The 57,671-nt window shown below is 50.3% G+C and carries 51 protein-coding genes, 2 tRNA genes, 1 rRNA gene and 2 other annotated features (2 of these 56 only partly in view); of the genes, 15 read left to right on the top strand and 39 right to left on the bottom strand.

Going from position 1 to position 57,671, the window contains the following annotated elements:
• From DWX32_RS06215 to DWX32_RS06195, 5 genes are all read right to left on the bottom strand, one after another.
• Window positions 1-185, bottom strand: the start of a protein-coding gene (locus DWX32_RS06215; protein WP_118595601.1) for a C40 family peptidase. 757 nt of this gene lie to the left of the window's left edge; only the first 185 of its 942 coding nucleotides appear in the window; it begins with the start codon at window positions 183-185; its stop codon lies beyond the left edge, outside the window.
• Window positions 186-480: 295 nt separating this feature from the next.
• Window positions 481-1,383, bottom strand: coding sequence for a dihydroorotate dehydrogenase (locus DWX32_RS06210; protein ID WP_022462000.1), 903 nt, complete (start codon window positions 1,381-1,383; stop codon window positions 481-483).
• A 24-nt stretch (window positions 1,384-1,407) separates the two neighbouring features.
• Window positions 1,408-2,178 (bottom strand): dihydroorotate dehydrogenase electron transfer subunit, encoded by a 771-nt coding sequence (locus DWX32_RS06205; protein WP_022461999.1) that lies wholly within the window; start codon window positions 2,176-2,178, stop codon window positions 1,408-1,410.
• Between the two features lie 107 nt (window positions 2,179-2,285).
• Window positions 2,286-3,215, bottom strand: a complete 930-nt coding sequence (gene pyrF / locus DWX32_RS06200) for an orotidine-5'-phosphate decarboxylase (protein WP_022461998.1) — start codon at window positions 3,213-3,215, stop codon at window positions 2,286-2,288.
• 37 nt (window positions 3,216-3,252) lie between these two features.
• The gene (locus DWX32_RS06195; RefSeq protein ID WP_117509731.1) at window positions 3,253-4,533 is read right to left on the bottom strand and encodes a dihydroorotase; all 1,281 of its coding nucleotides are present in this window, start codon (window positions 4,531-4,533) and stop codon (window positions 3,253-3,255) included.
• 314 nt (window positions 4,534-4,847) lie between these two features.
• Here DWX32_RS06195 and DWX32_RS06190 point away from each other — a divergent pair, with 314 nt between their 5' ends.
• A complete protein-coding gene (locus tag DWX32_RS06190; protein WP_022461996.1) occupies window positions 4,848-5,048 on the top strand; it encodes a cold-shock protein in 201 nt (66 codons plus the stop codon).
• 388 nt (window positions 5,049-5,436) lie between these two features.
• Here DWX32_RS06190 and DWX32_RS06180 read toward each other — a convergent pair whose 3' ends face one another.
• Both DWX32_RS06180 and DWX32_RS06175 read right to left on the bottom strand, forming a co-directional pair.
• On the bottom strand, window positions 5,437-5,808 hold the full coding sequence (locus DWX32_RS06180) for a hypothetical protein (RefSeq protein WP_118595600.1): 372 nt from the start codon (window positions 5,806-5,808) through the stop codon (window positions 5,437-5,439).
• Between the two features lie 97 nt (window positions 5,809-5,905).
• A complete protein-coding gene (locus DWX32_RS06175; protein WP_118595628.1) occupies window positions 5,906-6,745 on the bottom strand; it encodes a DegV family protein in 840 nt (279 codons plus the stop codon).
• 326 nt (window positions 6,746-7,071) lie between these two features.
• Here DWX32_RS06175 and DWX32_RS06170 point away from each other — a divergent pair, with 326 nt between their 5' ends.
• From DWX32_RS06170 to DWX32_RS06160, 3 genes are read left to right on the top strand one after another with little or no spacing between them, the layout of a single operon-like run.
• Entirely contained in the window at window positions 7,072-7,953 is an 882-nt protein-coding gene (locus DWX32_RS06170) for a magnesium transporter CorA family protein (protein ID WP_022461993.1), read from the top strand.
• A 6-nt stretch (window positions 7,954-7,959) separates the two neighbouring features.
• Entirely contained in the window at window positions 7,960-8,466 is a 507-nt protein-coding gene (locus tag DWX32_RS06165) for a DUF5721 family protein (RefSeq protein ID WP_055221274.1), read from the top strand.
• A gap of 34 nt (window positions 8,467-8,500) precedes the next feature.
• Window positions 8,501-9,568 carry an ethanolamine utilization protein EutH gene (locus tag DWX32_RS06160; protein ID WP_118595599.1) on the top strand — a complete coding sequence of 356 codons (1,068 nt, stop codon included), beginning with the start codon at window positions 8,501-8,503 and terminating at the stop codon, window positions 9,566-9,568.
• A gap of 88 nt (window positions 9,569-9,656) precedes the next feature.
• Here DWX32_RS06160 and DWX32_RS06155 read toward each other — a convergent pair whose 3' ends face one another.
• Both DWX32_RS06155 and DWX32_RS06150 read right to left on the bottom strand, forming a co-directional pair.
• A complete protein-coding gene (locus DWX32_RS06155; RefSeq protein ID WP_117760552.1) occupies window positions 9,657-11,636 on the bottom strand; it encodes an oleate hydratase in 1,980 nt (659 codons plus the stop codon).
• 219 nt (window positions 11,637-11,855) lie between these two features.
• The gene (locus DWX32_RS06150; RefSeq protein WP_022461989.1) at window positions 11,856-12,422 is read right to left on the bottom strand and encodes a TetR-like C-terminal domain-containing protein; all 567 of its coding nucleotides are present in this window, start codon (window positions 12,420-12,422) and stop codon (window positions 11,856-11,858) included.
• A gap of 343 nt (window positions 12,423-12,765) precedes the next feature.
• Here DWX32_RS06150 and htpG point away from each other — a divergent pair, with 343 nt between their 5' ends.
• The 4 genes from htpG to DWX32_RS06130 all read left to right on the top strand — a co-directional run bounded on the left by htpG (window position 12,766) and on the right by DWX32_RS06130 (window position 17,635).
• Window positions 12,766-14,841: a molecular chaperone HtpG gene (htpG, locus tag DWX32_RS06145; protein ID WP_117509737.1), complete on the top strand. Its 2,076-nt coding sequence runs from the start codon at window positions 12,766-12,768 to the stop codon at window positions 14,839-14,841.
• Window positions 14,842-15,025: 184 nt separating this feature from the next.
• Complete coding sequence (locus DWX32_RS06140; RefSeq protein ID WP_117760553.1) at window positions 15,026-16,351, top strand: Na+/H+ antiporter NhaC family protein; 1,326 nt, start codon at window positions 15,026-15,028, stop codon at window positions 16,349-16,351.
• Between the two features lie 223 nt (window positions 16,352-16,574).
• On the top strand, window positions 16,575-16,946 hold the full coding sequence (locus DWX32_RS06135; RefSeq protein ID WP_055221279.1) for a CidA/LrgA family protein: 372 nt from the start codon (window positions 16,575-16,577) through the stop codon (window positions 16,944-16,946).
• Window positions 16,943-17,635, top strand: a complete 693-nt coding sequence (locus tag DWX32_RS06130) for an LrgB family protein (RefSeq protein WP_117760554.1) — start codon at window positions 16,943-16,945, stop codon at window positions 17,633-17,635. Before DWX32_RS06135 ends, DWX32_RS06130 begins: the two co-directional genes overlap by 4 nt.
• A 125-nt stretch (window positions 17,636-17,760) precedes the next feature.
• Here DWX32_RS06130 and DWX32_RS19805 read toward each other — a convergent pair whose 3' ends face one another.
• Genes DWX32_RS19805 through ilvB form a run of 3 tightly spaced genes read right to left on the bottom strand, consistent with a single transcriptional unit; the run spans window position 17,761 to window position 20,223 of the window.
• Window positions 17,761-17,964: a hypothetical protein gene (locus DWX32_RS19805; protein WP_055227113.1), complete on the bottom strand. Its 204-nt coding sequence runs from the start codon at window positions 17,962-17,964 to the stop codon at window positions 17,761-17,763.
• A gap of 18 nt (window positions 17,965-17,982) precedes the next feature.
• Entirely contained in the window at window positions 17,983-18,492 is a 510-nt protein-coding gene (gene ilvN, locus DWX32_RS06120; protein ID WP_117509738.1) for an acetolactate synthase small subunit, read from the bottom strand.
• 12 nt (window positions 18,493-18,504) lie between these two features.
• Window positions 18,505-20,223, bottom strand: a complete 1,719-nt coding sequence (gene ilvB, locus DWX32_RS06115; RefSeq protein ID WP_117760555.1) for a biosynthetic-type acetolactate synthase large subunit — start codon at window positions 20,221-20,223, stop codon at window positions 18,505-18,507.
• 71 nt (window positions 20,224-20,294) lie between these two features.
• Window positions 20,295-20,570 (bottom strand) — a binding site (T-box leader).
• A gap of 144 nt (window positions 20,571-20,714) precedes the next feature.
• Here ilvB and DWX32_RS06110 point away from each other — a divergent pair.
• The gene (locus DWX32_RS06110) at window positions 20,715-21,836 is read left to right on the top strand and encodes a phosphotransferase enzyme family protein (RefSeq protein ID WP_117509740.1); all 1,122 of its coding nucleotides are present in this window, start codon (window positions 20,715-20,717) and stop codon (window positions 21,834-21,836) included.
• A gap of 104 nt (window positions 21,837-21,940) precedes the next feature.
• Here DWX32_RS06110 and DWX32_RS06105 read toward each other — a convergent pair whose 3' ends face one another.
• A complete protein-coding gene (locus DWX32_RS06105; RefSeq protein ID WP_117760556.1) occupies window positions 21,941-23,956 on the bottom strand; it encodes a beta-galactosidase in 2,016 nt (671 codons plus the stop codon).
• 161 nt (window positions 23,957-24,117) lie between these two features.
• Between DWX32_RS06105 and DWX32_RS06100 the strand changes: the two genes are divergently transcribed.
• Window positions 24,118-24,939, top strand: coding sequence for a helix-turn-helix transcriptional regulator (locus tag DWX32_RS06100; RefSeq protein WP_117760557.1), 822 nt, complete (start codon window positions 24,118-24,120; stop codon window positions 24,937-24,939).
• 79 nt (window positions 24,940-25,018) lie between these two features.
• Here DWX32_RS06100 and DWX32_RS06095 read toward each other — a convergent pair whose 3' ends face one another.
• Genes DWX32_RS06095 through DWX32_RS06085 form a run of 3 tightly spaced genes read right to left on the bottom strand, consistent with a single transcriptional unit; the run spans window position 25,019 to window position 27,393 of the window.
• Entirely contained in the window at window positions 25,019-26,413 is a 1,395-nt protein-coding gene (locus DWX32_RS06095) for an NAD(P)/FAD-dependent oxidoreductase (protein WP_022463087.1), read from the bottom strand.
• Between the two features lie 24 nt (window positions 26,414-26,437).
• Complete coding sequence (locus DWX32_RS06090; RefSeq protein ID WP_055221292.1) at window positions 26,438-26,701, bottom strand: hypothetical protein; 264 nt, start codon at window positions 26,699-26,701, stop codon at window positions 26,438-26,440.
• 23 nt (window positions 26,702-26,724) lie between these two features.
• Window positions 26,725-27,393 carry an HAD family hydrolase gene (locus tag DWX32_RS06085; protein ID WP_055221324.1) on the bottom strand — a complete coding sequence of 223 codons (669 nt, stop codon included), beginning with the start codon at window positions 27,391-27,393 and terminating at the stop codon, window positions 26,725-26,727.
• A 174-nt stretch (window positions 27,394-27,567) separates the two neighbouring features.
• On the opposite strand from DWX32_RS06085, the gene DWX32_RS06080 reads away from it, so the two are divergent.
• The 3 genes from DWX32_RS06080 (at window position 27,568) to pepF (ending at window position 30,789) form a co-directional block, all read left to right on the top strand.
• Window positions 27,568-28,389, top strand: a complete 822-nt coding sequence (locus tag DWX32_RS06080; RefSeq protein ID WP_118659417.1) for a Cof-type HAD-IIB family hydrolase — start codon at window positions 27,568-27,570, stop codon at window positions 28,387-28,389.
• A gap of 143 nt (window positions 28,390-28,532) precedes the next feature.
• Window positions 28,533-28,904 carry a hypothetical protein gene (locus DWX32_RS06075; RefSeq protein ID WP_118659416.1) on the top strand — a complete coding sequence of 124 codons (372 nt, stop codon included), beginning with the start codon at window positions 28,533-28,535 and terminating at the stop codon, window positions 28,902-28,904.
• A gap of 82 nt (window positions 28,905-28,986) precedes the next feature.
• Complete coding sequence (pepF, locus tag DWX32_RS06070; RefSeq protein ID WP_173827511.1) at window positions 28,987-30,789, top strand: oligoendopeptidase F; 1,803 nt, start codon at window positions 28,987-28,989, stop codon at window positions 30,787-30,789.
• Between the two features lie 97 nt (window positions 30,790-30,886).
• On the opposite strand, the gene pdxR is transcribed toward pepF, so the two are convergent.
• The 3 genes from pdxR to DWX32_RS06055 form a co-directional block, all read right to left on the bottom strand.
• Window positions 30,887-32,293 carry a MocR-like pyridoxine biosynthesis transcription factor PdxR gene (gene pdxR, locus DWX32_RS06065; RefSeq protein WP_055267548.1) on the bottom strand — a complete coding sequence of 469 codons (1,407 nt, stop codon included), beginning with the start codon at window positions 32,291-32,293 and terminating at the stop codon, window positions 30,887-30,889.
• Window positions 32,294-32,379: 86 nt separating this feature from the next.
• Complete coding sequence (locus tag DWX32_RS06060; protein ID WP_022463080.1) at window positions 32,380-34,053, bottom strand: glutamine--tRNA ligase/YqeY domain fusion protein; 1,674 nt, start codon at window positions 34,051-34,053, stop codon at window positions 32,380-32,382.
• 151 nt (window positions 34,054-34,204) lie between these two features.
• Window positions 34,205-34,693, bottom strand: a complete 489-nt coding sequence (locus tag DWX32_RS06055) for an Lrp/AsnC family transcriptional regulator (RefSeq protein ID WP_022463079.1) — start codon at window positions 34,691-34,693, stop codon at window positions 34,205-34,207.
• A gap of 290 nt (window positions 34,694-34,983) precedes the next feature.
• Between DWX32_RS06055 and DWX32_RS06050 the strand changes: the two genes are divergently transcribed.
• Window positions 34,984-36,396 carry an aspartate ammonia-lyase gene (locus DWX32_RS06050; protein WP_118659415.1) on the top strand — a complete coding sequence of 471 codons (1,413 nt, stop codon included), beginning with the start codon at window positions 34,984-34,986 and terminating at the stop codon, window positions 36,394-36,396.
• 113 nt (window positions 36,397-36,509) lie between these two features.
• Here the strand turns inward: DWX32_RS06050 and DWX32_RS06045 are convergent, their stop codons facing one another.
• The 14 genes from DWX32_RS06045 to mutY form a co-directional block, all read right to left on the bottom strand.
• Entirely contained in the window at window positions 36,510-37,682 is a 1,173-nt protein-coding gene (locus DWX32_RS06045) for an NAD(P)-dependent malic enzyme (protein ID WP_055267479.1), read from the bottom strand.
• 347 nt (window positions 37,683-38,029) lie between these two features.
• Window positions 38,030-39,418 carry an MATE family efflux transporter gene (locus DWX32_RS06040; protein WP_118595589.1) on the bottom strand — a complete coding sequence of 463 codons (1,389 nt, stop codon included), beginning with the start codon at window positions 39,416-39,418 and terminating at the stop codon, window positions 38,030-38,032.
• A 188-nt stretch (window positions 39,419-39,606) separates the two neighbouring features.
• The gene (locus tag DWX32_RS06035) at window positions 39,607-39,852 is read right to left on the bottom strand and encodes a hypothetical protein (RefSeq protein WP_055227132.1); all 246 of its coding nucleotides are present in this window, start codon (window positions 39,850-39,852) and stop codon (window positions 39,607-39,609) included.
• A gap of 116 nt (window positions 39,853-39,968) precedes the next feature.
• Window positions 39,969-40,544 carry a chromate transporter gene (locus tag DWX32_RS06030; RefSeq protein WP_118659414.1) on the bottom strand — a complete coding sequence of 192 codons (576 nt, stop codon included), beginning with the start codon at window positions 40,542-40,544 and terminating at the stop codon, window positions 39,969-39,971.
• The gene (locus DWX32_RS06025; RefSeq protein ID WP_118659413.1) at window positions 40,541-41,107 is read right to left on the bottom strand and encodes a chromate transporter; all 567 of its coding nucleotides are present in this window, start codon (window positions 41,105-41,107) and stop codon (window positions 40,541-40,543) included. The genes DWX32_RS06030 and DWX32_RS06025 overlap by 4 nt, the downstream gene beginning before the upstream one ends.
• An 84-nt stretch (window positions 41,108-41,191) precedes the next feature.
• Window positions 41,192-41,264 (bottom strand) — tRNA-Thr (locus DWX32_RS06020).
• Between the two features lie 170 nt (window positions 41,265-41,434).
• The gene (gene sigH, locus DWX32_RS06015) at window positions 41,435-42,040 is read right to left on the bottom strand and encodes an RNA polymerase sporulation sigma factor SigH (RefSeq protein WP_226906387.1); all 606 of its coding nucleotides are present in this window, start codon (window positions 42,038-42,040) and stop codon (window positions 41,435-41,437) included.
• Window positions 42,041-42,079: 39 nt separating this feature from the next.
• The gene (gene rlmB, locus DWX32_RS06010; RefSeq protein ID WP_055221331.1) at window positions 42,080-42,802 is read right to left on the bottom strand and encodes a 23S rRNA (guanosine(2251)-2'-O)-methyltransferase RlmB; all 723 of its coding nucleotides are present in this window, start codon (window positions 42,800-42,802) and stop codon (window positions 42,080-42,082) included.
• A 243-nt stretch (window positions 42,803-43,045) separates the two neighbouring features.
• Window positions 43,046-43,405: a Mini-ribonuclease 3 gene (locus tag DWX32_RS06005; RefSeq protein WP_055221333.1), complete on the bottom strand. Its 360-nt coding sequence runs from the start codon at window positions 43,403-43,405 to the stop codon at window positions 43,046-43,048.
• Between the two features lie 107 nt (window positions 43,406-43,512).
• Complete coding sequence (epsC, locus tag DWX32_RS06000) at window positions 43,513-44,196, bottom strand: serine O-acetyltransferase EpsC (RefSeq protein WP_055227154.1); 684 nt, start codon at window positions 44,194-44,196, stop codon at window positions 43,513-43,515.
• 102 nt (window positions 44,197-44,298) lie between these two features.
• Window positions 44,299-44,533: a binding site (T-box leader), on the bottom strand.
• A gap of 42 nt (window positions 44,534-44,575) precedes the next feature.
• A complete protein-coding gene (locus DWX32_RS05990; protein ID WP_118659440.1) occupies window positions 44,576-47,203 on the bottom strand; it encodes a cation-translocating P-type ATPase in 2,628 nt (875 codons plus the stop codon).
• 263 nt (window positions 47,204-47,466) lie between these two features.
• On the bottom strand, window positions 47,467-48,015 hold the full coding sequence (gene ispF / locus DWX32_RS05985; RefSeq protein ID WP_022463066.1) for a 2-C-methyl-D-erythritol 2,4-cyclodiphosphate synthase: 549 nt from the start codon (window positions 48,013-48,015) through the stop codon (window positions 47,467-47,469).
• A gap of 26 nt (window positions 48,016-48,041) precedes the next feature.
• Complete coding sequence (locus tag DWX32_RS05980) at window positions 48,042-49,058, bottom strand: glycosyltransferase family 2 protein (protein ID WP_055227139.1); 1,017 nt, start codon at window positions 49,056-49,058, stop codon at window positions 48,042-48,044.
• 38 nt (window positions 49,059-49,096) lie between these two features.
• The gene (gene mutY, locus DWX32_RS05975) at window positions 49,097-50,164 is read right to left on the bottom strand and encodes an A/G-specific adenine glycosylase (RefSeq protein WP_118659412.1); all 1,068 of its coding nucleotides are present in this window, start codon (window positions 50,162-50,164) and stop codon (window positions 49,097-49,099) included.
• Window positions 50,165-50,312: 148 nt separating this feature from the next.
• Here mutY and DWX32_RS05970 point away from each other — a divergent pair, with 148 nt between their 5' ends.
• A complete protein-coding gene (locus tag DWX32_RS05970; protein ID WP_243037561.1) occupies window positions 50,313-50,945 on the top strand; it encodes an HAD family hydrolase in 633 nt (210 codons plus the stop codon).
• Between the two features lie 86 nt (window positions 50,946-51,031).
• On the opposite strand, the gene DWX32_RS05965 is transcribed toward DWX32_RS05970, so the two are convergent.
• The 6 genes from DWX32_RS05965 to DWX32_RS19800 all read right to left on the bottom strand — a co-directional run.
• A complete protein-coding gene (locus tag DWX32_RS05965) occupies window positions 51,032-53,461 on the bottom strand; it encodes a L,D-transpeptidase family protein (RefSeq protein ID WP_118659411.1) in 2,430 nt (809 codons plus the stop codon).
• Between the two features lie 181 nt (window positions 53,462-53,642).
• Complete coding sequence (locus DWX32_RS05960) at window positions 53,643-54,089, bottom strand: threonine/serine exporter family protein (protein WP_022463061.1); 447 nt, start codon at window positions 54,087-54,089, stop codon at window positions 53,643-53,645.
• A gap of 41 nt (window positions 54,090-54,130) precedes the next feature.
• Window positions 54,131-54,892, bottom strand: a complete 762-nt coding sequence (locus DWX32_RS05955) for a threonine/serine exporter family protein (protein WP_055221312.1) — start codon at window positions 54,890-54,892, stop codon at window positions 54,131-54,133.
• 390 nt (window positions 54,893-55,282) lie between these two features.
• Window positions 55,283-55,882 (bottom strand): DUF4230 domain-containing protein, encoded by a 600-nt coding sequence (locus DWX32_RS05950; RefSeq protein ID WP_055268449.1) that lies wholly within the window; start codon window positions 55,880-55,882, stop codon window positions 55,283-55,285.
• A 203-nt stretch (window positions 55,883-56,085) separates the two neighbouring features.
• Window positions 56,086-56,156: transfer RNA gene (locus DWX32_RS05945), tRNA-Trp, on the bottom strand.
• Between the two features lie 103 nt (window positions 56,157-56,259).
• Window positions 56,260-57,671 (bottom strand): 23S ribosomal RNA (locus tag DWX32_RS19800) (it continues 1,591 nt past the right edge of the window).

Here is a 57,671-nt window from a genome sequence, read left to right as displayed (position 1 = left end):
CGGCTTTTCTCTTCAATCAAATTCCTCTCCATCCACCCCCGATACCCATAATGCGTCCAAACCTCAATCCACTCCCCCTCATCTTCCCACATCACGCTCCATCCAAAAAACACCTCATCCACCACATCCACCCCATTCTCCTCATACAAAAACGCCCGCTTCACTTTAATGATCCCATACTTCATCTCACATACCACCTTCCATTTTCTATATACTATGCACCCACCACAACACTCTCACGCCGATCCGCCCCCGGCGGATCCAGACCTACTTCGTTTCAGCTCCACACAACCAGACCTCACTGGAATTTGCGCCTGCCGTGTGGCGGGCATAGAAAAAGAGGGCAGAAACTGTGAGCCCGGAACAGGTGCAGGAAAATGGGATGGTTCCCGTTTCCCTGTGCCCATTCTGAGCCACAGTTCCGCCCTCTTTTTCTCGCCCGCCGCACCGCAGATGCGAAGCCGCTCGAGGCCGTCCGTCTTATCTCACCGCCCCGATCAGCGAATTAATATCGTCAACCTTATGCCTTCTCATATACTCTTCGATACCGCGAACCGTTTCAACAGTCGCATACGGATTAAAGAAATTCGCCGTCCCAATCGAAACCGCCGTAGCCCCCGCCAGAATAAACTCCAGCGCATCCTCCGCCGACGCAATACCGCCCATACCAATAATCGGCACTTTCACTGCCTGCGCCACCTGATACACCATCCGCACCGCAATCGGCTTCACCGCCGGCCCCGACATACCGCCAGTCTTATTCGCAATCGCAAACTTCTGCCGTTCAATATCAATCTTCATCCCAGTAAGCGTATTGATCAGCGACAGCACATCCGCCCCGCCGGCTTCCGCAGCCCGCGCCATCTCCGTAATATCCGTCACATTCGGGCTCAATTTCATAATAATCGGCTGCTTCGCATATTTTTTAACTTCTCTGGTGATCGCCTCCACCGCCTTCGGATCCTGTCCAAACGCAATACCGCCCTCCTTCACATTCGGGCACGAAATATTAATCTCCAGCAGATCCACCGGCTCCGAAGTCAATCGCTCCACAACCTCACAGTAATCCTCCGTCGTCCGTCCACACACATTCACCACAATCTTCGTGTCAAACTGTTTCAAAAACGGAATATCCCTCTCACAGAACACATCAATACCAGGATTCTGCAGTCCGATCGCATTCAGCATTCCGCCGTAAACCTCCGCAATACGCGGCGTCGGATTCCCCGGCCACGGCACATTCGCAACACCCTTCGTCACAACCGCGCCAAGCTCCTTCAAATCCACAAACTCACTGTACTCCGCGCCGGAGCCAAACGTACCAGATGCCGTCATAACCGGATTCTTCAGTTCCACACCCGCCAGATTCACACTTGTCTTCATCGCTTTTTCTCCTCCTCGCGTCACTTACAGCTCAATTTCCGTACTTAAAAAGACCGGTCCGTCCTTGCAGATCCGCTTGTTGTGCACATGTGAATGACCATCCACCTCAGTCGACTGGCAGACACACGCAAGACATGCGCCAACGCCGCACGCCATCTTCTCTTCCATCGAAATCCAGCATGGAATTCCCTTTTCCAGACCGTACGCCTTAATCGCACGCAGCATCGGAGCCGGACCGCAGGCAAAAATTACATCTGCTTCCAGATGATCCTCGCGCACCGCATCCATCACATTGCCCTTCACACCGGCACTTCCGTCCTCCGTTGCAATATGAAGATCGCCTGCCGCAGCAAACTCCTCATTTAAGAACAACTCATCGCGGTAACCACAGCAGATGATCGTGTCCGTTCCAAGATCCTTCGCCGTCTGCAGCATCGGCGGAACACCGATACCGCCGCCCATCAGCATCACACGTTTTCCCTTACCTTCCTCGATCGGGAATCCATTTCCAAGCGGCCCTAAAATATCAACCTCATCCCCCGCTTTCAGATGCGAAAACTCCTCCGTTCCTGCACCTGCCACACGGTAGACAATCCGAAGTCTTCCTCCCTCTCGGTCGATCTCACAAAGAGAAATCGGACGCGGCAGAAGACGGCTGCCGTCTTTCGAAAACAGAGAAATAAACTGGCCGGCCTTCGCCTCTTTCGCAATCACTTTCGTGGAAATCCACATGCTGTAAATTCCTTTTGCAATGCACTCCTGACTTTCCACAGTACAGCATTCCTTGATTTTCATAAGCTGAACACTCCTTTTATTTTCTTGAATCGGCGAAAAGCCCAAAATATCCTCCGGCGGACATAACATCTACCCGGCAGACCTTCTGAGCTTTTCACCCTGTATTCTTATTTTGCAGCAGCAAGCGCCCCGCTGATATCCTCAACCATATCCTTTACAGCTGCTCTCGAAGCATCCGCAAAGTTCTCAGTGCCAAACTCGGCATATTTTTCCTGTTTGTAAGCAGCGATAATACCTCTCGAAGAGTTTACGATTGCACCCAGTCCGTCCTCATTGAAGAAGTGAACGAGGTCTTTTCCTTTTCCGCCCTGTGCACCGTAGCCCGGTACCAGGATGTAGGATTTCGGCATTACTTTACGCAGCACCTTGCCCATCTCCGGGTACGTAGCGCCGACAACAGCTCCCACATAGCTGTAATCATCGCCCATGTGCTCCTCACCCCACGCGGCAACCTGCTCTCCGACCCACTCATACAGCGGACGTCCGTCGATGATGCGGTCCTGGAACTCGCCGCTGGACGGGTTCGAGGTTTTTACCAGAACAAAGATACCTTTTTTCTCCTCTTTGCAGACCTTGATGAACGGTTTTACGCCGTCAGATCCAAGATACGGATTGACAGTTGCAAAATCCTCATGGAATCCGGCATAGGATTTGCTTCCCACCTGCACGTGGCCGAGGTGGCCGACTGCATACGCCTCAGAAGTAGAACCGATATCGCCTCGTTTGATATCGCCGATGACAACGAGACCCTTTTCCTGGCAGTAGGAAACGGTCTTCTCATATGCTGCCATTCCCGGAACGCCGAACTGCTCATACATGGCAACCTGCGGTTTTACAGCCGGAATCAGATCGTATGTTGCGTCGACAATCGCTTTATTGAACTGCCAAACGGCCTCTGCAGCTCCTTCGAGTGTCTCTCCGTACTCGGCAAATGCCTTTTTCTGTACGTGCTCCGGCACATAGTTCAGCATCGGGTCCAGACCTACGACGATCGGTGCATTTGTTTTTTTAATGTTTGCAATCAGTTTGTTAATCATCTGCTTACTCTCCCTCTTCTGTTTTTTCTTATAGAAATTACTCAGCTTCGTATACAATCTTGCCGCCGCATACGGTAGCCATAACTTTTCCTTTGACTTTCTTGCCGCCGAACGGAGTGTTTTTGCCCTTGGAAACAAACTCCTTCGGATCGATCACATACTCTGCTTCCGGATCGATGATAACCACATCGGCGTCCATGCCAGGTGCAAGAGAACCTTTCTTGTCCAGGTGCAGGATTTTTGCCGGATTATAGCTCATCTTCTCCGCCATCTGCATCGGGGTGATGATCTCGGTATCCACAAGTTCGGTGATGGTAAGAGCCACGCTCGTCTCCAGTCCGACGATGCCGAACGGAGCTTTCTTGAAGGACTCCTGTTTCTCGGTCAGCGCATGCGGTGCATGATCGGTGCTGATGACATCGAAGACATCGTCTTTCAGACCCTGGCGCAGTGCCTCGAGATCCTCTTTCGTACGGAGCGGCGGATTCATCTTGTAGTTGGTGTCGCCCTTTACGATGTCGTCGCTGCAGAGGGTAAAGTGATGCGGGCAGACCTCGGCGGAAATCGAAACGCCGGCCTTTCTCGCCTCACGCACCATATCCACGCTCTCTTTGGTCGAGCAGTGGCACAGATGCAGGTGTGCACCTGTCTCTGCGGCAAGTACGATATCTCTTGCAACAATCGTGTTCTCTACGGAGTTTGTGATGCCCGGCAGATGCCACTCTCTCGAGTTTGCATCCTCATTCATGCAGCCGCCGTTTACGAGGTTCTTGTCCTCGCAGTGAGCCAGCACCGGAATGTTTTTCTCTGCGGCAATCTCCATGGCCTCTTTGTAGAGCAGCGCGTTCATAACGGATTTTCCGTCCTCGCTGATCGCCGGGATGCCGGCTTTTACCATGCCCTCGATATCGGCGAGCTCTTCACCCTTCTGTCCTACTGTGATGGCGCCTGCCTGCAGTACATTAATCGGAGAAAAACGGTCTGCTTTGATCGTTACATAGTTGACGCGGTCCGGGCTGTCGATGACCGGTTTTGTATTCGGCATCGCTACCAGCGTTGTCACGCCTCCTTTTGCTGCTGCTTTCGAACCGCTTTCAATATCTTCTTTATATGTCTGCCCCGGGTCGCGGAGATGTACATGCATATCGATGATGCCAGGCATTACATAGCAGCCTTTTGCATCTATTACCTGCGCATCTTTTACGCGGATTCCTTTTTCAACCCGTGTAATAACGCCGTTTTCGATCAGAACATCACTGATTTCGTCTTTTTGGGTGGCCGGGTCGATGACCTGTCCATTTTTGATTAAGATACTCATCTTACGTTCTCTGATCCTTTCTTTTCTTCTGGCCGTCGTCCGACCATTTATTCCTTTTTATAATACACGAAATCTTTCCTGAAATAAAGAGTTTTTTCTTGACTTTTTTGATTTGCAAGATTATAATGGTCTCAATCGAGAAGATGTTGAGATGTAATACGTGGTCACTAGCTATTAGAGATTATATTAGCATTCACCTTCAATATAATCTGTAATAGCTAGTGAATTTTTTTATCAAAAGTTCACTCGCTTATGGGGGAACATATGCATTCCCACATCATGCTTATTTTTTAATTTTATGGAGGTAACTCACAATGAACAAGGGAACAGTGAAATGGTTTAACGCAGAGAAGGGCTATGGCTTCATCACAGGCGAAGACGGAAACGATGTATTCGTACATTTCTCCGCTATCCAGGGTGAAGGATTCAAAACTCTTGACGAAGGTCAGGCGGTTACTTACGATCTTACCGAGGGTGCTCGCGGAATGCAGGCTTCCAACGTTGTTAAATGCTAATTAACCATAAGCGAAAGGCCGGAGGATGTATGTCCTCCGGTTTTTTAATTTACGCGGACAACGAGCCAAAGTCCGTGCCTGCACGAGACCTTGGCGACTGCCGCGATAACTTAAGAAACTCGCGGAGCGTGTTTCTCATAGTTTTTTCTATAGCAAGACCCGAAAATAATGCAAAAAAGGCAGTGCTGCAGAGCGCGAATTGCAAGGAACAGATTTGAAGGCGTACCGGGGTACGACGAAAATCTGTGACGCAGTAATTCACGCTCTGCGGTGCTGAATTTTTTGCATTATTTTCGGGGATTGCTATAAATCTCTATAACAAAAGCGCTTATCACTCCGGGATTTTCCCGTCTGTGGTAAGCGCTTTTACTTTCTTTAACAATTCTGCTTATTCCGCTGTACTTTCGCTGATGGAATCTGCTGTGCTGTCACTTGCCGTATCTGCTGTGCTGTCCGAAGATGTATCGGAAACATCAGAGCTGTCGCTGGTGTCATCTGCACTGCTGTCGCTGGATGTGTTGGTCTCGCTCAGATAATTCTGAATATCCGTCACGTTCATCGTTGTGGTTTCTGTCGTGCGGTTCGCCTTTTTCTCTGCTACCGAGTTCTGGTAAACAGCAACGGAGAACCAGCCGATCAGGGTAGCCAGAACAACGACGAAAGCGGTAACTTCCAGTCTCGTGATCCATCTTTCACGTCTCATGATTTTCTCACGGTTCGCTTTTTCCTTTTTATAGCGGTCAACTTTTTCCTGACTCATGGTTCTACTTCTCCTTTGATTTCTAAAAAGTGCTCGGCGGCACTTTCAAACATGTTGAAAATTATACTACATTTTCAACAAAAAGGGAAGAGAAAAGTTATAATGCAATGATAATTCCGCCGTCATTTGCATACATACTGCTGACGCCCTGGGTATCGAGTACGAAGACATCCTGTACCGCAAGGCGCTCCAGAAGGGCTTCTTTTACCATCTCGGCGCGCTCCGGGCAGTTGCAATGAGAGATGGCAAGCGTTTTGTTTTCTACATGCTGTGCGTCATTTACAATGGCATCGACCATTTTCATCAGTGCTTTGTTGATGCCGCGCGCCTGATCAAGCTGTACGATATCGCCCTCCGATGTGGCTCCCATAACCGGTTTGATCTTAAGCGCGGATGCAACAAGTGCTTTCGCCTTGGAAAGACGGCCGTTTTTCCGCAGAGTTTCGAGATTTTCCAGCACGAAATAGGTGTGCTGTGTGCTGATATAGAGTTCTACTGTCTCTACGACGCGCTCAAAGCTCATGCCGGCTTCCTCGCACTCCACGATTTTTTTCACGATCAGGGTCTCTCCTATCGATGCGCTTCTGGAATTGAATACGTGAATCTTCAGATCCTCGTTCTCCTCCTGCGCCAGGTTTGCACCGAGCACTGCGCTGTTATAGGAACCGCTGAGCTGTGCGGAAAGTGTGACCGCGTAGCACCGTTCTGCTCCGTTCAGAAAAGATTTCCGGAAATAATCCGGCGACGGGCAGGCGGATTTCGGGCACTCCGGGCATTCCGCTACTCTCTTTAAAAAATATTTCTGGTCAAATGTCTCGTCATCCAGAATGGATTCTCCGCCGACTTCCAGGGTCAGCGGTGCAATTTCAATATTTCCTCTTTTTTTCATATCTGCTGTCAGTTCACAGCAGCTGTCTGCAACAATGTGAAAACTCATATATTTTGTCCCTCCAAACTTGATTCCGCTTTTTCTCACTGCGGACGTTTCGTATTTCCAATCACCGCTCTTTTTCAAACCTTCCTGAACTAGGGACGAATTCGACACAGTGAATTTTTTGATATTTTGTCATGTAGTTTTGATAACTACATTTTATCATAACACACTTAGTGCTCCATTGCAAAAAGTTTTTTCCCAATAAAAGTTTTTCCGTTAAAAGTTTTTTCCTTTTCTTGTCGCACTCCCCTTTTTGCGGTATACTACGGTCATACGGCTTTTTTGTTTATGGATATTTTTCCATTGCTTATTTTCAGGAGGTGGTACGTATGGAATGGACTTTTTCGGATTCGGTCCGGCTTTCCCTGCTTTCGTTTTCGGAAGCTTCCAAAGCCTGCGCGGCGCTGCCCGGATTTTCTCTTTTCCGGCGCAGTCTGCAGCCGGAGCGCATCGAATACTGCCGCGCAGAGCTGCTGCCTGACTGCCTGGTCGGATCGCTTGCCGTCCCGGACAAGACGCATCCGCTTCACCTTGCATTCTCGCTTGCGTTTTATCTCGACCGGGGGCAGCTTATTCTGGCAGCCGACGAACAGACACTTCCGGCTTTGCAGAGCCTCCTCTTCCCGGAAGAACCGCTCGATACTTCCGATGTCTTCCACCTGTTTTTCTCGTTTCTGGAATCGCTGATCCAGGAGGATATGCTCTATCTGCAGAATTTTGAGAAGCGCCTCGCGACAATCGAGGAGTCTCTTCTCGACACTCTGCCAAAAGAGCTGCAGCGGACCCTGATCACGATTCGTCGGGAGCTGCTCGTGTTCCATGCCTATTACCAGCAGCTTCTCGACATGTGCGAAATACTCTCCGAGGACGAAAATCACTTTCTTCCCCCGGAATGCGCCCGTCAGTTTTCGCGCCTTGGAAACCGCGTGGACCGTTTGTACGACCACACCCAGATGCTGCGGGAGTACGCCCTGCAGATCCGCGAGATGCAGCAGGCGCAGATCGACCTGCGTCAGAACGATACGATGCGGATTCTGACGGTCGTCTCGACGATCTTTTTCCCGCTTTCCCTGATCGCCGGCTGGTACGGCATGAATTTTACGCATATGCCTGAGCTTTCTGCCCCGTATGCGTACTTCATCCTGATCGGCGTCTGTATTCTCATTGTTGCTGTTGAAATTTGGTATTTTAAAAAGAAAGGCTGGTTTTAACTACGGATGATTATCCTGCAGATTACACAGTTAAAGAATTTTATGAACACTCTGCTCCGTCTCGAGACATTTGACCGCTTTCCCGTCTCCGAGGCGTCGATCACAACGTTTACGACGTTCTCCATCGACGGCAGTCTTCACACGGACTTTTTCGATCCCGATGACGCGCAGCTCTTAAAAGAAAAAGGGCGGACGCGGCTTCTCTGGAAAGATGTGAAATCGTTCTGCTATTCCGTCATCAAAGGAAAACGGACACCCCTGCAGTTCAAATTTGTGTTTCAGCTTCCGCAGGCGGCGTGCGAAAAAATGATCGCGGACCATGCGCTGCCGCTGGAAATAGAGAACGTGTTTGGATGCTTTCTGAATTTTCAGTATAAGGACGGAAAACTCTTACTTACCACCGGAACTTCCCTCAAAATCTTTACGATGGACAAGTCGCTCGACCGCGTCTTCGATGAGGAAGTCCGCCAGTTTCTGCTGAAAAATGAAATTGCATTTGAAGAACAGATATAAAGACAAAATACTTATTTAGAAAGGTTCTCTTTTTATGAATCAGATTATTATGTGGATCATGGCAGTCGGCGCGGTACTCGGCGGTGTCGACCGGATCGCTGGCAATCGCTTCGGACTTGGAAAACGGTTTGAGGAGGGCTTTACGCTGCTTGGACCGACGGCACTTTCCATGTCGGGCATCATCTGCCTCACCCCGCTGCTCTCCCGCTTTCTCCGTTTCGCCCTCGTTCCCATCTGGAACTTTTTGGGGCTGGATGCGGGACTTCTCGCCGGCATTCTCGCCATTGACATGGGCGGCTACCAGCTCGCCGGAGAGCTTTCGGCATCGCAGGAGATGGTGCGCTACGCAGGACTTGTGATTGCGGCGACGCTTGGCTGTACCATCACCTTTACGATTCCGGTCGGCATGGGAATGCTGAAAAGCGGCGACCGCCTCTTTTTCTCCCGCGGCATGCTGATCGGCACGGGCACGCTTCCCGTCACGATGATCGTCGGCGGACTGCTCTCAGGGCTCTCTTTTCTGCAGATCGTACTTCAGTCGCTCCCGGTGCTCCTCTTCTGCTTTCTGCTGATGTTCGGCATCTGGCGTTTTCCGGAGCAGACCGTGCGCGCGTTCACGGTATTTGCAGATGTGATCCGGCTTCTGACGACGATCGGCCTCATCGCGGGTGCGTTCTGCTATATGACCGGCTTTTCGCTGCTCCCGGACCTTGCGCCGCTAGAGGACGCGATGGCGGTCGTCTCGTCCATCGGCATTGTACTGCTCGGCAGCCTTCCGACGGCGGAGCTTTTACAGCGGGTGCTCAAAAAGCCGCTCTCTTTTATTGGAAGAAGAACCGGCATGAACGACAGCAGTGCCGCCGGCCTTCTGATGGGCATTGTCAGCCCTGTTCCGGCGATCACAATGATGGAAAAAATGGACGAGCGCGGAAAGATTGTAAACGCAGCTTTCCTCGTCTCCGCCGCATCGACCATCGCCGCACATATGGGATTTACGTTCGGCACCGATCCTGATTTTGTCGTGCCGCTTCTCGTTGCAAAGCTCGCTGGAGGCATCGCCGCCGTCTGTGCCGCACTGTTTTTCACGAAGAAATCTGCTTAATTGTTTGAGAGCATACATAGCAACGCAATAAGACCTGCGCCGTTTGAAAGCGCAGGTCTTATTGCATTTCTTACTTATTTTCTATTTCTTATTTCACCATATCCTCTTTGATAATTCCATGCTCTTTTAAGAGATCTCCAACTACATTTCCATCTACCAGTTTCAGCAGAGGTTTTTTCAGCAGGTTGAGCGGTCCAGGAAGCTCGATTTCCAGCGGGGATTTTCCATCCATCAGTTTCACGGAGCTGTCCAGCAGGTCGCGGATATCGTAAACGCTGCCCCATACTTCCGGCACGCCGCGGTCTACGCCGAGGAGTCCGTAAACAGCTTCCATTGCGGTACGAACGGAATACTCTGTCGTGAAGATGGTATCTCTTGGTGTCTCAGCGAACTGTCCGAGGAATGCGAAGTTGACGCAGCCATCCGGGATGACATCCGGGCGGTCGCCCTTTCTTCTTGGCATAAAGAATGCGGTGATGTACGGCATCATGGTCGGTACGCAGACAGCGCTGTTCTCTGCCAGCTCCGGAATCTGGTCAACCGGCACGCCGAGGTGGTACAGCCACTCTTCGGTGATCTCTTTACCAGTGCACTCTTTCATCGGTTTCTTCACATAGTCGCCAGGTACATCGGTGAACAGGCTGTAAACCCATACGCATACCTTATCTTTATCCTGCTCTTTGAACTGTCCCTGACGGTTGATGGTCCAGCTTAAAAGCCACTTGGAATCCTGGCAGCTTACGATACCGCCGGTAACAACCTTTCCGGTTCTCGGATCACGTTTGCAGATATTGGTGATATACGGAATGATCTTATTGTCGAGAGTGGTAATTGTTGCGGATTCCCAGTTTGTCTTTGCAATATCGGAACAGAATTTCTCCGGATGTCCAAAGGACGGATCCTGTTTTGCAATGTTTTTCCACAGGCTCCAGCAGCCGCTCGTGCGGACCTCTGCATCACCGTTCGGTGCATGGTTCTGATCGCCGTAGATCGTGCCTTCGGTGCAGCTTCCGTTGGTAACGAAGACGAGGTCATTCTCGGTGAGAACGATGCCTTTCTCGACGCCGTTTACTTTGCACTCGATGGCTTTTGCTACTTTCTTTCCATCGTTGATTTCAAAGATAACGTTGGTTACTTCGGTATTGAACTGGAAGTCTACGCCGGCATCCTCGAGGTATTTCTTCATCGGAAGAATCAGGGATTCATACTGGTTGTACTTCGTGAATTTCAGTGCGGAGAAGTCCGGCAGTCCGCCGATGTGGTGAATAAACCGCTGGAAGTACAGCTTCATCTCCAGTGCACTGTGCCAGTTTTCGAATGCGAACATCGTTCTCCAGTACAGCCAGAAGGTGGAATTGAAGACTTCATCATCGAAAACATCCTCGATCGTCTTGTCGTACAGATCCTCGTCTCTTGTCATGAAGAGTTTCATGATCTCCATGCAGCCTTTCTGGCTCAGGTTGAACTTGCCGTCGGTATGGGCATCCTCGCCGCGGTTCTTCGTTGCACGGCACAGGGAGTAGTTCGGGTCTTTTTTGTTCAGCCAGTAATACTCATCAAGAACGGATACACCAGGTGTCTCAATTGACGGGATGCTGTGGAACAGATCCCACAGGCACTCGAAGTGGTTTTCCATCTCACGGCCGCCTCTCATGATGTAGCCGCGGGTCGGATCGTAGATACCGTCGCAGGCACCGCCGGCGATGTCCATGGCTTCCAGAATGTGGATGTGATCGCCTTTCATCTGGCCGTCTCTTACAAGGAAGCACGCTGCTGCGAGGGCTGCGAGGCCGCTTCCTACGAGGTATGCGCTCTTCTCATCGACGCCTTCCGGTTTTTCCGGTCTTGCGAAGGCTTCGTAGTTTCCGTTGGTGTAATAAATGCCTTTGCTGTTTTTCTTATCTTTTCCGCGCTCGGTGTTGCGGTAATCATTCTTTGGTTCTGATGTTACAGTGGTTTTCTCCGCTGCTTTTTTTGCTTCACTCTTGTTTTTTGCCTGCAGCACTGCTGCTCCAGCTCCGATGACTGCTGCTGATGCGATTCCGAATTTTAATCCTTTTTTTGACATAGACGTTCATCCTTTCTTTTCTAAATACGACTGCCGGAATGTTTTTTCGAATTTCCGGTTCGTATAGGTTATGCTGCTTTCTTTGTTTTACAAGTTTCTATTTGTGTTGCCATTGTCTGTTGACAATTTGAATCTTACTTCATTTTTCCCCGCTTTTCCATTTACAAAACAGGGCGGATGATTAAATTTTTATCATCCGCCCTGTTTTGTAAAGTGTAACTATATTTTATTTCTTTTTTCAAAATTTCGGATGGAATTGACGACATTTCCTTCCATCGTGCGGTGCATTTTTTCCGCAATCATATGGTAATCCACTTTCATTCCGTCTTTGATCCAGTCGAGCATGACACCGGTAAAGCTATACTTATAGAAATCTGCGATAAAACTCTGATCCGCCTCGGAGATGCCGGTTCCCTTTGCTTTTTCCTGTACGACACCGTACAGCAGATCGTGCGTCAGATGAAAGAGATATGTTTCGATCTGCTCCCGGCTTACAGAGTGATAGACATTCATAATAAATGGTTTATTCTCGAGCACTGCCTCAAAAATCTGCTGCAGGCCTTCCTGCCATGTCTCATACGTTTTCTTCCCCTGCAGCGCCTGCGTCGCATCCTCCAGGCACGACCATTCGACAAGATCATAGATATCCTTAAAATGATAATAAAACGCCATCCGGCTGATGCCGCAGTCTGTCGTCAGATCGTTGATCGTAATTTTGTCCAGCGGCTTTTTCAAAAGCAGCTTTTTTAATGACGCTTCCAGCGCCGCCTTTGTCGCATTTGTCATGTATTTCCTCCATTTTTCTTTTATGTACCCTCGGAATCTTTCTGTTCGAAACGCTTCTATGCTTTTTCATTGTAGCATATCCATTCTCCAGAAACAACTGCGCAGCCCTTCTGATCAGACTTTACAAAAAGTTTAGAAAGTACCGTAATACCAGTAAATTCAATACTTTCCGTCGTTCTGTTAGCACTCTTTTTTCTCGAGTGCTAATTTTCCCTTGACTTTTCCCTGTGCCAGTATTACTATAACTATCAGAGCAGTAAAAAAGCTGCAGACATCTAAAAAAGCATGATATCCCCGCTTTGCTGGATCAAAATATTTTTATAAGAAAAGGAGTGTGTTTCTCATGAGTGCGAAACATGGAAATCTTTCAATCAACAGCGACAATATTTTCCCGATTATCAAAAAATGGATGTATTCCGACCACGATATCTTCGTCCGCGAGCTCGTTTCCAACGGCTGCGATGCCATCACCAAACTGAAAAAACTCGACGGCATGGGCGAATATACTCTGCCGGATGACTACAAAGCAGCCATTCAGGTGATTGTAAACCCGGATGAGAAAACCTTAAAATTCATCGATAACGGTATCGGTATGACCGCAGACGAAGTCGAAGAATATATTACCCAGATCGCCTTCTCCGGCGCTACCGAATTCCTGGAGAAATACAAAGACAAAACGAATTCAGATCAGATGATCGGCCACTTCGGTCTTGGTTTCTACTCTGCTTTCATGGTAGCAGATGAAGTTCACATCGATTCTCTTTCCTATAAAGAAGGATCCACCCCGGTACACTGGACCTGTGACGGAAGCACCGAGTACGATATGTCCGAGGGCAGCAAGACAACTGTTGGTACCGAAATCACTCTGTTCCTGAACGAGGACTGCCTGGAATTCGCAAACGAATACCGTGTCCGCGAAGTTCTGGAAAAATACTGCTCCTTCATGCCGGTTGAAATTTTCCTGTCCAAAGCAAATGCGCCGCAGGAATACGAGACCATCGATGAAAGCGAATTAAAAGATGACGACGTTGTCGTAGAGCACATCCACGAGGACGCAAAATACGAAGAGAAAGAAAAAGAAGACGGAACGAAAGAGCAGGTTGAAGTTTCCCCGGCCAAAGAGAAAGTAAAAATCAACAAACGCCCGGTTTCCATCAGTGATATCCACCCGCTGTGGACCAAACATCCAAACGAGTGCAGCGATGAGGATTATAAAGAATTCTACCGCAAAGTCTTCAACGACTACCGCGAGCCGCTGTTCTGGATCCACCTGAACATGGACTATCCGTTCAACCTCAAAGGTATCCTCTACTTCCCGCGTATCAACACCGAGTACGATTCCATCGAGGGAACCATCAAGCTGTACAACAACCAGGTATTTATTGCCGACAACATCAAAGAAGTCATTCCGGAATACCTGATGCTCTTAAAAGGCGTCATCGACTGCCCGGATCTGCCGCTGAACGTATCCCGAAGCGCACTGCAGAACGACGGATTTGTCAAGAAGATCTCCGAGTACATCTCCAAGAAATTCGCTGACAAGCTCTCCGGCATGTGCAAAACCGACCGTGAGAATTACGAGAAATACTGGGATGATATCAACCCATTCATCAAATACGGATGCATCAAGGACGAGAAATTCTCCAAGAAGATGATGGACTATATTCTGTTCAAGAACATCGACGGAAAATATCTGACTCTTGAGGACTGCATCAACGAGAATAAGAAAGAAGAAGCTCCTGCAGAGAACACCGAAGAGAAGGCTGAAACTACGGAGAATACCGAAAATACGGAAAACGCTGACGAGAAGAAAGAGCCGGAAAAAACGACTGTTTACTACGTCACCGACGAAGTTCAGCAGAGCCAGTACATCAACATGTTCCGCAGTCAGGGCATGGATGCTGTCATCCTGAAACACAACATCGACTCCGCTTTCATCACCCATGCAGAGCGTTGCAACGAGCATGTAACTTTCCAGCGCATCGATGCAGATCTGACCAACGATATGAAAGACGAGTCCGGTGAGGATCTGACCGACGCTACAAATACTCTGACCGATCTCTTCCGCAAAGTCCTCGACAAGAAAGATCTGACCGTCAAAGTTGAGAACCTGAAAGACGAAAATGTATCCTCCATGGTAACGCTTTCCGAGGAGAGCCGCCGGATGCAGGATATGATGAAGATGTACGGCATGACCGGCATGGATCCGTCCATGTTCGGCGGACAGGAAACCCTGATCCTGAATGCAAAACATCCGCTCGTTCAGTACATTCTGAAGAATGGCGAGAACGACAACACATCCCTGTTCTGCGAGCAGCTGTATGATCTGGCAATGATCAGCCACAAACCGCTCTCTCCGGACGAGATGACAAAGTTCGTAAGCAGAAGCAATCAGATTATGATGCTCCTTGCAAAATGATAAAGCACAGGCACAGCAAAACGCACCTCTTATAAAACACGCCGGATTTCTGGAATTTACCAGATGTCCGGCGTGTTTTTTCCTGCTTTTTTACTTTACGATTTCTGATCCAGATGATAGAATAATTCTATTCGCCCTATTGAAAAATAAGGAAAATCACACGAAAGGTCTGGTATTTATTTCTATGAAAAAAGGAAAGCCATCCGCCCTGCTCCCGATCGCCGTTTTTCTGGTGTTTTATCTGGGGCTCGGCATTTATTCCGAGTATATTTTAAAAATTCCGATGGGCTTCTACAACATCCCCATCGTCGTCGCGTTTCTGGCAGCGATCCTCGTCGCCTGTCTGCAGAACCGCAGTGTCCCGTTTGAAGAAAAGCTCGCCCTCATGGGACAGGGCATCGGGGACAAAAACATCATCACAATGCTGCTGATCTTCCTCGCCGCAGGCACGTTTGTCGGCGTTGTCGGAAGGAGCAGTGCAGAGAGCGTTGCCTATTTCATGCTCTCCTGGATTCCGGCAAAGTATGCCGTCGCTGTGCTCTTTGTCGTTGCCTGCTTCGTCTCCACGGCCATGGGAACCTCCGTCGGAACGATCACGCTTCTCGTGCCGATCGCCGCTGCTGTTGCCGAGACCTCCGGCTTTTCGCTGGCGCTCTGCGTCGCCTCCGTCATGGGCGGATCCATGTTCGGCGACAACCTCTCCTTCATCTCCGACACGACAATCGCCGCCTGCAACGGACAGGGCTGCGAGATGAAAGACAAGTTCCGCGAAAACTTCTGGATCGCTCTCCCGGCTGCTCTTGCCGCGCTGGCGCTGATCCTTGTAATCTCCTTCCGACAGGCGCCGGGCACACCGATCGTCCACGAATACCATCTGCTGCAGATGGTTCCGTACCTGCTCGTGCTGATCGGCGGCATCGCGGGCATTCAGGTGTTTGTCGTACTCCTTATCGGTATTGCTTCCGGTGCCGTTATCATGCTCGGTACGGGACAGACGACGCTCTGGGATATGCTCTCCAGCATGGGAAGCGGCACTTCGGGTATGTTTGAGACATGTATGGTTGCGATTCTTGTCGCTGCGATGTGCGCGCTGATTCGGGAAAACGGCGGCTTTACTGTCCTGCTTCGTGCCATTCACAAAATCTTCCGCGGAAAAAAGGGCGGCCAGCTCGGTGTCGGCATTCTCGTCGTGCTGCTCGACATTGCGACCGCAAACAACACCGTCGCGATCGTCATGGCAAACCCGATCGCAAAGCAGATGTCCGAGGACTACGGCATCACCCCACGGAAAACGGCATCGCTCCTCGATACCTTCTCCTGCATCTCACAGGGCATCCTGCCGTACGGCGCACAGATGCTCGTGGCGATTTCCGCGGTGCATGAACTGGGATATGAGCTCTCCGCCTTTGAAATCATGGCAAACCTCTTCTATCCGGGCATGCTGCTTGTCAGTTCGCTGATCTTTATCTTCGTTCTGCCGGATCGGAAAAATGCCGAAAGCAATGCTTAAAAAGTTCCGTATCGGATCAACTCAAAAAATTATGTTAAAATGCCCACCGATTTCACTTTTTCGTTTGATCGGCGGGCATTTTTTTGCTTTTTTTGGCAAAAATCGCCAAAATTGCAGTAACATTTACGGTTGAAATTCTTTTATGCGGGTAGTATAATCGGGGTCGTGACATTGAGAAGGAGTGATGTTATGTGGGTTATGGGGAGAAAGGACAACAGAAAAAGTGAAATTATTAAGACAGTTCCTTGTAATTATGGCGGTTTCGTTCGTCGGAGAAATCCTGCACGCCGTGCTGCCGCTTCCGATTCCGGCAAGTATCTACGGTCTTGTGCTGATGCTGGCGCTTCTGATGACGGGGGCATTAAAACTTGATGCCGTCGAGGACGCAGGCAAGTTTATGATTGAGATCATGCCGGTCATGTTCATTCCGGCGGGCGTCGGCCTGATGGAATCCTGGGGTGAATTAAAAGCCGTTCTCGTTCCGGTTCTCGTGATTACGCTCGTCAGCACCATCGTCGTTATGGTTGTGTCCGGACGCGTGACACAGGCGGTCATCCGGCTGGAAAAGAAACACAAAGGAGGGGACGCAAAATGACAAATATGTTCTGTGAATCTGCATTTTTCGGCGTTGTCATCAGCCTTCTGGCGTATGAGCTCGGCATGCTGTTAAAGAAAAAATTTGGGCTTCCGATTTTCAATCCGCTGCTGATTTCCATTGCAGTCGTCATTGTATTCCTTGCTGTTTTCGATATCGATTATCAGAATTATAATGACGGTGCAAAATACTTGAGCTATCTGCTGACTCCTGCAACGGTCTGCCTTGCGATTCCGCTGTATGAGCAGATGGAGGCATTGAAAAAGAATATCAAAGCCATCCTCGCCGGTATTCTCTCCGGCGTGCTGACGAGCCTTACCGTGGTTCTCGCGCTGGCGCTGATCTTCAATCTGAATCATAAAATGTATGTAACACTGCTGCCGAAATCCATCACAACGGCCATCGGCATGGGTGTTTCGGAAGAGCTCGGCGGTGCGGTGACGATCACGGTTGCCGTTATCATCATCACGGGTGTGCTGGGAAATATGCTGGCGGAGACGCTCTGCAAGCTGTTTCACATTGAGGAGCCGATTGCAAAGGGCATCAGTATCGGATCGGCCTCCCATGCGATCGGTACGGCGAAGGCCATGGAGATGGGCGATGTCGAGGGCGCGATGAGCAGCCTTTCGATTGCAGTTGCAGGTATTCTGACTGTGGTCGGAGCGTCGATTTATGCGATGTTTATCTAAAAACGAACACTGATAAAAAGCAGAAAAAATCCGGGAATGGAAAGCAATGTAAAACTTTCCGTTCCCGGATTTTCTATCCCTGAAATTCTATAACTAAAAATTAAAATTCCGACTGCAGAAACTCTTCAATAAAAAGAAGCGCAGTAGCACTCCGGCCCTTCCGGGTCGATGCAGATATGCTCGAGCGTTCCGCTGTGCATCGAAAGCCCCATCGTCAGATCCTGCACAATCTGCTGCTTCGCCGTCTGGCGGTGCTCATAGATGTACTGATACACACTTTTCTTATTAATCTTTTTTAACGTAATTGTGGTAATACTCTTTTCGTTCACGCAAAAACGTCCTCTCTTTTACCGCTCCATCACATTGATCGACTCGATACCGACGCTTCCGCCGCGCACGACTTCGATCTTGCTGAATTCCTCTTTCATCAGCTTCACAACTGCATCGTTTTTCGTCGCCGTCTGGACAAACTCGAGCAGCAGGCTGTCTTTTCCGTAGTCGATGACCTTCGCCTTGAACGTCTCAGCGATCTGGAACAGCTCGACTTTGTCAGCTGCGCTGCAGTTGAATACCTTGATATACAGAATCTCTTTCATGCGCACAAACACGTCGGTGAAGTCGATGACTTTGATGACCTCGACCATGCGGTTCAGCTGTTTTTTGATCTGCTCAAACGTCTCATCGTCACTGACCGTGGCGATCGTCATACGCGATACGGTCGGGTCCTCGGTCGTTCCGACGGTCAGGCTGTCCAGGTTATAGCTTTTTGCGGAAAAAAGCCCGGAAATCTTGGAAAGGACACCAACCTGGTTTTCTACGTACAGTGAAATCCATCTTTTTTTCATTCCCTTATTCATCGCGCTCTCCTCCTAACAGTCCATAATCATATCTTCGAGCGTTCCGCCCGGCTTGATCATCGGGTAAACCATCTCCTCCGGATCGATGATAAATTCGATGATCGTCGGAGTCTTGGTGTTTTTCTTCGCCTCTTCAAACGCTGCGGCGATATCCTCTTTCTTCATGACGCGGATGCCTTTTGCGCCGTAACTCTCAGCCAATTTGATAAAATTCGGCGTGTATTCCGGGTACTCTTCTCCGTCTGTTCTGCGGGAAAGTGCACCGGCGCGCAGGTTTGTCATGCTGTACCGTTTGCCGTAAAACAGCTTCTGCCACTGGCGTACCATGCCGAGGTATTCATTATTGAAGATACACAGGATGACCGGCAGCTCCTCGAGAACGGCAGTTGCCAGCTCCTGAATATTCATCTGCATACCGCCGTCACCGGAAATCGCGATGACCGGTTTGTCCGGGTTGCCGATTTTTGCTCCGATCGCGCCCGGAAGGCCGTATCCCATCGTTCCAAGGCCGCCGGACATGATGATCTGGCGGTTTTCGGTAATGTCGACGTACTGACTTGTCAGCATCTGGTGCTGTCCGACGTCGGTGACGATAATCGCATCGTCAAACTGCTCGTTGATCGCGTTGAAAATATCGAGCGGTCCCATCACGCCGTTCGGGCGCATCGTCAACGGATGCTCGTTCTTCCAGGCATCAATCTGGGCAAGCCATTTCGATGTGGAGCATGGCTCTACGTACTCTGCCATCTTCGTGATCGCCTCTTTTGCATCGGCTACGATCGGGATATCGACATGGATGTTTCGAGAGATCGAAGCGGTGTCTATGTCGATGTGGACGATCTGCGCGTGCGGGGCAAATTCATGCAGCTTTCCGGTGATACGGTCATTGAAACGTGTTCCGATCGAGAACAGCAGATCGCACTCGCTGACTGCCATATTCGCCGCATACGCGCCGTGCATGCCAAGATTTCCGATGAACAGCGGGTGTTTCGTGGAGATCGCGCCGCGTCCCATAACGGTTGTGACAACCGGCACCTGTGTTTTCTCGACCACTTCGCGGAACACTTCCTGCGCATGTGCGATGTTGACGCCGCCGCCGGCAAGGAACAGCGGGCGTTTTGCTTTCGAAAGCATCTTTAACGCACGTTTTAACTGACCGATGTGAACGCTGGTGTTCGGTTTGTAGCCGCGGATGTTGACGTTTTTCGGATACTCTGCGCTGCCGAACTCTGCCATGACATCTTTTGGAAGGTCAATGAGAACCGGGCCCGGTTTTCCGGTGCGTGCGATGTAGAATGCCTCTTTGATGATGCGTCCGAGATCTTCACGGTTTCTTACCGTCACGCCGTATTTCGTGATGCTGCGGGTGATGCCGACGATATCAACCTCCTGGAATGCATCGTTTCCGATGAGGTGGCGGGCTACCTGTCCGGTGAAGCAGACAAGCGGAACGCTGTCGTAGTTTGCCGTTGCAAGACCGGTGACCAGGTTGGTTGCGCCAGGGCCGCTGGTAACGAGGCATACGCCGACTTTTCCTGTCGTTCTCGCATAGGCATCCGCCTCATGCACCAGCGCCTGCTCGTGGCGCGGCAGAACGATTTTGATTTCATCCTGTTTGTAAAGCTCATCGCTGATATCAATGGTGCAGGCTCCCGGATAACCGAAGAGATACTCAACACCCTCCTCCTTCAGAGCCTTTACCAGAAGTTTGTTTCCTGTAATCTGTTTCATATGAAAACCTCCTGTTCTAAATTTGCTGCATAAAAAATCCCCGAACATAAAACACCTTTTCTGTGCCTTACGTTCAGGGAGAATGTTTCCATCCACGGTACCACCTGAATTCCAGAAGAATACACTTCTGCTCATTCCGTACAGGATTTAACTTTTTTCATCCGATACGGCATCCCGGTAACGTGGGAACTACGTTGGAGCCTACTTGGAAAACATTGCTGTCCGCTTTTTCTGTTCAGTCCACTGCTCGAGGGCTACTTCCGCAGGCACGCTCACGGAGATTCTCACCAGCCATCTCCTCTCTTTGCTTTGCGCCGCCAGGTACTCCTCCCTGTCACTGCATTTTAGGTTTTGTTTTTTCTTAAATTACTGTCTATTATAGTCAGAAATGCCGCTCGTTGTCAATCGTTTCGCGCCCTTTTCTTGACTTTTCGCCCTGCGTGTGCTTTACTTAATCAGGTTTGTCTAATTAAAATAAGGAGTTTATACCCATGATGATTACATACACACAGGAAGAACTCTCTTCCATTGTCCACGCATTTGCTTTCCCGGGAACGATTACAGACTGGACGCCGCACGGGAACGGCCATATCAACGATACGTTTCTGGTGCGCTCCACCGAAAACGGCGTCCTCCGCAAATCGATTCTGCAGCGCATGAACCGCACCGTTTTCCACAATCCAACGGAGCTGATGCAGAATATTGCACAGGTAACATCATTTCTGCGGAAAAAAATCACAGCCGCAGGAGGAGATCCATTCCGCGAGACGCTGAACCTGATTCCGACGACAGACGATGCCTGTTTTTTCGTCGATGAGCGCGGAGAATTCTGGCGCGCATTTCTCTTTATTTCCGATGCGTCCTGCTATGATGCCGTGACAGATCCAAAGCTGTTTTACGAGACCGGTAATGCTTTCGGCCGCTTCCAGCAGATGCTCTCCGATTTTCCGTCCGCCTCTCTTTTCGAGACGATCCCGGATTTCCACAACACACCGCTCCGCTACCAGGCGCTTTTACAGGCGGCGCAGGCGGATCCGAAAGGACGGCTGAAAAACGTTTCGGATGAGATGGCGTTTTTCCTCGACCACGCAGACGATTACGGCGTAGCCGAGCGCATGAAGGCCTCGGGCGAGCTGCCGCTCCGCGTAACGCACAACGATACGAAGCTGAACAACATTATGATTGATGACAAAACCGGCGAGGGCATCTGCGTCATCGACCTGGACACCATTATGCCGGGACTGTCGATCTTTGACTTCGGCGATTCCATCCGCTTCGGCGCGAATACGGCTGCTGAGGACGAACAGGATGTCTCGAAGGTGTCTCTTTCCCTTCCTCTCTTTGAGAGCTATACAAAAGGCTTTCTCGCAGGCTGCGCAGGCTCTTTGACCCGCGCGGAAGTCGAAATGCTGCCGATGGGTGCAAAATTAATGACCCTCGAATGCGGCATCCGTTTTCTCGCCGATTACCTGATGGGCGATACCTACTTCAAAACCGCTTACCCGGAGCACAACCTCGTACGGGCGCGGACACAGATCGCGCTTGTAGCGGATATGGAGGAGAAATGGGGCGAGATGGAGAACATCGTCGCACGGGCTTCGTTTTCCCACTAAGCACCCGCATAAATTCACAGCATCAAAAAGACACAGCTGGAAGTATCTTTCTGCCTTCTGCTGTGTCTTTTTTGTTATCTTTCTGCTATATAATATGTTTTATATTATGCTCTCGGAACGCTGACAATCTGCAGATCGTATTTCTTCAGCATCTCGCCGCCCTGTACTTTCTCGCCGGTCAGGATATCTTCTTTTCCGTCGAAGACTGCCGGAAGCGGAATCTCCTCATCTTTGAAGTTGATGATAAAGTACAGATCCTCGCCGTCTGCCTGGCGTTTTGTGATCTCAAGTGCTGTTGCTTCTCCAATCACCGGCTGGATGGCTGCGCCGTCTGCTGCCATAGCAAGAACTTTTGCAAGGCCGCTCTCAGAAAGTTCGGTTCCGACATAATATACGGTTCCTTTTCCGAACTGATTTTTTGCAACAGCAGTCATGCCTGCATAGAAATCGCTCTCATACTGTGCGATTTCTTCAGCTCCTTCGAGGTGCATCAGGTCGCATACGAGACGGCACTCTTCCTCGGTTCCGTCTGCGAAACGGATCTTGTTTCTCTGCTCCGGTGCAAGAGCGTCGATCTCTTCTACCCATACGCCTGCCATTTTTCTGAGCGGTCCCGGGTATCCGCCGAGATGAACGTTGTCCGACTGTCCGACAATACCGCTCATGTAGGTGGTGATGAGGGTTCCGCCTGCCTGTACATAAGCCTCCAGGCTCTCTGCCACACCGTCTTTTACCATGTAGAGAACCGGTGCTGCAACGAGGTCATATTTGGAGAAGTCCGCGTCGATCGGGATCATATCGACAGCGATGTTCTTGTTATAGAAGTAATTGTACATCTGCTCGATCTGGTCTACGTAACGTAAATCGCGGTTCGGTCCGCTGGTGTACTCCAGTGCCCAGTAGTTTTCCCAGTCGAAGATGATGCCGACTTTTGCGTGGTTCTCGGAGCCCATCACACGGCTTCCGATTTTCTCCAGTTCTTTTCCGAGCTGGGTTACCTCACGGAAGACACGGGTATCTGCGGTTCCTGCGTGTGCGATAACAGCACCATGGAATTTCTCGCATCCGCCGACGCTTCTTCTCAGCTGGAAGAACTGAATCGTGTCTGCGCCGTGTGCAACGGTCTGATAGCTCTGTGCGCGCATCTGGCCCGGTTTCTTTAAGGAGTTGTACGGCTGCCAGTTCTGCTGGCTCGGAGTCTGCTCCATCAGCATGAACGGTGCGTCTTTGAGGCCGCGCATCAGGTCGTGGGTCATAGCTACGTGGCTCCATGGTGTATTGTAGCTCGGGTAGTTGTCCCAGGATACGATATCCATTTCTTTTGCCCACTTGAAGTAGTCGAGACCTTTGTACGTTCCCATCAGGTTTGTGGTGATCGGTGTTTCTTTGTCGTATTTGCGGATCGCGTCACGCTCCATTTTGTAGTTGTTCAGCATGCCGTCGGAGTTGAAACGCATGTAGTCGAGGGACATTCCTGCAAATGCAGTGCCGCTTCCCCATGGCATTCCGTCTCCCAGATCGTTCGGCGGTACAATCTCGTCCCAGTCGTAGATGGTGTGGCCCCAGAACTCCATGTTCCATGCCTTGTTGACTTCATCGAGTGTTTTGTATTTGTCTTTCAGCCATACGCGGAACGCTTTTGCACAGTTCTCGCAGTAGCACTCGCCGCCGTACTCATTGCTGATGTGCCAGCAGACGATGTTTTTGTTGTCGCCGTAACGCTCTGCCAGTTTTTCTGCCAGGCGCTTTGCATATTTCTGGAAAACCGGGCTGTTCGGGCAGGCATTGTGGCGATGACCGAATTTGTGATGGCGTCCTTCGAAATCGGTTCTTGCCACTTCCGGATAACGGTGTACCATCCATGCCGGGAGTGCGCCGGTGGATGTTGCCATGACGATCTGGACGTCCTCTTTTGTCAGGGTGTCTACGATCTCATCGAGCTCTGTAAAGTCGTACTCATTCTCGGACGGCTGGATTTTTGCCCAGGAAAATACGTTGATCGTGGTGCTGTTGATGCCGGCCTGATGGAAAAGTTTCATATCCTCATCCCAGATCTCTTTTGGCCACTGGTTTGGGTTGTAGTCTCCTCCGTATAACATTTTTTTGAATTTTGGCTGCATTTTTTTGATTCCTCCTGTGTTTGGATATCTCGTTTTGATGGCTCTATTATATACTGGTCTTTGTGAGAAAAGTATGATATGCTTGTCTAAAAAGTATGAATTTTCGAAACTCATTCCGGAATCTTATTTTAGACTTTTCTTTCAGAAAGGAACTGACTGTTATGCCTATTTTCTTTAAACCATCCGCCTCCGATTTTTCCCTCTCCGCTGACAGCATCGGCAACCGCTGGCTGCAGGAGCCCGTTGTGCGCCCGAACGGATTCCCCTTATATCACTGGATTCAGACGGAACGCGGCGAAGGGCTGCTGACCCTCGAAGGTCAGGAACTTTTGCTGAAACCAGGTGACGGTGTTCTGATTGCTCCGCATGTGCCGCATGAATACCGCGAAAACGACGGCAGGGAGATGTGGTTTACATCCTTTCTGACCTTTGACGGAAAGCTCTCCGATGATCTCTATAAAATCTGTGCCGTCTCGCCGTATCTTTTCGTTCCGGCCTCAGAGGGCGCGTGGTTTCAGGAATGGATTGACCGCATAATCGACTCACACTTTCTGAAAAATGACATCGACGATGCTGCGCTCTCCGTCGGATGCTTTGAGTTCCTGACACGCCTTTCCCAGCTCCGCACCGGCCTTTCCCGGACGGAGCATCCGCTGTATCTCCAGTATGTCCGCCCGGCAATGCAGGAAATCGAAAGTCATCTTTCCGACCCGATCAATGTGGATGATCTCGCGGAACAGCTCCATATCACGCCGCAGTATCTGACACGCCTGTTCCAGCGTTTTGTCGGCAGCTCTGTCCGCTCGTACATCAGCGTTCTGCGCATCAGCCGCGCCAAGGAGCTTCTCATCAGCCGTCCCTACACTACGCTCGACGGCATCGCCGCCCTCTGCGGCTACCGCGATGTCAGCTACTTTATCTCGGTTTTCCGCCAGCAGACCGGGACAACGCCGAAGCAGTTCCGGAAGCTGTACGGCATATAATCTGAAACACCCCTCTTTCCGGCGCCAAAAAAGATCCTCCGTCTCATTTCACAGACGAAGGATCTTTTTTCGTTCTCTCTTATTTCATGCTTTTCAGAATGCTTCTCGCAACCGACAGTCCGTTTGCGCTTGCCTGCTGGAGGCCGCGGGTTACGGATGCGCCGTCGCCGATGGCGCGGAGACCTTTGACGCTGGTGCAGAAGTCTTTGTCTACGACAACTTTGTTGGAATAGAATTTGACTTCTACGCCGTACAGCAGTGTCTCATCGCTGGCGATACCCGGTGTTACTTTGTCGAGGGCTTCGATCATCTCGGCAATGTCGACCATGATACGGTGCGGGAAGACCAGGGAAAGGTCGCCCGGAACGGCATCTTTTAAGGTCGGGATCAGGTTATTGCGGCAGAGACGCTCTTCTGTCGTTCTTCTTCCGCGTTTGAAATCGCCGTACGTCTGAACGAGGATCTTGCCGTCGCAGAGCATGTTGGAAAGCTGTGCGATCTGTTTGCCGTACTCGATCGGGGTTTTAAATGGTTTCGTAAAGTTCTTGGATACCAGGAGGGCAAAGTTCGTGTTGTTTGTCTTGAACTCCTGGGATTTGTAGGCGTGACCGTTTACAACTGCCAGACCGTTTTCATAATACTCAGTTGCCACCTCACCGGACGGGTTCGTACAGAAGGTACGCACTTTGTCGTCAAAAGTCGGGGTATAGTAAACGAGTTTTGCCTCGTACAGGTTCTTGTTCAGGAACTCCATGACCTCGTCGCGGACTTCCACGCGGACACCGATATCGACGGTTCCGACCTCGGTCTCGATGCCGTGGCCGTTGCAGATATGTGAGAACCAGTCGGCTCCCTCGCGGCCTACTGCGGAGACAATCTCATCTGCCTCGTAAACCGTTCCGTCCTCAAGTGTTACAGCTGTCGCACGGCCGTCCTCGATCGTAATATCATTGACCATCGTGTTGAATTTCATTTCCACGCCGATCTCTTTTAAGTGATCCTCGAGGCGGCTGTAAATCTTGTAGCCCTCCTCAGTTCCGAGATGGCGGATTGGACATTCGATCAGCTTCAGGTTGGCGTTGATCGCTCTGCGGCGGATCTCACGGATCTCTTTTTCTTTATCGACACCGTAAACATTCTTGTCTGCGCCGAAATCCAGATAGATCTGGTCGGACTCATGGATCAGCTCAACCGTCTTTTCATATCCTAAAATCTCCGGCAGATTTCCACCGACATCCGGGGAAAGAGAAAGCTTTCCGTCGGAAAATGCGCCTGCTCCGGCAAATCCCGTTGTGATCGAGCACGGTTTGCAGTTCACGCATTTTTTCGTTTTTCTCTTTGGACACTGACGGCTCTCGATCGAACGTCCTTTTTCGATCATCAGCACCTTCAGATCCGGTTTTTCTTTCAGCAGTTCATAGGCACAGAAAATACCTGACGGGCCTGCGCCGATAATAATGACATCATATTTCATTCTTTTTTAATTTCCTCTCGTTTTTTATCCCATCACGATCAGATACTGGCCGTCCGGCAGGGCAAAGACTTCGCTCTGCTCTTCTAATTCTGCATCCGACATTTCTTCCACGTCCATGCCCTCTTCTTCCATGTAGGCGCGCACGTCGTCCAGATTGTCGGCAACGACTGCAAGGCAGTCCTCCAGAAAGGCCTCTGCCTCATCGTAATTTTCAGCCACCGGCTCGTCGAATAACTGGCCCTGATTCATTAAAAATGTGTTGATGCATTCTTCAGTATATTCTCCCATTCTGGTTTTCTCCTCTGTTCGTTTTATTTTTCCTGATTCTTTCTGTGAAAAAGCGTTAAGATTTCCTCCGGCCGGTCGAGCAGCTCCATCGCATGGTTGTCGATCAGCTCCTGGCGCGGGCGGAATCCCCACGTCACACCAACGGTAAACATGCCTGCGGCGTTTCCGGTCTGCATATCCGTATTGGTATCGCCAAAGTACAGGCACTCTTCCGGTCTGGCGCCGAGTGCGTCTGCAATCGCGAGCGCACCGATCGGAGACGGCTTTCTCGGGATTTCTGCGGTCTGCCCCTGAATCCGGTTGAAAAAGCCCGGTCCGTACACGCTCTCCACGACGTGGATGGCCGCCTCGTGCGGCTTGTTGGAACATACGGCAATCGGAACTTCTTCCCGCAGCGCGGTCAGGGTTTCCCGCATATTAGGATACGGTTTTACGTGATACAGCGGGTCCTCGTTGAACCACGCGCGGCCAAGGCGGATGCCCTCCTGCAGATAGTTGAGCTCTGCATCTCCGGCGTCTTTTAAAGCGCGCTCCACTGCCAGATCGAAACCGTCTCCAGCGTAAAAGTTGAAGGCTTCTACCGGGCGCGGCACAAGTCCAAAATGTTCCAGAACGCGGTTGACTGCGTGCGCAATCGACTCTACAGTGTCTGCGATGGTGCCATCCAGGTCAAAGATACAAGCTTTTATCATATTCTGACTTCCCTTCTTTTTCTCTTTTGTTCTTCGATTTTCTTTCTTCTCTCTCTTCTTGTCCGCAATCATTATATCCTGTATTTTTTCCCTGCGCAACCATATTTTCTTTTCCGGCACTTTGTGCTAAAATGAATCTGTTTTTCAGATTCTTGGAAAGGAAAAAAAGAGAATATGAATCAGACTGTGAAAATATTTTTTACCGATATGGATGATACCCTGCTGAATTCCGAAAAGCAGGTGACAAAAGAAAACATGGATGCCATTTCAGAGGCACTTGCTGCCGGCCACAAAATTGTGTTCAACACCGGCCGCCCGCTCTCCGGCTTTCTGCCGATCTTAAAAGAGCTCGGACTTGACCGCGAAGGCTGCTATGCCATCGCTTTCAACGGCGGACTGATTTACGACTGTGCTGCAAAGAAAACGCTGTACCGCCGCACGATTCCGCTCGAATATGCACGCGTGATCTTTGAAAAAACGCAGGAGGCAGGCCTCTACTGCCACACCTACTCCGACACCTCCCTTCTCTGCCGCCATGCAGGCGAGGAAACGCGCGTTTACACACAGGCAATCCACATTCCCGTCGTGGAAGATCCGCTTCTGCCGGAACACCTCGCCGAGGAACCATGCAAGATGATCGTGATTGATCTCCACGACCGTACAAAAATGGACGCTTACCGCGCTGCCATGGAGCCGTGGGCAAAAGGAAAAATTTCGATGTTCTACTCCAGCCCGCATTACCTCGAGCATGTCCCGGAACACGTTTCCAAGGGCCATGCCGTGAAAAAACTCTGCGAGCTTCTTCAGATTCCGCTTGCCAACACCGTGGCTACCGGAGATCAGGAAAATGATATTTCGATGATCGAGGCCGCTGCCGTCGGTGCCGCCATGAAAAATGCGACCGATGCCGTAAAGGCGAGTGCCGATTATATCACGGAAAACGACTGCAATCACAGCGGCGTGGCGGAGATTCTTCGTAAGTTTATCCTTGCCTGATTCTGTTTCTGTGTCAGGAAACCTTCTTTTTCTTGTTTTCTTTGGCACTTTTTCCGAATTCTGTAAGATTTTACTTTCTTTTTTGTTGAAACTGTATTACAATAGTTTCAAAGGACGGCATTTGAAAGGAGACTTGAATCGAGATGTCACGAAAATCAAAACGTATTCTGCTTACTCTGGCTTCTGCCGCTGTCGGCGCAGCCTGCGGTGCGGCAGTCTATTTTATCCGGAAAGGAAAAGCAGATCTTGAAACAGATTTTGACGATTTTAAAGACGAATTTGAAGAGGAAGAGCCTGCTCCTGCTGAACGTACTTATACGACCCTTCCGAAAACGAAAGGTGCGGAGGATGCTGCACCGGATCCGGAATCTGCAGCTTGCAATAAAGGTTCCGAAACAGCTGATACAGAAGCTGAAAGCGCAACCGCAGAGTCCGAAGAAGAAGACGCTGAAAAAGAAAGCTGTGCGGATCGTGAAGTTTCTCCGCAGGAAGAAAGCGAAGTAACCGCAGAATAAAACCCAAAAACAGAATATAGAAACATAAGGAAGTAATTCCTGGGGAGGGAAACCTCCCCTTTTTTATGGAAAGGAGATTGTTATGGAACTTGCAAAACGCGATGACGTTCCTGTAGAACTTACCTGGGACCTGTCTTTAATTTATCCAACCGAGGAGGCCATGCTGGCTGATGCGCAGAAAATGAAAGAATTAAGTCTTTCTATGGAAGCATCCTACAAAGGAAACCTCACCGATGCAGCCACGATCAACCACTGCCTCGACGATTACCAGGAGGTCTACCGTCTGATCACACTGACCGCCAACTACTGCGATCTCGCCGTTTCTGTCGACTATTACAACAGTGCAAACCAGACGCGCAACGACCGCATCAACAGCCTGATCTCTGAGATTTTCAGCCGTCTCACCTTTATCGAGAGCGAGCTTTCCGAACAGTCCGAGGATGTTTTGAACGAGGCCATGCAGCAGTCAGATACGAACCGCTGCTATCTCGCCGAGATTCTCCGCAACAAGGCACACCGCCTGAGCCCGGAAACCGAGCGTGCCATTTCCGCTCTGTCCCAGACCTTCTCGGCTCCGTACCAGATCTACAACATGGCAAAGCTTGCCGATATGAAATTTGATTCTTTCACCGTAAACGGAAAAGAATATCCGCTCGGCTACTCCCTGTTTGAAGATAATTACGAATACGAAAAAGACACCGATATCCGCCGCAGTGCATTCTCCGCCTTTTCTGCAAAAATCAGACAGTACGAAAATGTAACGGCAGCTGCTTACAATGCCCAGCTGCAGACAGAAAAGACCATGGCCACGCTGCGCGGCTTCAATTCCGTCATCGATTCTCTGCTGTTCCCGCAGCAGGTCAGCCGTGAGCTGTACAACCGCCAGATCGATCTCATCACCACCCGCCTGGCTCCGCATATGCGCAAATATGCCCGCCTGCTGAAAAAGGTTCACAACCTTGACCGCATGACCTTCGCCGATCTGAAAATCGCCGTCGACCCGGAGTACGATCCGTCTGTCACGATCGAGGAATCAAAACAGTACATCGAAAAAGGCCTTGCCATTCTCGGTGATGATTACGTTTCCATGATTCAGGAGGCCTACAAAAAACGCTGGGTTGACTTTGCACAGAACCAGGGAAAATCCACCGGCGGCTTCTGTGCCAGCCCGTACGGAAAAGGTTCCTTTATTCTCTTAAGCTGGAATAACCGCATGGCAGATGTTTTCACGCTGGCGCATGAACTCGGCCACGCCGGCCATTTCCGTCTCTGCAACGGCGCACAGGCGATTCTCGATACCGAGGTTTCCTCTTATTTTGTCGAGGCGCCGTCTACCATGAACGAGCTTCTTATGGCTCATTATCTGCTGAAAACGACCCCGGACAAACGGTTCCGCCGCTGGGTTTTAAGCTGTATGATCAGCAACACATATTATCATAACTTCGTCACCCATCTGATGGAGGCTGCTTACCAGCGCGAGGTTTACAAGCTCATCGATGCCGGCGACAGCGTACAGGCTGAGACGTTAAGCAGCATTATGAAAGAGACCCTGCAGAAGTTCTGGGGCGATGATGTGGAAATTTCCGATGACGCAGCGCTCACCTGGATGCGCCAGCCGCATTACTATATGGGACTTTACTCCTACACCTACAGCGCCGGACTGACCGTTGCCACACAGGTCTGCAAGCGCATCGAAACCGAAGGCCAGACCGCTGTCGATGACTGGAAAAAGGTACTGACCGCCGGAAGCACGAAGACACCGGAAGAGCTGGCAAAAATGGCCGGCGTTGATATCTCGACGGATGCACCTCTTCTCGATACGATCGAGACGATTGGATCGATCATCGATGAGATCTGCGAGCTGACCGAAGAGCTGGGCTGCTGATCCTGTCCGCATTGTAACTCTCTATCAAACAGTAAAAACGGATTGTTCCGTCAGTTTTTGTTACTGGCGAAGCAATCCGTTTTTTTCATATCTTTTTTCACGCATTCCAGCACTTTTTCAGAATCGCAGCTGCCTCTGCAATCTCCTCCTCAGAAAGCCCGGCGTACCCAAGCAGCACTGTGCCGCCCTGTGCGGGATCTGCGGCAGCGCCGATGCAGTACCGTTCCAGCCCGTACACGCGCACACCATCCTCTTTTGCCCGCTGCACCGCCTCCGCTTCGGAGAGTCCTCTCGGCAGGTGGACCAGCACATGGACGCCCGCATTCTCGCCGGACACCGTGTACTCCCGCCCAAACTCCTTCAGAAGCCGGATCAGCAGGTCGTGTTTCCCTTTATACTGTGCACGCATCCGGTTCAGATGGCGCTCGAACGCGCCGCTCCGCATAAACTCTTCCAGAATCTTCTGGTCCGTCTTCGAAACTGTCGCGGAAAAGCATCTTCCGTTCTCCTCGTAGGCAGGCAGCAGCGTCTCCGGCAGCACCATGTAGCTGATGCGGATGGACGGCGCAATCGCCCGCGAAAACGTTCCAAGATAGATCACTTTTCCCTCTGTGTCATTGCCCTGCAGTGCCGGGATCGGGCGGCCCTTGTAGCGGAATTCACTGTCGTAATCATCCTCAATCAGATACCGCCCATTTTCCCTCGATGCCCACGCAAGGAGCTGCATCCGCCGCTTCATCGGCATGACCATGCCCATCGGGAACTGGTGCGACGGCATGATGTACGCCAGATCCGCCCCGCTTTTTTCCAGCTCCGCCGGCCGCATGCCCGCTTCGTCCATCGAAATCGTACACATCGCATAGCCAAGCTTCGCAAAACAGCGGTAGGCACTGATGTAGGTCGGATTTTCCATCGCCACTTTATGGCCACGCCCTAAGATCACCGAAAGCAGCATCAGCAGATAATCATTTCCCGCTCCGACGATGATCTGCTCCGTGCGGCAGTTCACGCCGCGTGCGTGGTGCAGATAGTCGCGGATTGCCTCCCGAAGACCGTGCTCGCCCTTCGCATCCCCGAGCTGGAACAGGCTGTCATCTGCGTCCAGCAGGACTTCTTTCGAGATCTTCTTCCAGCTGTTCTGCGGAAATCCGCCCGGCGCCGTACCGGTCACGGCAAAATCGTAGCGGAACGGCATCTGTTCCGCGGCATCATCCTCTTTTGTCTCCTCTTTCTTTTCATCGAGGCGGTACAGCCCCTCAATCTCACAGACAAAGTAGCCTTTGCACGGCACACTCTCCAGATACCCTTCGGATACCAGCTGCTCATACGCCAGATCCACGGTACTCCGGCTCACCGACAGATAGCCCGAAAGCGCCCGCGCCGACGGCAGCCGCTCCCCTGCACGGATCCGTCCGCCGCGGATTTCCTCGCGGATAAAACCGTAGATCTGCTCATAGAGCGGTGTCTTCCGATGCGGATCCAGCGAAATCGTCAATTCATTCATCTTCCCATCTCCCTGACAAAAAGAACAGCCGCTTGGGATGTCGGTTTCATCCAGGCGGCTGCTCTGTTCCATTTCAAAATTCTTATTTATTTCGCTGCCGGCAGCTTGAAAGAGCTCTTCAGAGATACGATACGGTTGAACACCAGCGCATCCTCTTTGGAATCTTTTGCGTCTACACAGAAGAATCCGTTTCTGACAAACTGGAAGCTGTCATATGCTTTCGCATCTTTTAAAGACGGCTCCAGATAGCACTCTTTTAATACGGTCAGGGAATTCGGATTCAGGTTCATGGAACCATCCTCGTTGTAAACGCCCTTCTCCTCGTCGATCAGGTTTTCGTACAGACGGCACTCTGCTTTGACAGCGGTCTTTGCTGCTACCCAGTGGATTGTTCCTTTTACTTTTCTTCCGTCCGGGGAATTTCCTCCCTTGGACTCCGGATCGTACGTTCCATGGATTACGGTAATATTTCCGTTCTCGTCTTTCTCGCATCCGGTGCAGGTGACGAAGTATGCGTTCATCAGGCGGACTTCATTGCCCGGGAACATACGGAAGTATTTGCGGACCGGCTCCTCCATGAAGTCTTCGCGCTCGATGTACAGTTCTCTTCCGAACGGTACCTGACGGCTGCCAAGCTCCGGATTCTCGAGGTTATTCTGTACTTCCAGCATCTCAATCTGGTCTTCCGGGTAGTTGTCGATGACAAGTTTCACCGGATTTAAGACTGCCATGGTACGGGCTTTTTTCAGCTTCAGATCCTCGCGGATGCAGTACTCCAGCATCGCATAGTCAACGGAGCTGTTTGCTTTTGATACACCGCACAGATCTACGAATTTCTTGATGGACTCCGGTGTAAAGCCTCTGCGGCGGAGTGCTGCGATGGATACGAGACGCGGGTCATCCCAGCCGTCTACCACGCCGTCCTCTACCAGCTTTTTGATGTAACGTTTTCCGGTAACCACGTTAGTCAGATACAGCTTTGCAAACTCAATCTGGCGCGGCGGCATCGGATATTCCAGCTCGCGTACAACCCAGTCGTACAGCGGACGGTGGTCCTCAAACTCCAGCGTACAGATAGAATGGGTAATGCCTTCGATGGCGTCCTCGATCGGATGCGCGAAGTCGTACATCGGGTAGATGCACCAGGTATCGCCGGTTCTGTGGTGATGCATATGGGCTACACGGTAGATAACCGGGTCTCTCATGTTGATGTTCGGTGATGCCATATCGATTTTCGCACGGAGTACTTTGCTTCCGTCCTCGAATTCGCCGTTTTTCATGCGCTCGAACAGGTCCAGGTTTTCCTCTACGGAACGATTGCGGTACGGGCTCTCTTTTCCAGGCTCGGTTAAGGTTCCGCGGTACTCACGGATCTCCTCTGCGGACAGATCGCAGACGAATGCTTTTCCTTTTTTGATCAGTTTTACGGCTGCCTCATACATCTGTGGGAAATAATCGGATGCGTAGTACAGATGATCTTTCCAGTCTGCACCAAGCCACTGGATATCGGCTTTGATGGAATCAACAAACTCGGTTTTCTCTTTCGTCGGGTTTGTATCATCGAAACGCATGTGGAACTCTCCGTTGTACTCCTGTGATAAACCGTAGTTTAACAGGATGGATTTTGCATGTCCGATATGAAGATAGCCGTTTGGCTCCGGCGGGAATCGTGTGCAGACATGGTCGTAAACGCCCTCTGCCAGATCTTTGTCAATCGCAAGCTCGATAAAATTTTTGGAAACAACTTCTTTTTCTTCCATAATAAGGTCAGGCCTCCCTCGAATCTTTTCGTTTGGAGCACTGCCCCGAAAAGGGCGCAAAATGCTCTGTGTATTTTATCACTATAACACAAAAGCATTCTCCTGCAAAGCATTTTTTTCGATACACAAAGCCGCCGGAGCGGACCGGTGCCTATTCTTCTGCCTCGTGTGCGGTCACCTGGCGGTGCTCCACGGAGGTCGAGAACACGATCTGCGTCCGCGTCCGTCCAAAATGCTGCAGCTCGCCGATAAACTGGTCGAGCTCAATGGTACTAACAAAAAGGCCCTCAATGAGCATGGAGTAATCACCGGTAACGCAATTACATTCCACGACATTGTGGACCTTTTCAATATAGGGATAAAATTCTTTTTTCTGAACCGGCTCAACCTCAAGGTTGATGAACGCTTTGATCGGATATCCCAAAAGCGCCGGATTTAATTTGACCTGATATCCTGTAATGTAGCCTTCCTTCTCCAGCCGCTCAATTCTGGCGGAAACTGCCGGGGAAGATAAAAATACGTGTTCCGCGATTTCTTTCAGCGGCATCCTGGCGTTTTCCCGAAGGAGATTCAGGATTTTTGCATCGATGTGATCGAGCTCATGGCGCATCGCATCGTTCTTGCTTTTTTCATGTTTCATACGCTGCTCTCCTGTTTTTTTCACTTTTATACTGTTCAGCATATCACGTTCGCCGTTTTTTGTCTACGAAAACGTGTCCTCGCGGAAACTGCTTTCGAAAAATAAGTAAAAGTGCCTCTTCCCCTTGGTATTTAAAATCAAATGCAAAAATAAATAAGATTCCACAGTTCTTCGGCGGCGGTATTTACAAATTTCTGCCCTGGTGTTATTCTTCCGGTATCGAAAGGCAAAGCAAGAATTGTTTCAGACAATATACACAACTCAATGCGTGCAGAAAGAAGGAGATTATTATGAAAACAAGAATTGAAGCAGATTCCATTGGTTCCCTTGAAGTCCCATCCGACGCCTACTACGGGGTACAGTCCCTGCGGGCAAAACGGAATTTTCCCATCACGGGAACGTCGATCCACCCGGTCATGATCCAGAATCTGGCGAAAATTAAAAAGGCAGCTGCCATCTCCAACCGCGAAGCACAGAGACTGCCGGAGGAAAAAGCGGCTGCCATTATCTATGCCTGTGATGAAATCATTGCCGGCAAATTAAAAGACCAGTTCATCGTTGACGGCATCCAGGGCGGCGCCGGAACGAGTGCTAATATGAACGCAAACGAAGTCATCGCAAACCGCGCCATCGAAATCCTGGGCGGCACCAAGGGTGATTATACCATTGTCCACCCGAATGACCACGTCAACATGGCACAGTCCACAAACGACGTTATCCCAAGTGCAGGAAAACTGACCGTGCTCGATCTGCTCCCGGATCTTCTGCATGCGCTCGAGTCACTCCACGCAGCACTGCTCGATAAGTCCCAGGAATTTGACCACATTTTAAAGATGGGAAGAACCCAGCTTGAGGACGCTGTTCCGATGCGTCTCGGCCAGAGCTTCCACGCTTACGCAACGATGATCGAGCGTGATATCCGCCGGATCGAACGCGCCAGAAAAGAGCTGTTCACCCTGAACCTCGGCGGAACAGCCATCGGTACGACGATCAATGCTTCCGATTACTATCTCCACCACATCGTGCCGACCCTCGCTGCTGTGACAGGCTATCCGCTGATGCAGGCGGACGATCTGTTTGACGCGACGGAGAACCTCGACGGATTTGTGACGATCTCCAACACGTTAAAGACCTGCGCCGTCAACCTCTCCAAGATGTGCAACGACCTGCGCCTGCTGTCCAGCGGACCGCGGACCGGATTCGGCGAGATCAACCTGCCGCCGATGCAGAACGGATCCTCGATTATGCCGGGCAAGATCAACCCGGTTATCCCGGAGGTTGTGACACAGGTTGCCTTCCATGTCATCGGAAACGACACCACAATCACGATGGCGGCTGAGGCTGGCCAGATGGAGTTGAACGCGTTTGAGCCGGTTGTCTTCTACTCCCTGTTCTCTTCCATCACCTCGATGACAGGCGCTGTGAATACGCTTGTGAAGAACTGTATTCTCGGCATTACCGCAAATGAGAAACGGTGCGAGGATCTCGTTTCTAAGAGTGTCGGCATCACAACGGCGCTCTGCCCGTATATCGGATACCAGAAAGCGGCCTCGATTGCAAAGAAATCGCTGAAGACGGGCGAGAGTGTTACTTCTCTGGTTCTGAAAGACGAACTGCTGACACAGAAACAGCTCGACGACATTCTCGATCCGTACGCTCTGACCGGACCGGAACTGCCGGCAGAAGACGATCTGGCTGGCTGAATGTAACTGCTGCTTTCCTTCATAATTTCTTAATGATACGCAAAAAGGCTTCCCGGATTTTCTTGCTGTCCGGGAAGCCTTTTTCTGTCGTTTTCTTTTATATCAAACTCTGTTTAGATTCTCGCTACGCCGCTCTTCCTTGCTGCCTCTGCAACGGCTGCTGCCACCGCATCTTTGACACGCGGATCAAAGGCTGCCGGGAGGATGTAGTCTGCGTTCAGCTCTTCATCGCTTACCAGGCCTGCGATTGCGTAAGCTGCTGCGACCTTCATTTCATCGTTGATATCAGATGCTCTCACATCGAGCGCTCCGCGGAAGATGCCCGGGAAGCAGAGTACGTTGTTGACCTGGTTCGGGTAATCGCTTCTTCCTGTGCTGACAACGGCTGCTCCTGCTGCTTTCGCCTCGTCCGGGAAAATCTCCGGCGTCGGATTTGCGCAGGCAAAGATGATCGGATCTTTTGCCATCGTACGTACCATATCGGGAGTGAGCGTACCCGGCGCAGAAACGCCAATAAAAATATCGGCTCCTTTGATTACCTCTGCAAGCGTGCCCTTCTCATGGTTGTAGTTTGTGATCTTCGCCATCTCCTCTTTGATCGGGTTGAGGCCGTCGCGTCCCTCGTAAATCGCACCTTTGCGGTCTGTCATGATGACGTTTTTGAGACCCATCGAAATCAGCAGGCGGATAATGGCGATTCCGGCTGCACCGGCTCCTGAGGTAACAATTTTGACTTCATCCAGTTTCTTTCCAACCAGTTTCAGCGCATTGATGACACCGGCCAGTGTGATCACGGCTGTTCCATGCTGATCATCGTGGAAAATCGGAATATCACAGCATTCCTTTAATTTCTTCTCGATCTCAAAACATCTCGGTGCGGAGATGTCCTCCAGGTTGACACCGCCGAAGCTTCCTGCGAGAAGACGCACGGTATTGACAATATCATCCACATCCTTGCTGCGCACGCAGAGCGGGATTGCATCGACACCACCGAATTCTTTAAACAGCACGCATTTTCCTTCCATGACCGGCATGCCGGCCTCCGGGCCGATATCTCCAAGTCCGAGAACTGCGGTTCCATCTGTAACAACAGCTACCGTGTTCCATCTTCTGGTCAGCTCGTAGCTCTTGTTGACATCTTTCTGAATTTCCAGGCACGGCGCCGCCACACCCGGTGTATAGGCAAGACTCAAGGCATCTTTTGTATCTACGGCCGCCCGGGAAGTGACCTCAAGCTTTCCGCGTAATTCATAGTGCATTTTTAATGATTCTTTTGCGTAATCCATCGCTTTTTTCCTCCATTTCATGTGTGACTGCGTCTCATTAATAATAGGAAGAGAGATTCACGCGTCACACGGGATGTCTGTTCGCTGCACCCCTATTATAACAAGCGTTCTCTAAATTTCAACCGGTGTTTTGATTAATGAAAAAATTTCTACTTTTCCGCCAAAAACGGCTGCTTCATTTGCGAAATTTTATCAAAAATACTCTTTTTCTTTCTCTCAGCCGCAGTCCGATCCTGCCCGGAGGGCTTTTTTTGCTTTACAGTAAAATTCAACAAAGTTTTTTATAAAGCAAAAAATCTGCCCGCCTCCCATCCTTTTCAGACTGGAAAACAGACAGATTTTTTTCTTTACTCCGCCACAATATTCTGCAGCCAGACTCCTTTCTTGACAAGGACAAATCCAATCACGCACTTGATCAGGTCAACCGACATAACCATAAAGTAGATTGCGTAGATCGAAAGTCCGGTAAAACGGCTCAGGCAGAAAGCCACCGGCACACTGACAACCCAGATGAATACGCTGTCGAACAGGAACGTGATGATCGTTTTTCCACCGGAGCGCAGGGTAAAGTAGCTTGCATGCAGGAATGCATTGACCGGCATGAACATGGCCACTTCCACGATGAAGATTGCCGCCATGTGGCGTACTTCGTCCGTCGTGTTGTAGAGGCGTGGGAAGAGCGGAGCCACGAGCGCCATCAGCGCGCCGATCACAATACAGAGTAATACAGAAAACGTGATCAGCTTCGTATCGGTATCCTTTGCCTCTTCCATCCTTCCGGCTCCGAGGAGCTGTCCGACGATGATGGCAACGGAATCGCCGAGTGCGATGAAAACGACGTTGAACAGGTTCGAGATCGTGTTGGAGATATTCATCGCGGCTACGACATTCAGTCCACGCACGGAGTAACACTGCATCAGGATCGCAACGCCGCCGGCCCAGAACGTTTCGTTCAGCATCAGCGGTGTTCCTTTGATGAGGATCTGTTTCGTCAAAGCCGCCGGAACACGGATCGTGCGGTACAGATGCTTCGTAAAACGATATTTTTCTTTGTTTCCATGCGTGCGGATCAGCACAATCGCCATCTCCACGTAACGGGACAGCACCGTTGCGGCTGCCGCGCCGACAACGCCGAGCTGCGGTGCACCGAATTTTCCGTAGATTAAAATGTAGTTAAAAACCAGATTAACGAAGACAGCGGTAATACCGGCCTTCATCGGAAGCATTGTCTCGCCGCATTCGCGCAGCGTGCTGGCATAAAGCTGCACAAACAGGAACGGCGGGAGTCCTACCAGCATGACCTTCATATAAGAAATGCCATAGGCTAATGTCGCATTCATGTCCTGGCTTCCCTGATCGCCTGTCAGGTAGAGACGAATCAGAGGCTCGTGCGCACCAAGGAAAATAGTGATTGCCGCTGCCGTCAGGATCACGCCGATCCAGAGCTTGAAGCGGAAGGTGTTTCGCACACCCTCGTCGTTGCCCTGTCCGAAATACTGCGCAGTGAAGATTCCTGCGCCAGACACGCCTCCAAAGATACAGAGGTTATAGATAAAAAGAAGCTGATTGACGATCGCAACACCGGACATCTGCTCGGTGCCGACCTGTCCTACCATGATGTTGTCGAGAAGGCTGACAAAGTTGGTGATACCGTTCTGAATCATAATCGGCATCGCAACGCCAAGCACCATCAGGTAAAACCGTTTGTCCCCAATAAATTTTCTGTGTTTCTGCATGGTTTCCCCCTTTTCTTGCTGTATAAAATAAATGACATAAATCGGAGCCCTTCTGGATTTCTCCAGGCAGGCCCCGAACAGTAATGCTTATTATACACGATTCATGTTTAGAAAGAAAGATCCTTTTTATCTTTTTTCTGGCTTTTTTTGACATAAATCGCCGCAGTTCCAATTGCTTCAACAGGATTTTATTTTGTTTTTCCCATCATCTTCTCAAATTTTCCCGGAACTTTCACATAAACCTGGTATTTCTCCTTGTCAATGCTGCAAAGCGGCACAAAGGAAATGCCATCAACCGAAAAGTGCAGACCGTCTTTCTTTTCCACCTGCGCATCCAGTGTTTCTTCCGTTAATGGCAGGTGCAGGAAATCTTTTTCTTCCGTCAGCGCTGCCAGTACGTAAGGGCCATACAGCAGTGCTGCCGTATCACGCACATCTGGTGTCTTCTCCAGTCCTCCTTCTTGACCTTGATTTCATCCGCCCGGATCACATCGCGCCTTGTCTTTTCGGACGTCAGCAGCTCGATAAGATCCTGTTCCTGTGGACTTTGTCAAATCAATTTCTCAAGTAATGACAGAATCACCTTCAGCACACCGGCCAGTACCATCACAAAGATGGGATTCTTTTTGCCTTTCCGTAATAGAACAAGGCAGATGATAAAAATCGCGACAAGACTCCAGTTCGTCTGGGCCAGCCGGATGACCGTTCCGCCTTCGCTGCCCCAGAACGCCGTGACCAGGATCGAGATTCCTGCCGAACCAATCATGGCCACAACCGCCGGGCGGAGGGAGTGGAGGATTCCCTGGAGCATTGCCATTTCGCGGTATTTTAAATATAGCTTCGCAAGCAGTGTGACGAGAATACACGACGGCAGAATACATCCAAACGTTGCCACGAGCGCTCCTGGGATGCCTGCGATTTTAATTCCGACGAAGGTTGCCGAATTGACTGCGATCGGCCCCGGTGTCATCTGAGAGATGGTGATAAGATCCGTAAACTCCGACATCGAAAGCCAGCCGTGTCCCTGCACCACCTGTCCCTGAATCAGCGGCATGGCCGCATAGCCTCCGCCGAAGCTGAGCAGGCCGATCTGGAAAAAGCTTAAAAATAGCTGAAAATAAATCATTTCGCACCCCTCCGTTTCGCCAGAATCGTCCGCACCGCACCGATGACACCGCAGACCAGTACAATATAAATCACGTTGACCTTGAAAAAACAGGCTGCTGCAAACGCACAGACAAGAATCACCAGCGACAGCGGATCTTTTTCTTTCACAACCCCGGCTCCCATCTCATACGTCACGGATGCAATCACGGCTCCGACGCCTGCCTGCATTCCTTCGAGCATCTGGCTCACGAAAAAATTATCCCGGAACGCCTGATAGCAGACCGAAATCACAGAGATAATCAGAAACGGCGGAATAATCGTTCCAATAATCGAAACCAGCACACCAATCATCCCCGCCAGTTTATACCCGACAACAATCGCCCCATTCACCGCAATCGGCCCCGGCGATGACTGCGCAATCGCCACCAGATCGAGCATCTCATTCTCCTCTATCCAGTGGTACTCATCCACAAATTTCTTCTTCATCAGCGTCACAATCACATAACCGCCGCCGAACGTAAATGCACTCAGATACAGCGTGGAAAGGAACAGCTTCTGCAGTACCTTACGTTTTGACTCCATTCTTTTCACCTCGTTTTTTCCGATCTGTCTCCCGTTGTTTTTATATAATGAAAAAATCCCGGTTTCCCGGGATCTTTCATAGTAAGCTGATGACGGGAATCGAACCCGTGACCTCCGCCTTACCAAGGCGACGCTCTACCGACTGAGCCACATCAGCATTCGCAAGTTGTTTTGTTTTTTTGTTAGCTCCTTGCTACATTTGGTATTCTATCAAAACTATAGTGAATTGTCAACAGTTTTTTCTACAAATTTGAAAATTTTTATTTGTTCACAGATTTTCCTGCACTTTTGACAATTCACCGTAATTTTTTCGGTTGTTTTCCCATCTCACGAACAGACCTCCCGCACTTTACTGCGTATTCTCTGCAGTGCATTGTCGATTGCCTTCGGCTGCTTTCCAAGTTTTTCTGCAATCTGCGTATAATCGTACCCTTTCAGATACAATTCCAGCACCTGGTACTCAAATTTGCTGAGCCGTTCTTTGATCCGCTCATGCATGCCGATTACGTTTTCCCGGCTGATCATGATCTCCTCCGGTGTCTCCTCGTCCACCAGGCGCAGCTCCTGCTCGGAAACCGGTTCGCTTAACGAAACGAAGCTGTTCAGCGGTTGATGCTTCTGGCGCTGGGACGATGCCACTGCAGAATACATCTGACGGTCGATGCACAGGCCGGCGAAGGTGGCAAACGATGCCTCCTTCCCCGGTTTGTAGTCACGCACTGCCTTAAAAAGTCCGAGCATGCCCTCCTGGATCAGATCCTCGTGATCTCCGCCCACCAGGTACAGCGCCCTCGCCCTGGTCCGCACCAGCGATTTGTATTTGTCGATCAGATAATCGGTAATCTCGCGTTCTCCTGCCCGCAGACGCGCAATCAGCTCCTCATCCGTACAGGTATCGTAATCTTTCACCATCATATCTCTTGTATCCTTCATCTTTCTTCCGCCGGAGCGTAATGTGATTTTCCGCAATTTCTAGCAGCTTCTCTGTCTTACAATCTCATAAGCGAGCACGCCGGCTGCCACGGAAGCGTTCAGAGAGTCGATATCGCCTTTCATCGGAATTGTGGCTGTGAAGTCGCAGTTTTCTCTCACCAGACGGCTGACACCCTCTCCCTCATTTCCGATTACAAGGCCGATCGGTCCTTTGAGGTCGAGATCATACATTCTCTGTCCGTTCATGTCCGCGCATACAAACCAGATGCCCTTTTCCTTCAGCATTTCCATGGTCTGCACCAGATTCGTCACCTTTGCCACCGGTGTGTAATTTAATGCACCTGCCGACGTTTTGGCAACGGTTGCTGTCAGGCCGACTGCGCGGTGCTTCGGCACGATGACACCATGTGCGCCTGCCAGGTTTGCGGTACGGATGATCGCACCGAGGTTATGCGGATCCTCAATGCCGTCCAGCAGAAGGATAAATGGCGGCTCTCCTTTCTCCTCTGCGCGCGCGAGGATGTCCTCAACGGTTGCATAACTGTAGGAAGCCACCTGTGCAATGACACCCTGATGCTTTCCGGTGGTGGACAGCTCGTCAAGACGTTCTTTTTCTACATAATTGATGATGGTATCGTGTTTTTTCGCCTCACGGATGATCGTGCGGATCGGGCCGTCCTGGCTGCTTGCAAGGACGAACAGCTTGTCCACGGTCTTGCCGGAGCGGAACGCCTCGATGACAGCGTTTCTTCCCTCTACCATGCCGCCTGTAAACTCCTCATCCGCCTGCTGTACTTCCTGTTTTCTGTCTCTGTCACGGTAATCTCGTTTCCCCTTAAAGTCACGTTTTTTTCCGTCTCTTCTCTCAAAGTTTCTCTTGTCGTTTCTGTTGTTTTCTCTCATATCATTCCTGTTCCGCGGTCCCAAAAGCAGTGGGAACTTTTGCTTTTTCAAAAGCCCCACTGCCCTGCCGCTTCTTTTTTATTTTCTGAATCTTATCTGCTCTCACACTTCGCCAAGTCCTGCCCGGATCAGGTCGATCATCCGCTTGTAATCCCCTTTCAGGTACAGATACCCCATCACGGCCTCAAACCCGGTTGCCCGGCGGTAGTCGATCGTGGACGCATTTTTTGCCTTGGTATAGGATTTCGCATTTCTGCCTCTTTTATAAATCTGTTTTTCCTCTTCGGTAAACAGCGGCTCCAGAATTTCAATCATCGCCGACTGTTTCTCCGCCTTTACAAGCCCTGCCGCATGGCGGTGCAGCTTGTTGACCTGCATATTTGCTTTCCGCACCAGAATCGTGCGGATGACGATCTCATACGCAGCATCCCCGATGTAGGCCAGCGTAAGCGGCGAATACATGCGGATGTCATGCTGTTCCAGTCCGAATACCTCCGAAAGATAATCCTTCTCCCCGAAAACCGCCTCTGGAAAAAGCTCCTCGTTTTCTGTCTCTTTGCCCACTTCCGTCACTTCTGTTCTGTCCTTTCTTTTTTCCTCATCTGACGCAGCTCGCCCTCCAGCTCGAGCACACGGTTCGTAAGCTCCGTATTCTCCTGCTGCAGTACTTTGATATCCTCGAAAATCGGGTCCGGCAGATGAATGTGATCCATGCTTTTTCTCGGAATCCGCACATCATTCTGCTTCACAATGTGCCCCGGCACGCCGACGACGGTACAGTTCGGCGGAACCTCCTCGATCACAACCGATCCGGCTCCGATTTTGGAGTTTTCCCCGATCGTAAACGATCCGATGATCTTCGCACCGGCGCTGACCATAACATTGTCCTTCAGCGTCGGATGACGTTTCCCGGTCTCCTTACCATTACCGCCAAGCGTCACGCCCTGATACAGCGTCACGTTGTCTCCGATAATGGCTGTTTCTCCGATAATCACACCAGAACCATGATCAATAAACAATCCCTTTCCGATCGTCGCACCCGGATGGATTTCGATACCGGTTTTTCTCGCTGCCCGCTGTGAAATCCACCTGGCCAGAAAGTAATGGCCTTTCAGATATAGCTTGTGCGCCCGTCTGTACTTCAGCATAACACGAAATGAAGGATACAGCAAGACTTCCATGGGAGAATGTATCGCCGGATCCCGCTCCTGAATCACCTGAAATTCCTCTTTAAAATACGCGAAAAAACTCATCTTTCCTCTCCTTGCCTCCTGCCAGGACTTTTTCAGATTTTTATTTCTTACCACCTTTTTTGCCCGAAGGGCAATATTCAAAAACGGAGCTGTTTCATCTCCGATAAAGACGAAATAGCTCCGTGGTTCCACTTTACTTTAAGGGCACACCTGCCCTCTTCTTTTCTTCTGCATAACGTGCAGGACCCGTGCCGGACTACCCACTTTTTCCGCTTCACCCGGCCAGCTTCCGGACGCACTTCAAAAACCCTCGTTTCAGGCAGCTTCCAGCCCCATTTGTCTGCCATTCTCTGTGAAACAATTCTGATTTTCTACTTTTTCCGTTCCAAGCCTTTTTCTGTTTCCGTTTGTTCTAGTTTATGCAAATTTTTCTCGTTTGTCAAGCAAATTTCCGCCGGATCCACTTGCTGATTTCGACCGCCGGAATGACAAGCAGTCCAAGGCCGATCGCCACATCATATTCCAACGCGCTGATCCGCTCAAAACCGAACGCACTCGACAGTGCCGGGATGTAAATGACGGCGGATGTGAGGACAAATGAGAGTGCCATCGCGCCCCACAGATACTTGTTCTGATGCTTCATATGGAAAATAGAACCTTTCCGTGATCTCATATTGAAGGAATGGAAAATTTCCACCATAGAGAGTGTCAGAAACGCCATCGACATGCCGTCCGGGCTGTTGACGATTTCCCAGCGGCCGGCTTCCAGATAGTGGCCGATGAAGTAGGACGCCAGCGTCAGCACCGTAATCACGATGCCCTGAAACGCAACATCAAAGCCGAGGCCGTCCGCAAAAATACCGTCATCCGCATTTCTCGGCGGGCGTTTCATGATGTCTGCCTCACCGTCCTCCATACCGAGCGCCAGCGCCGGGAAGCAGTCCGTAATCAGGTTGATCCAGAGCAGATGCACCGGATTTAAAATCGTAAAGCCCATCAGCGTCGCGCAGAAAATCGACAGCACCTCGGCAAGGTTCGATGCCAGAAGGAACTGAATTGCCTTACGGATATTATCGTAGATTCGTCTTCCTTCCTCAACCGCTACGATGATCGTCGCAAAGTTGTCGTCCGCGAGCACCATATCTGCCACGTTTTTCGTCACATCCGTTCCCGTGATGCCCATTCCGATGCCGATATCCGCACGCTTGATCGACGGCGCATCGTTGACTCCGTCTCCTGTCATCGCGGTGATTCTGCCTTTCCGCTTCCACGCATCGACAATCCGCACTTTATGCTCCGGCTGAACGCGTGCGTAAACAGCATATTCCTCGATTCTCCGGTCAAGCTCCTCATCGCTTAACTGGTCAATCTCGGCTCCCGTTACCGCTTTCCAGCCCGCCTCCAGAATACCCAGCTCTTTTGCAATAGCAACCGCTGTGTCTTTGTGGTCACCCGTAATCATCACCGGACGGATGCCTGCCCCGCGGCATTCCCGGATCGCATCGACTACTTCCGGCCGCACCGGATCAATCATACCGCAAAGTCCTAAAAAGCAGAGATCCTGCTCCAGAAAGTCCGGCTCCTGGGAGGACGGCATCTGGTTCCACGCTCTTCCTGCTGCCGCCAGCACGCGGAGTGCCTGGTCTGCCATCGCCTTGTTCTGCGACAGGATTTCCTGCCGGAATGCTTCTGTCATCGGCTGTTTTCTGCCGTCACGCCAAACGGAGGTACACCGCTTCAGAATCTCATCCGGTGCGCCTTTTGTGCAGGAAAAATACGTTCCGTCGTTTGCGCGGTGGATCGTTGTCATGCGTTTCCGCATCGAATCAAACGGCGCTTCCCCGACACGCGGATACTGGACGGACAGGCTCTTCTTCGGGCATCCCTCTTTCTGCGCATCGTTGACCAACGCACATTCCGTCGGTTCTCCGACTGCCTCGCCGTTTTCGTCCGGCTCCGCATCGGAGCAGAGTGCCATGACGGATACGAGACGTTTTATATCACTTCCCTCATGTTTTACCACGGTCATCTTATTCTGGGTCAGCGTTCCTGTCTTATCCGAGCAGATCACCTGCGTACAGCCGAGCGTCTCGACAGCCGTCAGTTTCCGGATCACCGCATTCCGCTTTGACATTTTGGTCACACCGATGGAAAGCACGATTGTGACAACTGCTGCAAGTCCTTCCGGAATTGCCGCTACGGCAAGGCTGACGGCTACCATAAAGGTATTTAAGATGTTCTGCGGCGTCACGCCCTCTTTTAAAATGCCGACAACGAAAATCACGGCACAGATGGCGAGCACCATCACGCTTAAGATTTTGCTGAGCTGGTTCAGCCGCTTCTGCAGCGGTGTGCTCTCATCCGCCGACTGCGTCAGAACATGGGCGATTTTTCCCATCTCGGTTTTCATACCCGTTCCGGTGATAACAGCGCGGCCGCGGCCATAGACAACGGTGCTTCCCATATAGACCATGTTTTTCCGGTCCCCGAGCGGAACCTCGCTGGCTGCGCCGGCGTTCAGAACATCCGCTGTTTTATTGACCGGGACAGATTCTCCGGTCAGCGCTGCTTCCTCGATTTTCATGCTGGCGCTCTCTAAAATACGGCCATCCGCCGGAACAGCATCGCCCGCTTCGAGAATTACAATATCACCGGGTACGAGCTCCTCGCTCTTTTTCACTTCCATTTTCCCGCCGCGCATCACCTTCGACGTGGCTGCCGCGATCTCCTGCAGAGCTTCAATCGCTTTCTCTGCCTTGCTCTCCTGCAGAACACCGAGCACCGCATTAATGATGACAACGGTGAGAATAATGACCACATCAGCGTACGATTCGCCTTCATACGCCGATGTGATGCCGGAAATCAGCGCTGCGGCGAGCAGGATCAGGATCATCGGGTCTTTCAGCTCTTCGAAAAACCGCTGCAGATTGCTCTTCTTTTTTCCCGCCGCCAGCCGGTTCGGTCCGTGTTCGGAAAGCCGCCGCGCAGCTTCCGCCTCGGAAAGTCCCTGCTCCGTTGTCTGTAACTCATCAAGAATCTTCGAACTTTTTTCCAGATACTCTTTCATTTCCATCCGTCCTTTCTTCTGAAAACGCTTTTTTGCGTTCCTATGATAAGTTCCCACTGGTACACCGGTCTCTTTCTATATAGAAAAAGACCTATCCGCACCATATTTGTTGATACAGATAAGTCTTGTCATTTCATACAAAGCCAGAAGAAATGCTTTTTCTTCGGTTGTTGGCCTTATAGCGTCACGTATGCCGCCGACTACTCCCTTATTCTTCTTCCAGTCTACCACATCTTCCGGCCTTGTGCAATCGCATTTCTCTTTTATTCTTCTGCGTTCTTTGCGCATCCTGGGCAGCCGCTGCATCCGCCTGCGATCCGGTCGTCCGGCATCAGGTCGAGTGCCTTGGAAATGCAGCAGATCGCCTGTGCGGAAATTCCCTCTTTCTTTCCGGTAAAGCCAAGTCCTTCCTCGGTCGTTGCCTTGATATTGACCTGATCCTCTTCGAGATGAAGCGCCTCCGCCACATTTTTCACCATCGTGTCGATGTATGGCAGGAGCTTCGGCTTCTGTGCAATAACGGTTGCATCGATATTTTCAATCAGATACATCCGCTCCTCGAGCATCTCACCCACTTTTTTCAGCAGTTCGATGCTGTCTGCGCCCTCATACGCCGGATCATTGTCCGGAAAATGGCGTCCGATGTCCCGCAGTGCTGCAGCGCCGAGAAGCGCATCCATAATGGCATGGACCAGCACATCTGCATCGGAATGTCCCAGAAGGCCATATTCATACGGGATTTCCACACCGCCCAGAATCAGTTTCCGGTTTTCCACCAGTTTATGCACATCGTAACCCATTCCTACTCGCATTGTTCGTTCCTCCGCTTCGTTACTTTCTAGTTAAATCCATACAGCTTCTGCGCTACCTTGTAAGCATAGACTGCAATTTTCTGTCCCGGTTTTGATTTGCTGCTCATAACAGTTCCGAAAATGCCGTGGCGGATGCGGAAGTAATCGGCTGCATCCTCCTGCTTCAGGTATCTCCACAGATCGTTCTTTTTCTCGAGATTTTCTTCCGTTCCGGAGCGCATCATCATCACGGAAGAAACCGTCATAATAATGGTCAGATAGCTGATCATATATTTCCGCAGGTACTTCGACAGCCCTTTCTGTTCACCAAGGTAATCGATCATCAGCTTGTTGACACGGATCTGCTGGTCAATTCTGCCGATCATGACTTTCTCGTTAACCGACTGGTCGGCTCTTCCAATAAAGTAGCGGTAGAAATTGACATCGAGATAATACATCGTTTTGACGTACGGAAGCGGAATAAACGCAACCAGATTATCCACATAGAAGGTGTGCTCCGGTAGCTTCATGCCGCACTCTCTTAAAAGAGAAGTCCGGTAAATCAGCGAATGCATCAGCAGATAATGTGTTTTGCCGAGAGCTTTCGCCTCATCCCATCCGAAAAAGCGGCCTTCCGGCAGCGATTTCGCATAGCGCATCACACGTTTTCTCTTGGCGCCCTCTTTTTCATACACATAGTTACTGATCAGAAGGTCGAGTGTTTTCGGTCCGCGTACGACTTCTGCCAGAACATTTAAAATCTTCTGGTATGCCTCTGGGTTTACCCAGTCATCACTGTCCACAACTTTAAAGTACAGACCCGTCGCATTTTCCACACCCGTGTTGACTGCTCCGCCGTGGCCCTTGTTTTCCTGATGAATCGCTTTTACAATCGTCGGATATTTTTCCTGATAGCGGTCTGCAATCTCTGTGGTTCCGTCCTTGGAACCATCGTCCACGATCAGAATTTCTACTTCTTCTCCGCCGACCAGCAGCGAATCGATACATTTCTCCATATATGCTTCTGAATTATAGCATGGTACTGCAATTGATAAAATCTTCATCTTTTTTTCTCCCTGCTCTTTTTTGCTCTTCTGCCGTTTCAGGCACGTTCCAGATCTGTATATTTTGCGTATTCCGCAAACGCAGACGGAATGGCATATCTTTCAGCCGCGGTTTTCGCATCCGCAAAAATCAATCCGGCTTTTTCTTCCCCTTCCTGCTCCACATCGTTTCCTGCAATTTTAATGGCGTATCCTGTGATATGCCACTCGACATGGGAAAAAATGTGCTTGTACGGCGGCAATGCCTGAATATGAAGCGGCGTCACGCCGAATTTTTCTGCCTCTTCAAGTGCTTCCTGTTCGGAGAGCACGCCATCGAAGTTCGGGAACTCGTAAAGTCCCGCCAGAAGTCCTTTTTTCGGCCGTTTCCGCACTGCTGTGTGCGCACCGTCCAGAAATAACAGAACGGTTCTGTCTTCGATTCTGCGCGGCTTTGCGCTCTTTTTAAACGGATATTCCGTCCAGGTCTGATGCCGTCCCGCCAGACACTGGTCAAAAAGCGGACAGACTTCACATTTTGGTGCTCCGTTCGGCAGACAGACCATTGCGCCGAGATCCATCATCGCCTGATTGAAGGCTCCCGGATCTTCTGCCGGCATGATTTCGGTCAATTCCGCTTCCACGCGGTTTTTCACGGACTGCTTTAAAATGTCCTCACCGTCCTCCCGGAGGCGTGCCATCACACGAAGCACATTTCCGTCCACCGCCGGCACCGGAATGCAAAACGCGATCGATGCAACGGCTCCCGCTGTGTAATTTCCAATTCCCGGAAGTCCTTTTAAGGCTTCGTAATCTGCCGGAAATACACCGTCATACACTTCCATAATTTTCTGTGCGGCCTTCTGCATATTCCGCACACGGTTATAGTAACCAAGGCCTTCCCAGAGCTTCAAAAGCTTTTCCTCGGGACAGACCGCAAGTGCTGCGACATTGGGCAGTTCACGCATAAACCGCTCATAAAACGGCTTGACCGCCTCCACCCTCGTCTGCTGGAGCATAATCTCGGAAACCCAGATTTCATACGGGTTCTTTTTTTCTCTCCACGGCAGCACTCTTTTATTTTCGCCATACCATTTCAATAATGGCTTTGTGATTGTGTCCTGCATAGTAATCTCCTGTTAATATATCATTCTTATTTTGCCACATTTTCCTCCAAAATGCAAAATAAACATTGCGCTCTCACGTGTTTTTGATTAAAATTAATAAATACTTTAAAAGAATAACCAAAACCCTTAAGATATGGAGGAAAAACTCTTGATCGACAGTATTATTTTTGATGTGGACGGCACCCTGTGGGACTCCACAGACGTTGTTGCCGACGCATGGAATCAGATTCTGAAAAAAGAAACTGATATGACACCAAACCTCACCGGAGCCGTGTTAAAAGGCCTGTTCGGCCGCCTGCTCCCGGATATCGCCGCCGTCATTTTCCACGAATATCCAAAGGAGCGCCAGTTAGAACTGATCGAGGCATGCTGTGCCAAAGAGCATGAGGCACTTCTTGCGACACCGGCTCCTGTTTATCCGGGACTTGTCGATGCACTTTCTATTCTTTCCAGACATTACCCGCTTTATATCGTAAGCAACTGCCAGGCGGGCTATATCGAAGTTTTTCTGGAAGCCACAGGCCTCGGTCACTATTTCAAAGGCCATCTCTGTCCTGGCGATACCGGAAAGGCAAAGGCAGACAACATCCGTACAATCATCGAACAGAACCATCTGCAGCACGCGGTCTATGTCGGCGATACCGACGGCGACTACAAGGCGACACACGAGGCCGGAATCCCGTTTGTCCATGCCGCATACGGTTTTGGTCAGACCGAAAACCCGGACTACACCATCACTTCCCCGATGGATCTTGTCACACTGTTCGTACCGGAAAATTAATTTTTAACAGTTTCTTTCTCATAAAAAATACGCATTCCTGTTTTGATAACGGAATGCGTATTTTTTATGTTCTATTTCTTCTTTTCTCAGCTCTCGCCCTTACCTGGGTAATCATCGTCACCCGTATGGTCTCCCTGATCCGGTGCGCTCGGTTCCGGTGTCGACGGGGTCTCGGTCGGTGCTACGGTCGGCTCCGGCGTAGACGGGACCTCGGTCGGTGCTGCGGTCGGTTCCGGCGTAGACGGGGTCGATGGAGTTGATGGGGTTGATGGAGTTGATGGGGTTGATGGAGTTGATGGGGTTGATGGAGTTGACGGCGTGTAATCATCGTACGTGTAGGATGGCGTTCTCGTCGGCGTTACTGTCGTGGTATTCGTCGTATCATCGACATTTTCGTCATCTGCTTCCGGTGCCTGTGTCACAGTAAGCGTGTCTTCACTTACCTCATAAGCTTCGGAATAATAAATGATAACCGGTGTTCCGCCATCGACATTGTCATATAATGCCTGTGCCACTGCAGTCGGAAGTGCAACAGATCCTGTCGTCGATCCTGCAGTCAGATACAGGTTTCCGCCGAAACTGCTTCTCCAGGAAGCATCGTAGAAACCAATCTCTCCATTGAACGGAATCCAGGAATCCACATCTCTTTCCCAGGAATAGCTGCCGTCTGCCTGAAGCTCTCCGTGCAGTTTTTTCTGGCTTTCTTTTGCTGCGGTTGTGTAGATACCCGGCTTCGTGTAGCTGCTCTGCTCCATCAGACCGGTTACACAGTCACCGTCGACAACCAGATTTCCATCTTTGTAGAGCCAGATATGCTGACGGCTGGCATCAACCTCAACATACGTCTTGCCGAATCCGTTGTTCTCTGTGGAAGCAGCAAACTCTCTCTGCGCATACTGCGGCTCTCTTGCATCTGCTGCGTGAGCATCTACTTCTTCTGCGATCTTTGCAATCTCCTGCTCCTGATCCACTTTCCATCCGTAGCCTTCCTGGCTGATGGTCACGCCGCCTTCGATACCGGTTGCCGGGAAGGTGTGATCCTTGCCATCGGTATCAATCGCTGCCGCAAGATTTGCCACATATTCTTTTACTCTTTCATTCCACTGGTTTTCATCTTTGGAATAATTTCCATCCGCATCGACTGCCAGCCAGTCTTTCATGGTATTTCCGTCAAGAACCTGTGTTGTTCCATCCGGCATACTGTATGTGATGCTTGCGCGTACCAGTTCATTTAACTGATCCTTCTGTGCATTCAGTGTTTCGTCATCTGCTGTTACCAAGGTTCCGTCGTAAACGCCTGCTTTTTCAAGATCCACTTCGGTATCCGCATTGATCAGCGCGTTTTCGATGCACTGTTTTGCAAGGGTAAGATCCATTCCCTCACCCATAACAGCATCCACAATCTCAAACTCATTGTTCTGGAAGGTGATGTAGGCGCTGGCCGGTGCATTCTCACCGTCTGCGGACTGGAATTCGTCAAATCCATCAATCACCGCATCCAGTTTTTCCTGACTGTACTGCATGGTGACCTGGGAATCTTTCTCTTTTCCGCCATTTCCCAGGAACCAGAGGAAACTGTTCTGTTTCTTTAACACGCTCTCCACGCTGCCGTCTCCGGCGTAGGTGTAGTCGATGTCTTTTCCGCTGACACTCTTCGTATCATTGTCTTTGAATTTTACATTTAAGGTATAGTTTGCAGCCTGCTCTTTGATTTTCGTTTCTGCCTCTTTGGCCGTCATATCTGAGCAGTCTACTCCGTTGATGGTTGTTCCGTTGAAAAAATAATTCTGGTAATGGAACATTTTGCTTCCATAGAAAAAGCCTCCCACAGCAATAACAGCAACGGCTGCAACGGCGATAACCGCACCGCCTTTTCCCTTTTTCTTCTGCGGTTTTGCGCCATGCGGAATGTACTCTTCGTCGTCATCCTCATAATCGTCGTAGTCATCATCCTCATCGTCTATTTCCGGCATTGGGATATGGCCTACCGTGTCGCTGACGAGGCGCTCCATTGCGGCTTCCACCTGATCACCAAGCACTTCTTTCTCCGAACCCTTGGTCTCTGTCTTCTCTTCTCCCAGCAGATCATCCTCATCTGCGAATGGATCGTTGATGATCAGATCATCATCCACCATCACTTCTTCCGGTTCCGATTCTGTTTTTGTCTCCGCCGGCGTCTCTTCGATTTCTTCTTCCTCTTCTGTAAATTCCGGAATCTCGATGTCCTGCGTCACAGGCTCCACTTTGGTCTGCTTCATTTTCTGCTTCGCTTCTTCGTCTTTTGCACGCTCAGTTGCCTCAAGGACACTTCGCAGATTACTTAAATTTGCAGTCTCATCCGGGATGTGATCTTCGCTTTTTGTTTCTTTGCTTTCAAATTCAATGGAGTCTTCGATGTCTGCCAGTTCTTCCTGGAATGTTTCACCGCTCTCCTTTTCCGCCAGGTCACGGTCAATCTCTTTTTGCAGGGCAGCCCAAAGTTTACCGTCCTTTAAATCATCATCTTCAAACTTCATATTTTTTGCTCCTCATAGTTCTGTGTCTGCACTTTACTTACTTCTCTTCTTTTTTCCTTAAAAATGCCCCTATAGATTTCTTCTTTCGTCCAAGGGCACATACACTGTTAAGTATATCATAAAATCCGACAAAAAAAAGCAAAAAATTTGGTTTTGGCAAATTTCTCACTTTTTTCGTAAATCACCTATGGAATTCGTAAAAAAATACCTTCTGCAGCGCTTCTCCGAGGAAAATTCCAAGGGCAATTGCGCCTGCCGCGGTCGCTGTCTCTAAAAGATACGTTCCAACCATGTTTTCCGGCCCCATAACGATCGAGTAGACGATGCGGTACATACCGGCTCCCGGCACCATCGGAAGAATGCCCGGGATCACGAAAAGGATCACCGGCGCTTTGAAATGACGCGCCATTGCCTGGGAAACCAGGGCGACGGCAACGGCGGCAAGAAAGTTCTTCATCAGAATGCCGTCGTTGAATACTTCCACGATCAGATAGACCGCCCAGCCGATCATACCGACACCGGCCGTGTAGCATTCCAGCTTTTTTGGTGCGTTCAACAGTCTTGAAAATCCCCAGATTGCAACCCAGGCTCCAAGGGATTTCAGGATGATTTCACCTGCTATTCTCATATTTTTGCTTTAACCTCATCTTTTTTCTGTATCGGTTTTCTCTACCGCACCAGTGGACGGAGCAGCAGCATGCCAAGTCCCACGCCGATTGCGATGGCCGCAGCGGTTACAAACGCCTCAAGCATCCGTGCCGCACCGGAAATGTAGTCGCCGTGCAGGGTATCATACACCGCATTCGTGATCGCCACACCCGGTACGAGGGGCATGATCGATGCAATGATAATGACGTTCAGATCCATGGTCCCCGGCAGGTAATGAACACAGAGAATCGATGTGACCGCCAGCAAAAATGACCCGATACAGTTCACAAGAAACGACTGCATCCCGGCTTTTTTTCCTCCGTAAACACCGATTCCTGATATAAAACCTGCAAGTGCAGATGCCAGCACTTCGTAGAACCCGGCTCCGAACATGATTGCAAAGCCTGCGGTCGTCGCCATCATCGCGAGCAGATTTTTTTTAATTTCCGACTTAGCACGATAGATATCCCGCACCCGGTGGAACAGCGCATCCAGGTCGATATTTCCTTCGCAGAAATCGCGGGAAAGCTGATTGACCGCATGGATCCGGTTCAGATCCGTTGCACGGCTCTCTACGCTGCGCATAACAGTCATGGAATCCATCGCCGGGTCGTCGAGCGTTACCACAAAGCCGGTCGTCAGCGCCAGTACATCCGCAGTTTTCAGGCCGGACATGCGCAGCATCCGCAGCATGGTATCCTCCACCCGCCACGTCTCCGCCCCGCTTTCCAGCAGGATTTCTCCCGCCATGACTGCGGTGTCCAGCAGCAGTTTATAGTCCATAGTTTTTGTCCTCTCAAATGTAACTCATATTTCACACATGCCAAACGATTGTACCATGAAGCAGTGTTCACTTTCAAGTTAATTCTATACAAATTCGGCGATATCCGGGCGTTGGGATGTTCCGATGTTCACCCGCGCCATTCACAAATCTTTTCAAAGTTTCTTCAAACTCCATTCACACTTTCCTCACATATGACAACTATACTAAACGTATCAAAACAAAGGGACAACAAATCATCTTCCTCTATCTTTCAACCGTTGTCCCAACCTAATATTCTTTCCAATTTATATAGATTTTTCTTTTTCATAATGCCGGTGTTTCTGCCAGAAGAAATACCGGCCCTCCTTTTTTTATCCCCCAAAAAGAAGTGCCGACATCCCGTCTATGTACTATTCTTCAAATTTTACAACCAATGTCTTGTCCCCGACCGTCTCGGACAGCATTCCGGTAATCAATGTTTTCGCCTGTTCCTGTGCCATCGTTTCCAGGTCATCCATTTCTTTCGTCTGCTGCTCTACATCCTCCTTCGCACTCGCGATTGCATCCATCGCATCTTCCTTCCGCTCCCAGTTCAGAAGCGCTGCCTTCTCATCGTAATACTGGATGGAATCATTGTCGATGGAAATATCAAAAATCTCCACTGCCGGAAGTGTAACTGTTACTTCTGAATCCGTCACCTCCGTATTCGCCTTCGCGAGATTCACGCCCGCACGTACCTCTGCACGGTATGTCATATTAAACGCCTTCTGCGTCAGAAACGGAATCGACCCGTCCGAGTAATGAATCAGCCCGTTATAAATCATCTTCGCCGACGTCAGCTCCCCCGCCGCCTCCAGCTTACTGTCAATAAACGTCCCCGTAATCTCCGGCTCCCGGTCCCGCCGCAGCGACTGCGTCAGATAAACAACCATTCCAGCAAGGATTACTACGATCAGAAGATAAATGACAGCTTTTACCGTGCCGCGGCTTCCATTTTTTTCTCTGCTCACGTTACACCCACTCCCTTCTCATGTTTCATTTTTCATTATTTTTGAATATGTTCTGTGGCTCTATTGTACCTTATTTACACCATAAAAAACAGTCCTGCTTTACAAAAATATCTTAAAATTCTGTAAATCCTGTTCTGTTAGACTTTTCTTTTAAATAATACGAAAAAAGAGTGAAGATTTTGTATCTTCACTCTTTTCTAATACAGGGGATGAGAGAATCGAACTCCCACCAAAGGTTTTGGAGACCCCTATCATACCATTTGACCAATCCCCTACGCTAGATATACCTTCAAAACCGCATACACTTAACATCTATACATCATACCATACTTTCTTTCCGAACACAACCATTTTCTGCAAAACTTTTGTTTTGCATTTCAGGTCAAGCCCTCGACCGATTAGTAACAGTCAGCTCCATGCCTTACGGCACTTCCACCCCTGCCCTATCTACCTCGTCGTCTTCAAGGGGTCTTACTTCTTTCGAATGGGATATCTCAATCTTGAGGGGGGCTTCACGCTTAGATGCCTTCAGCGTTTATCCCTTCCCGACTTGGCTACCCGGCCGTGAACCTGGCGGTTCAACCGGTACACCAGAGGTCAGTCCATCCCGGTCCTCTCGTACTAAGGACAGCTCCTCTCAAATATCCTACGCCCACGCCGGATAGGGACCGAACTGTCTCACGACGTTCTGAACCCAGCTCGCGTACCGCTTTAATGGGCGAACAGCCCAACCCTTGGGACCTACTACAGCCCCAGGATGCGATGAGCCGACATCGAGGTGCCAAACCACTCCGTCGATGTGAACTCTTGGGAGTGATAAGCCTGTTATCCCCAGGGTAGCTTTTATCCGTTGAGCGATGGCATTCCCACTTAATACCACCGGATCACTAAGTCCTACTTTCGTACCTGCTCCACCCGTCGGTGTCGCAGTCAAGCTCCCTTCTGCCTTTGCACTCTTCGAATGGTTTCCGACCATTCTGAGGGAACCTTTGAGCGCCTCCGATACCCTTTCGGAGGCGACCGCCCCAGTCAAACTCCCCGTCTGGCATTGTCCCCCGACCTGTTTAAGGCCGCTGGTTAGAAGCCCAGCAGCACAAGGGTGGTATCCCAACATCGGCTCCCCTGAAACTGGCGTTCCAGGTTCTTAGCCTCCCACCTATCCTGTACATGCACTGCCGGACCCCAGTACCAAACTGGAGTAAAGCTCCATGGGGTCTTTCCGTCCTGGCGCGGGTAACCAGCATCTTCACTGGTACTTCAATTTCACCGGATGCATTGTCGAGACAGCGCTCAAATCATTACGCCTTTCGTGCGGGTCGGAACTTACCCGACAAGGAATTTCGCTACCTTAGGACCGTTATAGTTACGGCCGCCGTTTACTGGGGCTTAAATTCAAAGCTTCGCGTTACCGCTAACCTCTCCTCTTAACCTTCCAGCACCGGGCAGGCGTCAGCCCATATACCTCACCTTACGGTTTTGCATAGACCTGTGTTTTTGCTAAACAGTTGCTTGAGCCTATTCTCTGCGGCCAACTCTCGTTGGCACCCCTTCTCCCGAAGTTACGGGGTCATTTTGCCGAGTTCCTTAACAATGCTTCTTCCGCCGGCCTTAGGATTCTCTCCTCATCCACCTGTGTCGGTTTACGGTACGGGTATCTTAAAAACAATAGCGGCTTTTCTTGATTCATGGCTCACACACTTCCCTACTCTAGTTCGGTCCGCATCACGCCTTTGGATTGCCACACGGGTTTTCCTATGTGACTCCTCCTTCGCTTGCACGCGGCTTTCCA

It is taken from the genome of Blautia sp. AF19-13LB, assembly GCF_003479105.1.
GTDB lineage: Bacteria > Bacillota > Clostridia > Lachnospirales > Lachnospiraceae > Fusicatenibacter > Fusicatenibacter saccharivorans.
Note: the sequence above shows the minus strand (reverse complement) of the source record. Positions and strands in the feature narration are given on the sequence as shown.

Excerpts from the sequence above, each read along its gene's own strand:
- DWX32_RS06005 (WP_055221333.1), bottom strand. The coding sequence starts at position 43,405 with ATGTATTCGCCGCTTACGCTGGCCTACATCGGGGATGCTGCGTATGAG.
- DWX32_RS06080 (WP_118659417.1), top strand. The coding sequence starts at position 27,568 with ATGAATCAGACTGTGAAAATATTTTTTACCGATATGGATGATACCCTG.
- DWX32_RS06170 (WP_022461993.1), top strand. The coding sequence starts at position 7,072 with ATGGAATGGACTTTTTCGGATTCGGTCCGGCTTTCCCTGCTTTCGTTT.
- DWX32_RS06055 (WP_022463079.1), bottom strand. The coding sequence starts at position 34,693 with ATGAAACATGAAAAAAGCAAGAACGATGCGATGCGCCATGAGCTCGAT.
- DWX32_RS06150 (WP_022461989.1), bottom strand. The coding sequence starts at position 12,422 with ATGACAAATGCGACAAAGGCGGCGCTGGAAGCGTCATTAAAAAAGCTG.
- DWX32_RS05960 (WP_022463061.1), bottom strand. The coding sequence starts at position 54,089 with ATGAGAATAGCAGGTGAAATCATCCTGAAATCCCTTGGAGCCTGGGTT.
- DWX32_RS06140 (WP_117760553.1), top strand. The coding sequence starts at position 15,026 with ATGAAAAAAGGAAAGCCATCCGCCCTGCTCCCGATCGCCGTTTTTCTG.
- DWX32_RS06030 (WP_118659414.1), bottom strand. The coding sequence starts at position 40,544 with ATGATTTATTTTCAGCTATTTTTAAGCTTTTTCCAGATCGGCCTGCTC.
- ispF (WP_022463066.1), bottom strand. The coding sequence starts at position 48,015 with ATGCGAGTAGGAATGGGTTACGATGTGCATAAACTGGTGGAAAACCGG.
- DWX32_RS06040 (WP_118595589.1), bottom strand. The coding sequence starts at position 39,418 with ATGCAGAAACACAGAAAATTTATTGGGGACAAACGGTTTTACCTGATG.
- DWX32_RS06155 (WP_117760552.1), bottom strand. The coding sequence starts at position 11,636 with ATGTCAAAAAAAGGATTAAAATTCGGAATCGCATCAGCAGCAGTCATC.
- DWX32_RS06190 (WP_022461996.1), top strand. The coding sequence starts at position 4,848 with ATGAACAAGGGAACAGTGAAATGGTTTAACGCAGAGAAGGGCTATGGC.
- DWX32_RS06085 (WP_055221324.1), bottom strand. The coding sequence starts at position 27,393 with ATGATAAAAGCTTGTATCTTTGACCTGGATGGCACCATCGCAGACACT.
- ilvB (WP_117760555.1), bottom strand. The coding sequence starts at position 20,223 with ATGAAACAGATTACAGGAAACAAACTTCTGGTAAAGGCTCTGAAGGAG.
- DWX32_RS06060 (WP_022463080.1), bottom strand. The coding sequence starts at position 34,053 with ATGGAAGAAAAAGAAGTTGTTTCCAAAAATTTTATCGAGCTTGCGATT.
- htpG (WP_117509737.1), top strand. The coding sequence starts at position 12,766 with ATGAGTGCGAAACATGGAAATCTTTCAATCAACAGCGACAATATTTTC.
- DWX32_RS05990 (WP_118659440.1), bottom strand. The coding sequence starts at position 47,203 with ATGAAAGAGTATCTGGAAAAAAGTTCGAAGATTCTTGATGAGTTACAG.
- DWX32_RS05965 (WP_118659411.1), bottom strand. The coding sequence starts at position 53,461 with ATGAAGTTTGAAGATGATGATTTAAAGGACGGTAAACTTTGGGCTGCC.
- pdxR (WP_055267548.1), bottom strand. The coding sequence starts at position 32,293 with ATGAATGAATTGACGATTTCGCTGGATCCGCATCGGAAGACACCGCTC.
- DWX32_RS05955 (WP_055221312.1), bottom strand. The coding sequence starts at position 54,892 with ATGGACTATAAACTGCTGCTGGACACCGCAGTCATGGCGGGAGAAATC.
- epsC (WP_055227154.1), bottom strand. The coding sequence starts at position 44,196 with ATGAGTTTTTTCGCGTATTTTAAAGAGGAATTTCAGGTGATTCAGGAG.
- ilvN (WP_117509738.1), bottom strand. The coding sequence starts at position 18,492 with ATGAATAAGGGAATGAAAAAAAGATGGATTTCACTGTACGTAGAAAAC.
- pyrF (WP_022461998.1), bottom strand. The coding sequence starts at position 3,215 with ATGATTAACAAACTGATTGCAAACATTAAAAAAACAAATGCACCGATC.
- DWX32_RS06075 (WP_118659416.1), top strand. The coding sequence starts at position 28,533 with ATGTCACGAAAATCAAAACGTATTCTGCTTACTCTGGCTTCTGCCGCT.
- DWX32_RS06130 (WP_117760554.1), top strand. The coding sequence starts at position 16,943 with ATGACAAATATGTTCTGTGAATCTGCATTTTTCGGCGTTGTCATCAGC.
- DWX32_RS06100 (WP_117760557.1), top strand. The coding sequence starts at position 24,118 with ATGCCTATTTTCTTTAAACCATCCGCCTCCGATTTTTCCCTCTCCGCT.
- DWX32_RS06165 (WP_055221274.1), top strand. The coding sequence starts at position 7,960 with ATGATTATCCTGCAGATTACACAGTTAAAGAATTTTATGAACACTCTG.
- rlmB (WP_055221331.1), bottom strand. The coding sequence starts at position 42,802 with ATGGTAGAGGGAAGAAACGCTGTCATCGAGGCGTTCCGCTCCGGCAAG.
- DWX32_RS06045 (WP_055267479.1), bottom strand. The coding sequence starts at position 37,682 with ATGGATTACGCAAAAGAATCATTAAAAATGCACTATGAATTACGCGGA.
- DWX32_RS06195 (WP_117509731.1), bottom strand. The coding sequence starts at position 4,533 with ATGAGTATCTTAATCAAAAATGGACAGGTCATCGACCCGGCCACCCAA.
- DWX32_RS06205 (WP_022461999.1), bottom strand. The coding sequence starts at position 2,178 with ATGAAAATCAAGGAATGCTGTACTGTGGAAAGTCAGGAGTGCATTGCA.
- DWX32_RS06210 (WP_022462000.1), bottom strand. The coding sequence starts at position 1,383 with ATGAAGACAAGTGTGAATCTGGCGGGTGTGGAACTGAAGAATCCGGTT.
- DWX32_RS06160 (WP_118595599.1), top strand. The coding sequence starts at position 8,501 with ATGAATCAGATTATTATGTGGATCATGGCAGTCGGCGCGGTACTCGGC.
- DWX32_RS05980 (WP_055227139.1), bottom strand. The coding sequence starts at position 49,058 with ATGAAGATTTTATCAATTGCAGTACCATGCTATAATTCAGAAGCATAT.
- pepF (WP_173827511.1), top strand. The coding sequence starts at position 28,987 with ATGGAACTTGCAAAACGCGATGACGTTCCTGTAGAACTTACCTGGGAC.
- sigH (WP_226906387.1), bottom strand. The coding sequence starts at position 42,040 with ATGAAGGATACAAGAGATATGATGGTGAAAGATTACGATACCTGTACG.
- DWX32_RS06050 (WP_118659415.1), top strand. The coding sequence starts at position 34,984 with ATGAAAACAAGAATTGAAGCAGATTCCATTGGTTCCCTTGAAGTCCCA.
- DWX32_RS06025 (WP_118659413.1), bottom strand. The coding sequence starts at position 41,107 with ATGGAGTCAAAACGTAAGGTACTGCAGAAGCTGTTCCTTTCCACGCTG.
- DWX32_RS06180 (WP_118595600.1), bottom strand. The coding sequence starts at position 5,808 with ATGAGTCAGGAAAAAGTTGACCGCTATAAAAAGGAAAAAGCGAACCGT.
- DWX32_RS06110 (WP_117509740.1), top strand. The coding sequence starts at position 20,715 with ATGATGATTACATACACACAGGAAGAACTCTCTTCCATTGTCCACGCA.
- mutY (WP_118659412.1), bottom strand. The coding sequence starts at position 50,164 with ATGCAGGACACAATCACAAAGCCATTATTGAAATGGTATGGCGAAAAT.
- DWX32_RS06175 (WP_118595628.1), bottom strand. The coding sequence starts at position 6,745 with ATGAGTTTTCACATTGTTGCAGACAGCTGCTGTGAACTGACAGCAGAT.
- DWX32_RS06090 (WP_055221292.1), bottom strand. The coding sequence starts at position 26,701 with ATGGGAGAATATACTGAAGAATGCATCAACACATTTTTAATGAATCAG.
- DWX32_RS06105 (WP_117760556.1), bottom strand. The coding sequence starts at position 23,956 with ATGCAGCCAAAATTCAAAAAAATGTTATACGGAGGAGACTACAACCCA.
- DWX32_RS06095 (WP_022463087.1), bottom strand. The coding sequence starts at position 26,413 with ATGAAATATGATGTCATTATTATCGGCGCAGGCCCGTCAGGTATTTTC.